The 56,739-nt window shown below is 44.5% G+C and carries 59 protein-coding genes (1 of these 59 only partly in view); 34 read left to right on the forward strand and 25 right to left on the reverse strand.

Translation table 11 applies throughout. The features are described 5' to 3' along the window. The coding region (locus KOD92_RS25790) for a DUF4158 domain-containing protein (RefSeq protein ID WP_215236498.1) at positions 1–648 on the reverse strand (648 nt) is incomplete at its 3' end. A gap of 118 nt (positions 649–766) precedes the next feature. Here KOD92_RS25790 and KOD92_RS25795 point away from each other — a divergent pair. Further along, the gene (locus KOD92_RS25795) at positions 767–1,375 is read left to right on the forward strand and encodes a recombinase family protein (RefSeq protein ID WP_215236499.1); all 609 of its coding nucleotides are present in this window, start codon (positions 767–769) and stop codon (positions 1,373–1,375) included. A gap of 323 nt (positions 1,376–1,698) precedes the next feature. Here KOD92_RS25795 and KOD92_RS25800 read toward each other — a convergent pair whose 3' ends face one another. The 4 genes from KOD92_RS25800 to KOD92_RS25815 all read right to left on the reverse strand — a co-directional run bounded on the left by KOD92_RS25800 (position 1,699) and on the right by KOD92_RS25815 (position 5,387). Beyond that, positions 1,699–3,021: an amidohydrolase family protein gene (locus KOD92_RS25800; RefSeq protein WP_215236500.1), complete on the reverse strand. Its 1,323-nt coding sequence runs from the start codon at positions 3,019–3,021 to the stop codon at positions 1,699–1,701. A 648-nt stretch (positions 3,022–3,669) separates the two neighbouring features. Next, positions 3,670–4,080: a response regulator gene (locus KOD92_RS25805; protein ID WP_215236501.1), complete on the reverse strand. Its 411-nt coding sequence runs from the start codon at positions 4,078–4,080 to the stop codon at positions 3,670–3,672. A 423-nt stretch (positions 4,081–4,503) separates the two neighbouring features. Further along, complete coding sequence (locus tag KOD92_RS25810) at positions 4,504–5,013, reverse strand: DUF892 family protein (RefSeq protein WP_215236502.1); 510 nt, start codon at positions 5,011–5,013, stop codon at positions 4,504–4,506. Positions 5,014–5,024: 11 nt separating this feature from the next. Beyond that, positions 5,025–5,387, reverse strand: a complete 363-nt coding sequence (locus KOD92_RS25815; RefSeq protein ID WP_215236503.1) for a response regulator — start codon at positions 5,385–5,387, stop codon at positions 5,025–5,027. 676 nt (positions 5,388–6,063) lie between these two features. Between KOD92_RS25815 and KOD92_RS25820 the strand changes: the two genes are divergently transcribed. Beyond that, a complete protein-coding gene (locus KOD92_RS25820; protein ID WP_215236504.1) occupies positions 6,064–6,486 on the forward strand; it encodes a tetraspanin family protein in 423 nt (140 codons plus the stop codon). A gap of 128 nt (positions 6,487–6,614) precedes the next feature. On the opposite strand, the gene KOD92_RS25825 is transcribed toward KOD92_RS25820, so the two are convergent. Beyond that, positions 6,615–6,824, reverse strand: coding sequence for a hypothetical protein (locus tag KOD92_RS25825; RefSeq protein WP_215236505.1), 210 nt, complete (start codon positions 6,822–6,824; stop codon positions 6,615–6,617). 103 nt (positions 6,825–6,927) lie between these two features. Here KOD92_RS25825 and KOD92_RS25830 point away from each other — a divergent pair, with 103 nt between their 5' ends. Next, complete coding sequence (locus KOD92_RS25830) at positions 6,928–7,422, forward strand: TlpA family protein disulfide reductase (RefSeq protein ID WP_215236506.1); 495 nt, start codon at positions 6,928–6,930, stop codon at positions 7,420–7,422. A gap of 12 nt (positions 7,423–7,434) precedes the next feature. Next, complete coding sequence (locus KOD92_RS25835) at positions 7,435–8,052, forward strand: thioredoxin family protein (protein WP_215236507.1); 618 nt, start codon at positions 7,435–7,437, stop codon at positions 8,050–8,052. Between the two features lie 41 nt (positions 8,053–8,093). Here KOD92_RS25835 and KOD92_RS25840 read toward each other — a convergent pair whose 3' ends face one another. Then, entirely contained in the window at positions 8,094–8,423 is a 330-nt protein-coding gene (locus KOD92_RS25840; RefSeq protein WP_215236508.1) for a YnfA family protein, read from the reverse strand. A gap of 77 nt (positions 8,424–8,500) precedes the next feature. Between KOD92_RS25840 and KOD92_RS25845 the strand changes: the two genes are divergently transcribed. After that, positions 8,501–8,908 carry a MerR family transcriptional regulator gene (locus tag KOD92_RS25845; RefSeq protein ID WP_215236509.1) on the forward strand — a complete coding sequence of 136 codons (408 nt, stop codon included), beginning with the start codon at positions 8,501–8,503 and terminating at the stop codon, positions 8,906–8,908. Here KOD92_RS25845 and KOD92_RS25850 read toward each other — a convergent pair. After that, complete coding sequence (locus KOD92_RS25850; protein WP_215236510.1) at positions 8,905–9,606, reverse strand: low molecular weight phosphatase family protein; 702 nt, start codon at positions 9,604–9,606, stop codon at positions 8,905–8,907. The two genes, KOD92_RS25845 and KOD92_RS25850, sit on opposite strands and share 4 nt — an antisense overlap. Before the next feature lie 109 nt (positions 9,607–9,715). On the opposite strand from KOD92_RS25850, the gene KOD92_RS25855 reads away from it, so the two are divergent. The 8 genes from KOD92_RS25855 to KOD92_RS25890 are packed head-to-tail and all read left to right on the forward strand — an operon-like array spanning position 9,716 to position 15,216. Then, positions 9,716–10,048: an ArsR/SmtB family transcription factor gene (locus tag KOD92_RS25855; protein ID WP_215236511.1), complete on the forward strand. Its 333-nt coding sequence runs from the start codon at positions 9,716–9,718 to the stop codon at positions 10,046–10,048. Between the two features lie 56 nt (positions 10,049–10,104). Next, on the forward strand, positions 10,105–10,677 hold the full coding sequence (locus KOD92_RS25860) for a DUF6428 family protein (RefSeq protein ID WP_229254880.1): 573 nt from the start codon (positions 10,105–10,107) through the stop codon (positions 10,675–10,677). 16 nt (positions 10,678–10,693) lie between these two features. Then, a complete protein-coding gene (arsN2, locus tag KOD92_RS25865) occupies positions 10,694–11,143 on the forward strand; it encodes an arsenic resistance N-acetyltransferase ArsN2 (protein WP_215236512.1) in 450 nt (149 codons plus the stop codon). Next, complete coding sequence (gene arsB / locus KOD92_RS25870) at positions 11,140–12,192, forward strand: ACR3 family arsenite efflux transporter (protein WP_215236513.1); 1,053 nt, start codon at positions 11,140–11,142, stop codon at positions 12,190–12,192. Before arsN2 ends, arsB begins: the two co-directional genes overlap by 4 nt. An 11-nt stretch (positions 12,193–12,203) precedes the next feature. Then, on the forward strand, positions 12,204–12,980 hold the full coding sequence (locus tag KOD92_RS25875) for a metallophosphoesterase family protein (RefSeq protein WP_215236514.1): 777 nt from the start codon (positions 12,204–12,206) through the stop codon (positions 12,978–12,980). Beyond that, the gene (locus tag KOD92_RS25880; RefSeq protein WP_215236515.1) at positions 12,977–13,726 is read left to right on the forward strand and encodes a metallophosphoesterase family protein; all 750 of its coding nucleotides are present in this window, start codon (positions 12,977–12,979) and stop codon (positions 13,724–13,726) included. The genes KOD92_RS25875 and KOD92_RS25880 overlap by 4 nt, the downstream gene beginning before the upstream one ends. An 11-nt stretch (positions 13,727–13,737) precedes the next feature. Further along, positions 13,738–14,067 (forward strand): hypothetical protein, encoded by a 330-nt coding sequence (locus KOD92_RS25885; RefSeq protein WP_215236516.1) that lies wholly within the window; start codon positions 13,738–13,740, stop codon positions 14,065–14,067. Positions 14,068–14,082: 15 nt separating this feature from the next. Continuing rightward, positions 14,083–15,216 (forward strand): MFS transporter, encoded by a 1,134-nt coding sequence (locus KOD92_RS25890; RefSeq protein ID WP_215236517.1) that lies wholly within the window; start codon positions 14,083–14,085, stop codon positions 15,214–15,216. 1 nt (position 15,217) lies between these two features. On the opposite strand, the gene KOD92_RS25895 is transcribed toward KOD92_RS25890, so the two are convergent. The 4 genes from KOD92_RS25895 to KOD92_RS25910 all read right to left on the reverse strand — a co-directional run bounded on the left by KOD92_RS25895 (position 15,218) and on the right by KOD92_RS25910 (position 18,023). Further along, positions 15,218–15,895 carry a TIGR04282 family arsenosugar biosynthesis glycosyltransferase gene (locus tag KOD92_RS25895; protein WP_229254881.1) on the reverse strand — a complete coding sequence of 226 codons (678 nt, stop codon included), beginning with the start codon at positions 15,893–15,895 and terminating at the stop codon, positions 15,218–15,220. Next, positions 15,846–16,892 (reverse strand): arsenosugar biosynthesis radical SAM (seleno)protein ArsS, encoded by a 1,047-nt coding sequence (arsS, locus tag KOD92_RS25900; protein ID WP_215236518.1) that lies wholly within the window; start codon positions 16,890–16,892, stop codon positions 15,846–15,848. The genes KOD92_RS25895 and arsS overlap by 50 nt, the downstream gene beginning before the upstream one ends. Before the next feature lie 37 nt (positions 16,893–16,929). Beyond that, positions 16,930–17,262, reverse strand: coding sequence for an arsenosugar biosynthesis-associated peroxidase-like protein (locus KOD92_RS25905; protein WP_204663934.1), 333 nt, complete (start codon positions 17,260–17,262; stop codon positions 16,930–16,932). Between the two features lie 68 nt (positions 17,263–17,330). Next, entirely contained in the window at positions 17,331–18,023 is a 693-nt protein-coding gene (locus KOD92_RS25910) for a TIGR04283 family arsenosugar biosynthesis glycosyltransferase (protein WP_215236519.1), read from the reverse strand. 152 nt (positions 18,024–18,175) lie between these two features. Between KOD92_RS25910 and KOD92_RS25915 the strand changes: the two genes are divergently transcribed. After that, the gene (locus tag KOD92_RS25915; protein ID WP_215236520.1) at positions 18,176–18,949 is read left to right on the forward strand and encodes a DUF547 domain-containing protein; all 774 of its coding nucleotides are present in this window, start codon (positions 18,176–18,178) and stop codon (positions 18,947–18,949) included. A gap of 20 nt (positions 18,950–18,969) precedes the next feature. Then, positions 18,970–19,974, forward strand: a complete 1,005-nt coding sequence (locus KOD92_RS25920; RefSeq protein WP_215236521.1) for a phosphotransferase — start codon at positions 18,970–18,972, stop codon at positions 19,972–19,974. A 210-nt stretch (positions 19,975–20,184) separates the two neighbouring features. Here the strand turns inward: KOD92_RS25920 and KOD92_RS25925 are convergent, their stop codons facing one another. Further along, complete coding sequence (locus KOD92_RS25925; RefSeq protein ID WP_215236522.1) at positions 20,185–20,922, reverse strand: sulfite exporter TauE/SafE family protein; 738 nt, start codon at positions 20,920–20,922, stop codon at positions 20,185–20,187. 112 nt (positions 20,923–21,034) lie between these two features. Between KOD92_RS25925 and KOD92_RS25930 the strand changes: the two genes are divergently transcribed. Next, positions 21,035–22,396, forward strand: coding sequence for a TonB-dependent receptor (locus KOD92_RS25930; protein ID WP_215236523.1), 1,362 nt, complete (start codon positions 21,035–21,037; stop codon positions 22,394–22,396). Continuing rightward, positions 22,393–23,091, forward strand: coding sequence for a TonB-dependent receptor domain-containing protein (locus KOD92_RS25935; protein WP_215236524.1), 699 nt, complete (start codon positions 22,393–22,395; stop codon positions 23,089–23,091). The genes KOD92_RS25930 and KOD92_RS25935 overlap by 4 nt, the downstream gene beginning before the upstream one ends. Before the next feature lie 373 nt (positions 23,092–23,464). Here the strand turns inward: KOD92_RS25935 and KOD92_RS25940 are convergent, their stop codons facing one another. After that, the gene (locus tag KOD92_RS25940; RefSeq protein WP_215236525.1) at positions 23,465–23,914 is read right to left on the reverse strand and encodes a response regulator; all 450 of its coding nucleotides are present in this window, start codon (positions 23,912–23,914) and stop codon (positions 23,465–23,467) included. Positions 23,915–24,399: 485 nt separating this feature from the next. On the opposite strand from KOD92_RS25940, the gene KOD92_RS25945 reads away from it, so the two are divergent. Further along, a complete protein-coding gene (locus KOD92_RS25945) occupies positions 24,400–24,786 on the forward strand; it encodes a hypothetical protein (protein ID WP_215236526.1) in 387 nt (128 codons plus the stop codon). 95 nt (positions 24,787–24,881) lie between these two features. On the opposite strand, the gene KOD92_RS25950 is transcribed toward KOD92_RS25945, so the two are convergent. Next, positions 24,882–26,039: a response regulator gene (locus KOD92_RS25950; protein ID WP_215236527.1), complete on the reverse strand. Its 1,158-nt coding sequence runs from the start codon at positions 26,037–26,039 to the stop codon at positions 24,882–24,884. A gap of 17 nt (positions 26,040–26,056) precedes the next feature. Then, complete coding sequence (locus KOD92_RS25955) at positions 26,057–29,230, reverse strand: PAS domain S-box protein (RefSeq protein ID WP_215236528.1); 3,174 nt, start codon at positions 29,228–29,230, stop codon at positions 26,057–26,059. Between the two features lie 144 nt (positions 29,231–29,374). Here KOD92_RS25955 and KOD92_RS25960 point away from each other — a divergent pair, with 144 nt between their 5' ends. Continuing rightward, positions 29,375–29,785 (forward strand): response regulator, encoded by a 411-nt coding sequence (locus KOD92_RS25960; RefSeq protein WP_215236529.1) that lies wholly within the window; start codon positions 29,375–29,377, stop codon positions 29,783–29,785. A gap of 543 nt (positions 29,786–30,328) precedes the next feature. Here the strand turns inward: KOD92_RS25960 and KOD92_RS25965 are convergent. Further along, the gene (locus KOD92_RS25965; protein ID WP_215236530.1) at positions 30,329–30,592 is read right to left on the reverse strand and encodes a hypothetical protein; all 264 of its coding nucleotides are present in this window, start codon (positions 30,590–30,592) and stop codon (positions 30,329–30,331) included. A 421-nt stretch (positions 30,593–31,013) separates the two neighbouring features. Here KOD92_RS25965 and KOD92_RS25970 point away from each other — a divergent pair, with 421 nt between their 5' ends. After that, complete coding sequence (locus tag KOD92_RS25970; protein WP_215236531.1) at positions 31,014–31,376, forward strand: hypothetical protein; 363 nt, start codon at positions 31,014–31,016, stop codon at positions 31,374–31,376. On the opposite strand, the gene KOD92_RS25975 is transcribed toward KOD92_RS25970, so the two are convergent. Then, positions 31,369–32,046 (reverse strand): RNA polymerase sigma factor, encoded by a 678-nt coding sequence (locus tag KOD92_RS25975; protein WP_229254882.1) that lies wholly within the window; start codon positions 32,044–32,046, stop codon positions 31,369–31,371. The two genes, KOD92_RS25970 and KOD92_RS25975, sit on opposite strands and share 8 nt — an antisense overlap. Positions 32,047–32,404: 358 nt before the next feature. Between KOD92_RS25975 and KOD92_RS25980 the strand changes: the two genes are divergently transcribed. The 10 genes from KOD92_RS25980 (at position 32,405) to KOD92_RS26025 (ending at position 45,453) form a co-directional block, all read left to right on the forward strand. Continuing rightward, positions 32,405–32,869 carry a hypothetical protein gene (locus KOD92_RS25980; protein ID WP_215236532.1) on the forward strand — a complete coding sequence of 155 codons (465 nt, stop codon included), beginning with the start codon at positions 32,405–32,407 and terminating at the stop codon, positions 32,867–32,869. 888 nt (positions 32,870–33,757) lie between these two features. Then, positions 33,758–35,044, forward strand: a complete 1,287-nt coding sequence (locus KOD92_RS25985; protein WP_215236533.1) for a hypothetical protein — start codon at positions 33,758–33,760, stop codon at positions 35,042–35,044. A gap of 54 nt (positions 35,045–35,098) precedes the next feature. Continuing rightward, a complete protein-coding gene (locus tag KOD92_RS25990; RefSeq protein WP_215236534.1) occupies positions 35,099–36,130 on the forward strand; it encodes a sensor histidine kinase in 1,032 nt (343 codons plus the stop codon). After that, the gene (locus KOD92_RS25995) at positions 36,111–36,866 is read left to right on the forward strand and encodes a LytR/AlgR family response regulator transcription factor (RefSeq protein ID WP_215236535.1); all 756 of its coding nucleotides are present in this window, start codon (positions 36,111–36,113) and stop codon (positions 36,864–36,866) included. Before KOD92_RS25990 ends, KOD92_RS25995 begins: the two co-directional genes overlap by 20 nt. Positions 36,867–37,057: 191 nt before the next feature. Continuing rightward, the gene (locus tag KOD92_RS26000; RefSeq protein ID WP_215236536.1) at positions 37,058–39,763 is read left to right on the forward strand and encodes an outer membrane beta-barrel protein; all 2,706 of its coding nucleotides are present in this window, start codon (positions 37,058–37,060) and stop codon (positions 39,761–39,763) included. A 73-nt stretch (positions 39,764–39,836) separates the two neighbouring features. Further along, positions 39,837–40,958 (forward strand): glycoside hydrolase family 26 protein, encoded by a 1,122-nt coding sequence (locus tag KOD92_RS26005; RefSeq protein ID WP_215236537.1) that lies wholly within the window; start codon positions 39,837–39,839, stop codon positions 40,956–40,958. A 73-nt stretch (positions 40,959–41,031) separates the two neighbouring features. After that, positions 41,032–43,050 (forward strand): glycoside hydrolase family 97 protein, encoded by a 2,019-nt coding sequence (locus tag KOD92_RS26010; RefSeq protein ID WP_215236538.1) that lies wholly within the window; start codon positions 41,032–41,034, stop codon positions 43,048–43,050. A gap of 39 nt (positions 43,051–43,089) precedes the next feature. Further along, positions 43,090–43,332, forward strand: coding sequence for a hypothetical protein (locus KOD92_RS27800; RefSeq protein ID WP_406566179.1), 243 nt, complete (start codon positions 43,090–43,092; stop codon positions 43,330–43,332). Positions 43,333–43,791: 459 nt separating this feature from the next. Further along, positions 43,792–44,382: a TetR/AcrR family transcriptional regulator gene (locus KOD92_RS26020; protein ID WP_215236540.1), complete on the forward strand. Its 591-nt coding sequence runs from the start codon at positions 43,792–43,794 to the stop codon at positions 44,380–44,382. A 528-nt stretch (positions 44,383–44,910) separates the two neighbouring features. After that, entirely contained in the window at positions 44,911–45,453 is a 543-nt protein-coding gene (locus KOD92_RS26025; protein ID WP_215236541.1) for an RNA polymerase sigma factor, read from the forward strand. Positions 45,454–45,853: 400 nt separating this feature from the next. On the opposite strand, the gene KOD92_RS26030 is transcribed toward KOD92_RS26025, so the two are convergent. After that, positions 45,854–46,267: a hypothetical protein gene (locus KOD92_RS26030; protein ID WP_215236542.1), complete on the reverse strand. Its 414-nt coding sequence runs from the start codon at positions 46,265–46,267 to the stop codon at positions 45,854–45,856. A 260-nt stretch (positions 46,268–46,527) separates the two neighbouring features. On the opposite strand from KOD92_RS26030, the gene KOD92_RS26035 reads away from it, so the two are divergent. Then, positions 46,528–46,962 (forward strand): Fur family transcriptional regulator, encoded by a 435-nt coding sequence (locus KOD92_RS26035; protein ID WP_215236543.1) that lies wholly within the window; start codon positions 46,528–46,530, stop codon positions 46,960–46,962. A gap of 44 nt (positions 46,963–47,006) precedes the next feature. Here the strand turns inward: KOD92_RS26035 and KOD92_RS26040 are convergent, their stop codons facing one another. The 3 genes from KOD92_RS26040 to KOD92_RS26050 form a co-directional block, all read right to left on the reverse strand. Beyond that, positions 47,007–47,561, reverse strand: coding sequence for a hypothetical protein (locus tag KOD92_RS26040; protein ID WP_215236544.1), 555 nt, complete (start codon positions 47,559–47,561; stop codon positions 47,007–47,009). A gap of 83 nt (positions 47,562–47,644) precedes the next feature. Then, positions 47,645–48,088 (reverse strand): DUF3299 domain-containing protein, encoded by a 444-nt coding sequence (locus tag KOD92_RS26045; protein ID WP_215236545.1) that lies wholly within the window; start codon positions 48,086–48,088, stop codon positions 47,645–47,647. A gap of 13 nt (positions 48,089–48,101) precedes the next feature. Continuing rightward, complete coding sequence (locus KOD92_RS26050; protein WP_215236546.1) at positions 48,102–48,488, reverse strand: hypothetical protein; 387 nt, start codon at positions 48,486–48,488, stop codon at positions 48,102–48,104. A 35-nt stretch (positions 48,489–48,523) separates the two neighbouring features. On the opposite strand from KOD92_RS26050, the gene KOD92_RS26055 reads away from it, so the two are divergent. The 3 genes from KOD92_RS26055 (at position 48,524) to KOD92_RS26065 (ending at position 52,882) form a co-directional block, all read left to right on the forward strand. Continuing rightward, positions 48,524–49,126: a heavy-metal-associated domain-containing protein gene (locus KOD92_RS26055; RefSeq protein ID WP_215236547.1), complete on the forward strand. Its 603-nt coding sequence runs from the start codon at positions 48,524–48,526 to the stop codon at positions 49,124–49,126. 72 nt (positions 49,127–49,198) lie between these two features. Then, positions 49,199–50,407 carry a GTP-binding protein gene (locus KOD92_RS26060; RefSeq protein ID WP_215236548.1) on the forward strand — a complete coding sequence of 403 codons (1,209 nt, stop codon included), beginning with the start codon at positions 49,199–49,201 and terminating at the stop codon, positions 50,405–50,407. 45 nt (positions 50,408–50,452) lie between these two features. Beyond that, positions 50,453–52,882: a TonB-dependent receptor domain-containing protein gene (locus KOD92_RS26065; RefSeq protein ID WP_215236549.1), complete on the forward strand. Its 2,430-nt coding sequence runs from the start codon at positions 50,453–50,455 to the stop codon at positions 52,880–52,882. A 2-nt stretch (positions 52,883–52,884) separates the two neighbouring features. Here KOD92_RS26065 and KOD92_RS26070 read toward each other — a convergent pair whose 3' ends face one another. The 3 genes in view from KOD92_RS26070 to KOD92_RS26080 are tightly spaced (at most 31 nt apart) and all read right to left on the reverse strand, a layout consistent with a single transcriptional unit that may run on beyond the window. Further along, a complete protein-coding gene (locus tag KOD92_RS26070) occupies positions 52,885–55,335 on the reverse strand; it encodes a TonB-dependent siderophore receptor (protein ID WP_215236550.1) in 2,451 nt (816 codons plus the stop codon). 31 nt (positions 55,336–55,366) lie between these two features. Next, positions 55,367–56,062, reverse strand: a complete 696-nt coding sequence (locus KOD92_RS26075) for an ABC transporter ATP-binding protein (protein WP_215236551.1) — start codon at positions 56,060–56,062, stop codon at positions 55,367–55,369. After that, positions 56,055–56,739, reverse strand: the final stretch of a protein-coding gene (locus KOD92_RS26080; RefSeq protein ID WP_215236552.1) for an ABC transporter permease. 707 nt of this gene lie beyond the right edge of the window; only the last 685 of its 1,392 coding nucleotides appear in the window; its start codon lies beyond the right edge, outside the window; the stop codon is at positions 56,055–56,057. Before KOD92_RS26080 ends, KOD92_RS26075 begins: the two co-directional genes overlap by 8 nt.

Consider the following 56,739-nt stretch of genomic DNA (forward strand, 5'->3'; position numbering starts at 1 on the left):
GACTTGGCAAAGCCACCGATGTAAAGTAATACCACGGGTAATATCCAATTCTAAAATTTCAGTCAGTTTGGTTTTCATATCTTCGGTCAAAAGGAAACTAAACCTTCTGAATGTCTCCAGGTGCAGCTGTTCATCCAGACTACCTACAATCCGCTCCAATGTTCCAATCGATGGTCTCAAAATTTTTTCCTGTCCAAGCTTCAAACAAACTTGCCTGAGCAATATGGGTTCATTGTCATGCTCCATCCCTTTATTTAAAAGCCATGGTGCAAGCCAGATTTCATCCATGGGCTGCCACCGGCGAAACTTTAAATGTTTTAGTATAGTCCCTAAGTGTTCGGTCCTGGTAGGAATTCTTTGGCCATAAAGTGACAATAATTCAATGTTGGAACCTAGCTGATCACATATCATGGTAGCTACATTTGCGGGAATCTGCTGTTGCCATTTATCGGGTAGAAAACCCATAAACCTGACAATGCCTATCTGAAGCGCAATTCCTAAACGGTTATGTTCCCCTCTGAATGATTTAAGAAAAATTTTATCTTGATACGAAATCTGAAAAAATTGCATCAAATCATATTCAGATATTTCCATCGGTACCCGTTCGTAGCGCTCACGCTGTGATTGGTTTAAAAACAGTGATGCCATATGAAAAACAGTTATCAAAAAGGGTATCAAAATTTACCCCGCTTGAAATAGGTTTAAAGCTTGTTTTTAGATGTCAAAAAGTATCTTGTAAAGGAGTTCCTTTTTGATAGGCAATTAAATGAAAAAGCAAGAAAATATCACCAAACGGGTTGCCCTGTATGCAAGAGTATCCACCCTGGATAAAGGGCAGGATCCAGAAACCCAACTGGGCCAGTTAAGAGATTACGCCCAAAAGCGAAACTTTGAAATCATCGGGGAGTTTATAGATTATGCATCCGGTACAACCTTGGACAGGGCTCAATATAAATTGATGATGGCAGCTGCAAAAAAAAGAAAACTGGACGTAGTCCTGGTTTGGCGGTACGACCGCTTTGCCCGTTCAACCCAGGCACTTGTTAATGCAATGAAAGAATTTCAAAGTATGAGTATTGATTTTATCTCCTATCAGGAAAATATTGACACCACCACGCCAACCGGTGAGCTAATATTTCATGTCATGGCTTCATTATCACAATTTGAAAGCTCGCTGATCAGCCAGCGGGTAAAAGCCGGTATGGCCAGGGCAAAAGCTCAGGGAAAGCAAATCTCCAGACCCAAGCTACACATAACTAAACTGAACCAGATCCTGGAACTTCAAAAAACAGGATTGTCAATGAATCAGATCAGCATTAGGTCCGGTGTTGCTTACGGAACGGTGTATAATTATCTGGCTAAGAATAAGAAATGATTCCAAACCGTGCGACGGTCGCCGCTATTTTTCGTCCATTTGTAACGAGAACCGCGATTTCTAAGCAGCTGGGAATTGCTTACGGAACCGTATATAATTATGTCGGAAAACTAAAAACGTAGCCTAAGCGTATGTTTCGCCATTGTGAGAAAAACTCGAATCGGGTAGGAATAAGCTAATAACAATGCTTTAAGTCCCGGAGAAACGGGCCTTTCAGGATATTATACTGATATATAAACAGTATCGACTTAAACGACCTTGCTCCTTTGGTTACACTATGAAATGAGCAACAAACCTGATTACCCTGTTATTAACCGACACCATCACCTAGAACCAGGAGTAAGATTCGTTCGGCCAGCCGAGCTGTCAGCAGGTGGATAAACTAGACGGCCGTCTTTCATAATCAGCTTTACGCTGAACAGCGATTTAGCAAAATTATTCTCTAAGTCCCCTCTGAAAAACACTATATCCGCTTTCATACCTGATTTGATGATGCCAACTTTATCGACTATACCTTGGACTTTAGCAGCATTATAGGTTGCATAGCTCAGTACATCACCCACCGGAATACCCGCTTCATAATAGGATAGCAGTACATCAACCGCACCTTTGCCTCGTTCTATTAAAGCAATATCACCATAGTAATCCGAACCTGCTACAATTATAACACCCTTCGCCACGGCTCGTCTTAGTCTATCGTGTATTGCCTTAAGAAAGTTGTTAGCATATTCTTCTGCTTCTTTACCAACCATGCCAATTCCAGCCACTTTTATATCAGCTGTTTGCTTTGATACGTCCGTAGGTACTAGATAAGTACCTCGCTGGGCCATCAGCTGTAAGGTACTGTCCGATAAGCTGTAGCCATGTTCGATACCATCCACTCCCGCTAATACGGCATCTCTTGCCGAGTCATCATAAGTAGCATGAGCGGTGACGGAAAGACCATGTTGATGCGCTCTTTCGACAATGGCCTTGATCTCCTCAGGAGCTAGTACGCGATTGTCGTTATTCATGCAAACCTTTATGACGTTGACTCCCCTCTGGATGTGTTCTTCCACAGCCGCTTTTGCATCGTCAGCTCCTTTCACTATCCGGTATTCTTGATCGATTAAAAAACTGTCAGCAGGAGCAGGTTTGTAAAATTGTCCACCAGGGGGGCTGATGATTGGCCCTGAGACATACATGGTAGGGCCAATTGTGCGCTCATCCGCTAGTATCTTTTGCAATTGTAGATCTAAGTATTGTCCAGAGTTGCCCAAGTCACGAACCGTGGTAATACCAGCTTCTAAGTTGAGTTTAGCGAACGCTAGTCCTTGCCGAATGCGTTCATTGGCTGACACCTTTGAGGCCATTTCTAGTCCATCTTTTCGTTGCTTTTGGTGGAGCAACAGATGCGTATGCATATCCATTAGACCGGGCGCGGCTGTGCATTGGCCCAGATTAATTACCTTGATGTTTACTGGCTTATTTAGGTTTCGTCCAACCGCTTGAATGATGCCGTTGACAACCAGAATCTGTTGATTAGTAAGAAAAGTTTTGTGCTCAGCATCATAGAGCTTGCCAACTTTGATCAACCATTTTTGGGTGGGTTGGGCCAAAAGAGAAACTGAAGTCAAAACCAAGAAGGTAGCTAAGATATGGCGCATAGAGATAAGGGTTAGTGTGAGAGATGCTTACACGTTTGGCTAAGTTGCTTTGAGGTACATATCAATAAGAATACACGCAACGTTAAGGCATTACATAGTACTATGCAAAGCATAATACATGAATGGTATTTTTGCTTATATGAATGGGATTTGTGTGGAAGATCATTCTATCCATCAAGAGAAACAACCCGATAGCAAGTGCTATATTCAACCTGCACTCAACAATAACACAATATCTTCGATCTCATCATACGCTCCCACACTTCGGAATACTTCTCCTGAATTCAGCCCGCAAACTCTTTGGTGACATTATCATGAATCCGCATTGTCCGGATCTCCTGCTAATACATCTGCCTAAAGGCCTACATTGCCGCCCCCCAGCATTAACAAAAAACTTTTTACTACAAAAACAAGGGCTTTCGATGAACAAGATTTCTAAGCAGCTGGGAATTGTCTACGCAACCTTGTATAATTATGCCGGAAAACTAAAAACGTAGTTCTTTAGCGTATGTTTTCGCCCATTTGTAAGAAAAGCCTCGTTTTCTGCTGGTTTTATATCAATCGAAGGTCTCTCCATTTCGGCGCCTGTTTGTGTAAGCTTCTCGCCCACGGGCGCACAATTGTCGCTTGCAAATGATGACAGGCTTATCAATCATGAGCATGTATGCAACGACCCCAGTACTCCATGATCACAGAAATCGTCGTTTCCATATCACATAAGGATTTGCCTTTAATAAAAACTCCCTGTGCACAATCATGATAAGCATCTGAGAGTAAGGGACCACTTACTGCTGTGGAAAAAAACAAGAGGGGTATACATCGGACTTTAACAGAACTATTTTGACGAATCTTTTCCTTCAATTCGAAACCATTAATTTGAGGCATATTCATATCCGATAAGATCAGAAATGGCAGCATCTCTGTTTGACAAAGGAAGTCAAAGGCTTTTTGTCCGTTAGAAAAGAAAATGAGCTCATTTTGATACCCAAGATTTTTGAATGCTTCCTGCAATAGGAATTGGTCATCTTCATCATCATCGATAATCATCACAGCTCCCATACTTCATGCTTTTTAGTGCACTTTAAAATAAGGGTGCCATCTTCTTTCAGAAAAGACCTATATGAAGGATACATCACAACACAACTCTTCTTGCAAGCATGACAACTCGTGATTAGTGTCTATGAAGGGATGAGAGCAAGGTTGCTGTATTTTAAAAGTAAAAATTGGAAGCTTATTTTTAGATGGATAGCTTCTCGCTTGTTAGCCATTGACTAAAATTTTGGGCAATCAGTTCCTTTTAATGGGATTAGCTTTTTTAACCTCAGTCAAGTTCTTTTCGAATGTGTAATTGCTTATTGGCGGCCGATTTGCCGATGCCTGCCAGAAGGTTTGTTTAGCTTGCTAGTTTGGGCTGGTTAGCCTCAAAATTACCTGCATATGCCTTTTTTCAATGCCTGTTATATTCCAAAAGAGTAGGAACTATTACACAGTAGAGATATATTTTGCATTAATCAGCAACAGAAGGGTCCTATCCGCTTTCGCTTCTTCATAATTTTGTTTGATTAGCTGTTTAATACGCCCATTTTTTAGTTTCACGGCAAGCATTTCAAGTATTTGAAACGAAGCCATTTCGATACTTTCAATATTATGCAGATAAAACAGGATGGACATGTCCCTTAATTCCGGATTGCTGCTATGAAGGCCTATATCTTTAAAAGAATCATCGATCAGTCCTTTGAGTCCATTGGAATTGCCCTCAGAAACAGCAGCACCCATAATCTGATAAATTTCATCCATTCTCACCATTTGTTTCTTGACATCTTCCACCGTCTCATAAATAGCTCCCCTTAGGTCAGAAAAATAGGCGTTATCCAGGATCTGCGGAAGCTCTGATACCAGCATAGATTTAGCTGCGTATATTTTATCCAAATGGTTGATAAGAAAGATTTCAAGGTCATCCTTTTCAAGGTTGATCTTATTATTTTCCAGCATTGTTGCTTTGGTTATGAGAGATATCGGTTTACTTGGGAAAGCAGGCTTAACATGTCATATGGCTTTTCCAGATACATGTCAGCGTTACACTCTCGGGCAATTTCCCTTAGATTATACTCTCCCGAACACAAAATTACAGGAAGTTTTTCAGTTTTTGAATTGGCTTTTAACTCCCCGCATAATTGTGCCCCTTTTCTTGGTAGACCGTTGATCCGGACATCCAGTAGAATAAGATCGGGATGAAGGACATTAATATAGCTAGTGTCTGGCGCAGTCTGGGAGTAAATAATCTCATGACCAGAATCGCGAAAAACGATTTTTAAGAGTTCAAGTAAGTCTTGGTCGTCATCAATGATGAGTATTCTTTTTGCCATGGATTAAGGTTATTGAGAGCAGCATTAATAGTCATGTTGCAAGGCAGTTTTTATCAAACATCATGCCAAAATCAAATCACCCATCAAAGTTCAATTGTTTTTGGATTCCATGAAGCTAGGCCTTTGCTGCGGGCAACTAATTATTGCTGAACCATCAGCCGAACTAGACATAATCATTATGACAAAGGATCAATTTTTCAGGTTGTCGCGAATACTACATGTAAGATTGTTGGGCAGTAAGATAGCTCTTACCTATACCCGTCCGTCCAAACCAGAAAGATCTTCGGTTTTTGGAATTCCTTATAATGTGTATGGCCAGCAGCGAGCCTATGTCCGTGGAGCTACTTCTCCCAATTGTTGTTTAATTATCGTGCGCAAAAACGGTGGTTTAAATGAAATTTAACAAGCTTACCATTTTCTAAGTTGTAAGCCCCAAAATGGTGAAAATCTTACATATTTTTAGTTTTGTTGGACGTTAAAGTGTACTTATATGCGGTTTAACTCCATTCTTTTTAGCAGATATGAGCGCAGTGTAACAGCGTCACTTCGCTGAATCTGCTCTTCCATTAAATTCTTAGCTTCGCGATTGCTGCAAGATCTACTGCTATGACAAAGTTTTGGCCCAAATCCTTGACAGTGGACTATACTCCACTGTTTATCTTTGCTTAAAAAAGTTATGAAAACAACCCTGCTAAGTGGGCTCCTTTGGTTGATAGCCTTGGCCTGCCTGGGACAAACAGCAAAGAAGATGGAGCATACAGCAAAGCTGAAAGAGAAAATTGCACTTGCCTGCAAATTGACAGATAAGGACCAAATCAAGCGTATGCAGCAGCTGCATCAAACGCTATTTAAAAAGATTGATAAGACCATTGAAGGGCCAACCAGCTACGAATTAGTTTTCGATAATGCTGATAGTACCCTGAGCAAAGATTTGTTCGACTTCATCCAATTTGAGCGTTTATGCTGCCCCTGGCTGAATTTCCAATTAACGTACCTGCCAGGCGAAGGGCCTGTTTCCTTAAAGATGGGCAATTCAGTTGAGACAAAGGAAATGGTGTACCTGGTTATGGAACTCGACAAGTTGCCCAAACCCCGTTGAGCGTTTTGAAGGAGTATTAATTCATACCTTTGCTCTCTGAAAATCAACACTATGAAAGTATCAGCTCTGGTTTTGGCTTGCTATGTTTTGCTGCTATCGTTTTTACCTGCGATAGGGGCAAGTAGCGGCTATGCTCCTGCCAAAAAGAGCTGCATGCAGTGCTGCAAAAAGAAACCCAAATCAATCCCAAACAAAAGCACTGCTGATAAAGAGATCTCTAATCCATTTTTTGGCTGCTCTGCCTGTGCAGCTTTCTGGCTGCTGAATTCAACATTCAGGTTAATCAAAAGCTGACCGCGTTTACAGGATATTCTGCAAAAGTCCAGAAGCTTTACCATTCCCCTTATTTTGACTTTTGGCACCCACCACGGTGGGCTTAGTCAACTATGAGCTCCTTGCGGGACTCACATGAATATTTTCACATCATCCTAAATACTGTTTATGGTTTCACATCATAGATGGCTGTTTACCCTTTTACTGATTTTAATAGGGGAAAGCAGCTACGGCCAGCCTATACGGATCATCAAGTACCCGGACTTACAGCAAATCCTGGAAAGCCCGAACGACTCAATTTTGATAGTCAACTTCTGGGCAACCTGGTGCGCTCCGTGCGTCGCAGAGATACCTCATTTCGAAAAGATCAGCACCCAATATGCTGCCAGCAAAGTGAAAGTCATCCTGGTAAGCCTGGATGCGGCTTCCTTGCTTGAAAAAAAAGTGGAACCATTTATTGCAAGGAAAAGGATTAAATCTGCGCAGGTCGTTCTACTGGACGAGACTGACTACAATACCTGGATTGATAAAGTATCTTCCGATTGGTCTGGTGCACTGCCGTTTACCTTGATTATCAATAAAAAAACCAAATTAATGAAAGGCTTTGAAAGGCCTTTCACGGAAGCTGAGCTTGCCGCTGAGCTAAAACCATTTATTCAATAAAATACGAAAGACATGAAAACAGCATTTTTTTTATGCGCGGTGACCGCGACATTCTTGGCCGTTAGCGCGTTTTCAGTAATACAGCCTGGTTACCAGATAGGGGATAAGGTTATGGATTTCTCTCTAAAAAATGTGGATGAAAAGACCATCTCACTGGGTTCTGATAAAACCACGAAAGGGTATGTACTGGTTTTTACCTGCAATACTTGCCCGGTCGCCCAGGCTTATGAGCAGCGGGTGATTGATTTGGATAAGAAGTTTGCCTCCAAAGGCTACCCGGTCATTGCCATCAATGCCAATGACGGGCAGCTTTCACCCGGTGACAGCTATGAAGCTATGAAAAAGCGTTCAGCTGATAAAAAGTATGGTTTCCCTTATTTGATTGATGAAACCCAGCAGGTAGCTATAACATTTGGTGCTACACATACCCCTACCGTTTTCGTAGTCCAGCGTCAGGGAAGCGATTTTGTTATCAAGTATATTGGCGCAATCGATAACAATGCCCAGGATGGGGGGCAGGCAAGCCAGAAATATGTTCAAAATGCTGTCAATGAACTGCTAACTGGTCAGCCAGTGGCTGTTCCGACCGCAAAAGCGATTGGCTGTGGAATTAAATGGAAGAAGGTATAAACCAGGGCGCCCCGATTTAGGGGCGCTCTTTGTTTTTGTATTTACTGCCGGGGTGCATAATAAATGATGCAAACGCCAACCAGGGCAATGGCAGCTCCGATCAGATCGTATTTGTCTGGCTTAAACCCATCGACCTGCCAAGCCCAGATCAGGGCCATCACAATAAAGATACCGCCATATGTGGCGTAAACGCGGCCAAAGCCAGCTGGTTGAAGCGTAACGACGACGCCATATAAGGCCAGGATGATCCCACCCACAATGCCATACCAAACCGGCTTATCCTCTTTGAGCCACAACCAAACCAGGTATCCCCCTCCAATTTCACAAAGCCCGGCCAAAATGAAGACCAGTAATGATTTTATGGCGACCATTCGTAATGTTGTTTTTAAATTGTAAAGCTAAACAGTGGAGTATAGTCCACTGTCAATAACCCAAATCAAATATTATTATGCTGATTGGAGAATTATCAAAACAAGCCGGGTTATCCAGGGATACCATCCGTTTTTACGAAAAACAGGGGCTTATCGCAGTAGGCCGCAAGGAAAGGCGCTTCAATAATTATAAAGAGTATTCAGAAGACACCCTGCAAAGGCTACTACACATCAAAAGGATCAAGGGTTTTGGCTTCACTCTTAATGAAACCGCCCATTTTTTGGATATGATTGAGCGTAAACAGGCAACATGTGGGGACGTATCTGAAAAGATATCAGAAAAAGTATCTCTCATCGAACGCAAGATCGCTGACCTGGAATTTATCAAAAAGTCAATGATTAACGGTGTAGACAAATGCTTGGAAAAATGCCGCCCAGATACTGCTGAGTGTAACTGTCCAATGCTTGTTAGCGATTTGATTTAGATTTCGACTTTTGAAAAAACATAAAGCGTTTCGGTTGCAATCTGTTTGCAGCGTTCGTCATATTTGGCTGTCTCCTGCGCGCTGCCATCAAAGGCTTTTGGATCATCATAAGGGACAGCAACCCTGGCAGCTGCTCCTTTTACCACAGGGCATGCTTCATCAGCTTGCGAGCAGGTCATGATAGCGCAAAAATTGCTTTGCGGGTTGCTGGCGTCATCATACTTCTTTGAAAATGCCTTCATAGGTTCAGCACCAACCCCATAGCTTACATGATAGACCGGGTTTTTGCCTTCTGATATTTTCGTTACATCAAAACCAGCCCTTTCGCAGGCAGCAACCGCCCGCTCATTGAATGCGCTGGCCTCAGTACCACCAGAGTATGTTTTCACATTAGGGATATCGTAATATGCAGCAGCAGTTGCGCCCCAAATTTGCCCGAAATGGCTGCGGCGCGAGTTGTGCGTACAGATGTAGGTGAGCTCTGCACGCTGACCAGCTTTAACCTGCTTTTGGATGAACACAGCAATTTTGTCAAGCTCTTCCTTGCGGTCGCCCGGTATTTTTGAGAAATCTTCTTTAACAGTTTCAATGTAGGCAGAAAGCTTTGGATTAAGCGCTTTCTTATTGTCGGAGTTGCGAGATGGCATAATTGCGGCAGTGGTAAAAAAGGTTATCAGTAAAAGATGGATCAGGCTCATATTTTATCAGGTAAGTTGTAGTCAATCGTAAAGATACGATAGAATTTAGCAGACAAAAAAATATTCATCGTAATATTGCAATTGGTAGAATGCTATCTATATTTGCAGCATGGGAGTTACTAAAACCGAAATATTCACAGAGCAGCAAAACCGTATCGCGGATCTGGCAAAGGCGTTTTCGCACCCGGCCAGGGTTGCGATCCTGCAACTGCTGATTTCCAGAAAGGCCTGCGTTTGTGGTGATTTGGTCGATGAGCTCGAACTTGCCCAGGCAACTGTTTCCCAGCATTTGAAGGAACTTAAAAGGATTGGCATCATCCATGGTGAAATCAATCCGCCAAGGGTATGCTATTGCATTAATCCGGTCGTGTGGTCAGAAGCGCAGAAAACTTTCGGTTCGTTGCTGGATACATTTGCCCCTACTGAATCCTGCTGCAACTAGGCAGGGTATTTTTTTGAAAATATCAATCGTAATAATACATTTAACCAATAGAGACCATGAGCCAATTAAATCCGGAGACTCGCGGCCCGATGACGTGGGGTGATTTCAAAAATACCCTTAAACAAAATCCAGATTTGCATCTGCAATTCCAATATGAAGAAGGCAAATTTGTGGACAGCTCTTACCACATTACCGAAATCAAACAAGCACCAATCGTTTCAGTTGATTGCGGTGGGGTAATGAATAGCTGGACAGAAGTGATCGTGCAGCTATGGGAACCTTCTGAAAAAGAAGTAGACCGTTCGATGAAAGTTGACAAAGCGTTGAAAATTGTTGACCTGGTTGAAAAATCGCTTCCCCTGAACCCAAACGCAACCGTTAAAATTGAGTTCGGCAATTCCAGGTTTGATACACGCCAGATGTACCCCGGAGAATTTGCATCCGATGGTGAAACATTTACCGTTAATCTGGTTCCGGACTTCACCCAATGCAAGGCACTTACCCGAAACCAAAGCTGCGACACACCGTCAGCAGAAACTTCTTGCTGCGCGCCTGCCCCTGTCAAACAGGAATTGGAACTGGTCACCTCCGATGGTAACAGCTGCAAGCCAGGCTCTGGGTGCTGCTAATCAAAAACAACCAGCTATGAAACTACAAATTGATAAAGCAGTGCCAGCAGACAAGGAAGTCGTAACCAGCCTGCTGAAAGAAGCAGACCTTCTTACGGAAGACTTGCCTGCTGGGTTGCCGGATTTTCTTTTAGCAAGAGAAGAAGGGTCACCTGTTGGTGTCGCTGGAATGGAGCTGTATGAAGAAGTTGCACTATTACGCTCAATTGCAGTTAGCCCTGATCGTCAAGGTAAGGGCATTGCTCGAAAATTGGTCGAGCAGCTTCTGGCAGGTGCTGACAAACAAGAAGTTCAAGCAGTATACCTGATCACAACTACAGCTGACCATTATTTTGACCGTTATGGTTTTGCGGTAGTAAACCGTGAGCAGGTGCCAGAAGCAATTCAGCAAACCAGGCAGTTTAGCGGGCTTTGCCCAACATCTGCTGTCGTGATGAAAAGAGATTTAAAGCATCCAACCGCATGAATAACCCACGTCTTTCCTTTTTAGACCGTTACCTGACTTTATGGATCTTTTTAGCCATGCTGATCGGCGTTTCAATTGGCTATTTCTTGCCGGGCACACCTGATTTCATCAATCAATTCAATTCAGGATCAGGTGTGAACCTTCCGTTAGCTATTGGCCTTGTGCTGATGATGTCCCCGCCACTGGCCAAGGTGCGTTACGCAGAGCTGCCAAAGGTGTTTAACAACACAAAGATCCTGGGGCTTTCGCTACTGCAAAACTGGATCATTGGTCCGCTGTTGATGTTTGGGCTGGCCGTCATTTTCCTTCCCGATAAGCCCGAGTACATGACCGGCCTGATCATGATCGGCATTGCCCGCTGTATTGCTATGGTCATTGTCTGGAATGACCTTGCTAATGGTGACCGCTTGTATGCAGCAGGGCTGGTGGCTTTCAACAGCATTTTTCAGGTCTTGTTTTATTCGGTGTATGCCTATGTGTTTGTGACAATTTTACCACCGCTCTTTGGCTTGAAAGGATTTGAACAGGGCCACCTGGTGGTGAATATTACCATCGGCGAAGTTGCTCAAAGTGTTTTCATTTATCTGGGTATCCCGTTCCTGGCAGGTATTATTTCCCGGATAGTACTAACAAAGGTGTTTAGCAAAGAATGGTTTGAGACAAAATTCCTTCCGGCCATCAGCCCGATCACTTTGATTGCCCTGCTCTTTACGATTGTGGTCATGTTTAGTTTGAAGGGTCAGCTGATTGTGAGTATCCCCTTTGATGTACTGCGCATCGCGCTGCCGCTTACAATCTATTTTGCGATCATGTTTTTCTCTGCTTTTTACCTGTCCAAACGTGCAGGCGCGGATTATGCCAAATCAACATCGCTGGCCTTCACAGCCGCAGGTAACAACTTTGAGCTTGGGATCGCGGTCGCTATTGCTGTATTCGGGATTGATTCGGGGGCTGCATTTGCTGCTGTCATCGGCCCACTAATCGAAGTGCCGGTTTTGATCCTAATGGTCAATTTTGCACTCAAACAACAGCACAAGTTTTCCAATTAACTACTTATTAAATGAGAATTGCCCTTTTTTCAGACATTCACGCCAACCTTCCGGCATTAGAGGCGTTTTTTAAGGATGTTGATTCAAGAGACACTGATGCTATTTATTGCCTAGGTGATCTGGTTGGTTACAACATATGGCCAAACGAAGTAATGGATCAGATTAGGAAACGTGGTATCCCTACCATTGCCGGAAATTACGACTTCGGGATCGGAAGGAGTAGTGACGATTGTGGCTGCGCTTACAAAACAGACGATGAAAAAGAGAATGGCAAAGTATCAATTGCCTACACAAACGAAATTGTCAAAGATGAGCAGCGTGCTTATCTAAGAACGCTGCCGGCTCACATCCGTCTGGATTTCCAGTTGAACGACAAAACTCTGTCAGTTCTTCTGGTGCATGGTAGCCCACGCAGGATCAACGAATACTTGTTTGAAGACCGAGATGAAAAAAGTTTGCTACGAATCATGGAGCAGGCCGCGGCTGATGTGATGCTTTTCGGCCATACACACAGACCTTATCACAGGATCCTGGAATCAGTCCAGCAAGATGGCACAGACCATTTCCGGCATGCGATCAATATCGGTTCTGTCGGTAAGCCGAAAGATGGTGACCCAAGGGGGGGCTATGTGATCCTGCACATTGATGCAGATGCACTGGCATCAAACAAGAAAAGCATTACAGTAGAGTTTATACGTTTTGAATATGATGTAGAAGCGGCAGCCAAAGCCGTAGAAGGCAGTATCCTTCCGAATGCATATGCAGAATCATTACGCCTGGGAAAATGAAAATAGCACTACTCTCTGACATCCATGCAAACCTTCCCGCTTTTGAGGCGGTATTGGAAGATCTGGAAAAACGACAACCTGATGCTGTTTACTGCCTGGGCGATCTTGTGGGCTACAACGTTTGGCCTAACCAGGTAATTGGTCTGGTACGTAAGTATGGCATTGCGACCATTGCAGGAAACCACGACCTGAAAGTTTCTAAGATAATGCCTTCCGAGGGTGATTGCAGCAAAGAAGAAAGCAGTGAGTATGCCTACAAGCTGGTAGGGAAAAAGGAAAGGGACTACCTATTAACACTTCCCAGGCATTTGCGAATAGAGTTTCAGCTTAATGATCAGCCATTGAACATGCTGCTTGTCCATGGAAGCCCACGAAGCATCAATGAATATCTTTTACATGATCTGCCAGAGCAGTACATGCTGGAACTAGTCAGGGAATTTAAAGCGGATATCCTTTGCTTCGGACACTCGCACAAGCCATATCACCGCGTTATTAATTCTGGCGAGAACAGCATTGAGCATTTTCATCACCTGATTAACACTGGTTCTGTCGGTAAACCTAAGGATGGCGACGCGCGCGCTTGTTACGTACTCATCACGATTGATCAGACAGCTAGTACAACAACTCAAGATGCTGTTCAGGTTGAATTTGTAAGGGTCAAATACGATGTAGAAAAGGCGGCAAAGGCCGTAGAGCTGAGCCTTCTTCCTAATGCTTTTGCAGATAATTTAAGAAAAGCATATTAACCTTTATCCAGATGAAAGGCTTGATAGTTTTGTTTTTGATCTTCCTTCCCATTGTGTCATCGGTCTATTCTTTTGGAGCACGGGAACAGCCAAAGGACATAGGCAATCAATTATCCCACCTTCTTGACTATCCTTCTGTTCTTGGTGAAACTGGCGGAATCGTTGTAATTCAGTTTTCTATTGGCGAAGGTAGCGCCATAGGTAAAGTGAAAGTATTCACCCATGATGATAAGCTTAATAACGATTTGATCCGGCAGCTGACTGGAAAGAGGGTATTTTTGCCTGATCATCATCCAGCCGCAAACTATACCGTTAAATTAAGGTTTATTAGGGCTAAATAAACCGATTAGGAAGGAATGAGAAAGCATATTGCCGAGATGAAATTACCCATGTATGCGTCTTTCAGCCTGAGCTTCGCTTTAATGGGTGATGCATTTCTATATTCTTTTCTGCCAATAAATGCTTCCAGCATCCACGTTCCAATCATTTGGATAGGAACCATCTTGTCAATCAACCGCTTTACACGGATTTTGCTTAACCCACTTATTTTGCGCGTTTTCAGTCTTGTGGGCTTTCGTATACCTATAATCGCTGCGGCAACTGTATCCGTATTGGCCACAGCTGGCTATGGTGCAGGTTTTGGCATTGCGATTTTAGTACTGCTTAGGATCTTGTGGGGCATATCGTATTCTGTCCTTCGCGTTGGGGCAATTACCTATGCCATGGATTATCCTAAGAAAGGCTTGGCACTGGGAATGAGCCAAAGCATCATCGAATCGGGCCCACTACTAGCATTGTTGGTTGGCCCACTGCTTTTTGAAGAGGTCAGCCCTAGCTCGATTTTTTTAGCAATTGCGCTCCTCTCGACGCCAGGAGTTTACTTCGCGTTTAAACTCAGAGAAAGGGATCAGCGGCCTGCCCAGCAATTTAGCTTCAAAATATCATTTCCATCAGTCTTTAACCGGTTAGCTTTTTTGGCAGCTTTTGCAGTGGAAGGTATGCTTGTGGTTTTAATTGGGGCCCTGTTGATGGATGCGCATCCCTATTGGTCGGCAGTTGAAATTACTGCCACTGTCGCCGGATTTCTTATTTTCCGACGGATTTGCTCGCTTTTAATTTCACCTTTTGCGGGTTGGTCCGCTGACCGGTATGGGCTTGCTAACATATACTCAGGGTCAATTCTCTTGATCTGCCTGGGTGTGCTGCTAGCAACAAGCGGCTGGGTAATGCCGGGATTAATCCTTGTATTTACCTTTTATAATGTTAATGCATCGCTAGCAGCTGGCGCGGCATCAGTTGGGAAAGACGATGTGACTCGCGAAGTATCAATCAATGCCACTTTCCGAGATGCGGGTTCCGCATTTGGCGCATTGGCGGGCGGCTTTTTATTGGCCAATAACGATTTGAGCCTGATCTTTACTGCTCTCACTTTGCTTCTAATAGTTCATACCTGGGTTTATCACAAACGAACCAAAACATTACTTGTATAGATCATGATTCTCTGGACTGATTAACTTTTATCCATTCATTCCATGAATTCAGATCACTTTCATCATCTATGTCCGAAAGTTCTTCGAGGAGCGTATAACTAAGCCCATGCATGGCGCAATTTTGAAGCGTTAATTCCAGCACACTTGAAGTACTCCATGGTACATCTTCGAAAAGAAAGCTATGGAAGCCAGTCATTCCAAGAAGATAATAACCTCCGTCGTTTGCTGGCCCTATCACAACTTGCTGCATATCAAGTGCATCAAAAGCCTGCTCGATAATAGATGCATCCAGTCCAGGACAGTCAGTTCCTATAATAAGTACTTTCTCAGCAGACGACTCGAGGACTTCTTTGAAAGCATTTGACATTCTCTCTCCCAGATCGCCGCCTTGTTGCTGGCGAAGCAGAAAATCTTGTCCAATTACAGGCAGGTCACTATGCAGGTTATCGGAAAAGTAAAGCAATTTCTCATGTTCAGTCCTGCTTACCTGCTTGAAAGTATGTTCAACAAGTTGGCTATAAATTTCTAAGGCCTTCTGGTCACCAATGGTAGCCGCCAATCTGGTTTTAACCTTTCCGAGCGTTAAATTCTTCAAAAAAACAATTACAGCGTTGTTCATGGGAAACGGGCTAAATCGTATTGCCGCCACAGCTTGAACCAGCACCAGCTGTGCAGCCATAGCAATGCTGGCCAGTCTTAATTTCACGGTTCTCGATCAGCTCCTGGTCATAGCGACTGATGTGGTTGTATGCAGCATCAAACTGCATATCCAGCATTTGATTAAAATCACAGTCATATAATGAGCCATCCCAACCAACGGAAACCATTGACCGGCACATGACACCGGTTGCTGCTACGGGATTAAAGGCGTTAACAAGCTTTTCCATGTAGCCATCATAATTACCCGAGCTGATCAGGTAATCCAGGTACCGGCTGACAGGAATATTGGTTATTGCAAAAAGCTCATTGAATACAATACCGAATTCATCATGCAGTGCCTTTTTGAATTGGCGCTGCAAGCCCTGTTGTGGTGCAGGCATGAATGCCCCATTTGGGTTGTAAACCAAATTAAGGATAAGCCCGCTGCCTTCCACTCCATAGCCTCTCGCGTTTAGCATCCTTAATGCCTTTACAGAATCCTCAAAAACACCTTTTCCTCGCTGCCGGTCTGTCTTGTCGGCATTATAGAAGGGCAGCGAGCTAACTACTTCAACCTGATGCTGCTTAAAAAAATCAGGCAGGTCATGATATTTTGGGTTGGCTACGATAATAGTCAAATTGCAGCGGACAATAACCTGTTTACCAATTGCAGTCAGCTCTGCAACAAACCAGCGAAAATCGGGATTCATCTCAGGTGCCCCTCCCGTAAGATCGACGGTAGTAATTTCAGAAGCCGCAAGTTTATCCAGGCACTGCTGCATGGTATGCCTGGTCATAATCTCCTTCCGGTCAGGACCTGCATCCACATGGCAATGTTTGCAAATCTGATTGCACATTTTCCCTACATTAATCTGCATGGTGGTGGTGCGAGCCGGTTTTAAAGGATACAGGGATGCAGCCTCCATTTTTTGTTCAAAAAGAGGAAGCTGCAACTTATCAAACACCTGGTCATGCAAGGTCTTGATCTGTGATGCAGAATCCGAGAGCAAATGCCCGCTTGCCTTGAGTGATTTCATTGCTTACTGGGGTTACTGGTGAAACGCCAACAATCGCTTACATGGAAAGATCTTTTGCTTTATTCATCATCTGGACACCATGTACCAAAGTCGCTCCACCTTTTATAGCGGCCGCCACATGCACAGCTTCCATCATTTCTGCTTCCGAACAGCCTTTTTCCAAAGTATCTGTCGTGTAGGCATCAATGCAATAAGGACACTGGACGGTATGGGAAACAGCGAGTGCAATCAGCGATTTCTCCCTGGCAGTAAGTGCACCTTCGGCAAATACAGAGCCATAATAAGAGAAAAATTTATCAGCCAGTTCTTTCTGGAATTCACCAATTGAACCAAATTTTTTTAGGTCTTCGGGATTATAATAGGTATTCATCTTTGGCAGGTTAAGGTTGGTATTTATATACGATGATCAGAATAGCAAAGATTAAGCGGGCGCGTGTATCACCGGTAATCCAGCATGGATTTATATTTTAAGGCTATGCGAGATGGTTCTCTTTTTAAATAAAACATGGTAAAAGCAGTTAAGTTAGCAATTTGGACCCGCAGCCAGCTATTGTTCTTGTACTTCCTGGCAGAGACGGTTACCTCCTTTGGGATGATCTTAAACCGGGCTACTTTCCAGATCCTGATGATGATATCATAGTCCTCCATAATGGTATAATATTCATCAAAGCCATTTAGCTGATCAAACAGCTTTCTGGTTACAAAAAGGGTTTGATCGCCACCGCGGCACATCAGCCTGTTAAAACGGGTAAAATAACTGTTGATTTTAAGGATTGCCCGGTTTGAATCAAAGCGGAACCGGTAACAGCCCGCTTCAAACCCATCTGACACAGCCCGCTCAACGTCTCTAAAATAATCCCGATTTATGCCAACATCGGCGTGAACAAAGTAAAGCACATCTCCATTAGCAAAACCAGCAGCATAATTCATTTGTGCTGCCCTGCCTGGCTTGGGAGATTTGAGCACGCTTGCACCGGCTTGGAGCGCTATTTCCAAGGTAGCATCTTTGCTTCCGCCATCCGAAACAATGACTTCAATCGACTGATCGCCTGCATATTTGAACAAATCCTGTACCAGGCGTGCAATGTTAGCTGCCTCATTGTAGGTTGGAATGATAATACTGAGCTTCATAGGAATAGGCACGATTTCAGTGAGCAATCTAAATAATTTCACTACGCGTATGTACGGGGACAAGAAGTAAACAGTTTTGTTGCTAGGGTCACTTCTAAAAAATTATGTCGAATTGAGTCCTGCGTGATATATTGATGGTTAATGGTAAAAAAATGAAATGGATATTGGTGATAACAGGCCTTGTTTTAGCGCTATGGGCAGTTGGTTTACTACCCGTTGCCGGCCAATCTAACAAAGAACCGGACCGAAAACTGATCGCACTATCAGGAAAGCTGCTTCTGCAGGTAAAGATGGACGAGCCAGTGGATAGTCTTCGCAAGGCTTTGGCAATGATGATAACTGATAGCCTGATTTCCGGATTGGCTGACGATGATGCCCGTAAAACATTCTGGATCAACATCTACAATGCTTATTTTCAGATATTGGCTACAAAGGAAAAGAAAACCAGGCCAGCGATTTTTAAGGAAAAACTGATAACGATCGGGGGTGTAAAACTGAGCCTTGACCAGATCGAACATGGTATCCTCAGACGTTACCGTGCAAAATTGAGTCTGGGGTATCTGCCCCAGTTTTTTCCTGGAAAAACTATTAAACAATTAGCTGTTTCTAAAATAGATTATCGCATTCACTTTGCCCTTAACTGTGGTGCAACCAGTTGTCCTCCAATCGCTTTCTATGACTATGGTAAAATCGACAAACAACTCAGCATTGCAGCATCATCGTTTTTGAAGACGGATACACAGATCAACCCGCAGAAAAAAACAGTAATGGTTAGCCGGATATTGCAGTGGTTCAAAGCAGATTTTGGTGGAAACAATGGCATTAAGATAATTTTGAAGAAATACCTGGGTGAAGACTTTTCAGAATATTCCTTGAAATTCAAAGAGTATGACTGGACGCAAAAAATGAAAAACTTTGATTCCTAATTTATCCTAAACAGCTGTACATGTTTATTCTAAGTGCAAACGACATTGCTACGCTCGAAACTTACCTGCAAAACCAGGGCTGGTTAATAAATGGGGAGCGGATCAGTCAGGTTTCCGTGCCGGGGGAAGGAAATATGAACTATGTTCTCCGGTTAACTACCCCGGACAGATCCTTTATTGTCAAGCAATCCAGGGGATATGTCGAAAAGTATCCGCACATAAGTGCTCCCGCCGACAGGGTTTTAATGGAAGGTGCTTTTTACCAAACAACAAGCGTTGATCCGTTGATAGCAGACTTCACCCCGGATCTGATTGGCATTGATACGGTGAACAATATTATGGCTTTGGAAGACTTGGGCAGGGCCAGCGATTTTATACCATTATACAATTCCCTCAAAGCTCTTGAAATCTGGCAAGTTGCGCAGTTAACGGATTTTTTAAGCACGCTTCATACACGTTTTTCCTGTGAATCGACCCCGGATTCGCTCAAAAACAAAGCTATGAGGGCGCTGAACCATCAACATATATTTGAATACCCGTTTATGAAAGAGAACGGGTTTGATCTTGATACCGTCCAGCCAGGATTGCAAGCTGTTGCTACTGTCTACAAGAGTGATGATGAGCTGAAAGCTCAGGTGGCACATTTGGGGCAAACCTATCTTTCTGATGGAAAATGTCTTTTACACGGTGACTTTTATCCGGGAAGCTGGCTTGATACTACGCAGGGAATAAAAATTATCGATCCCGAGTTCTGCTTTTATGGCCCTGCGGAGTTTGATCTGGGCGTTATGATCGCTCACCTGTACCTGGCAGGCCAAAATAAAGCAATCGTAGATTTTACGCTGGATAGATACAACTTGATTAATCAAATCGATTACTTCACCTTAAATCAGTTTGTTGGCATTGAAATTATCAGACGGCTAATTGGATTGGCCCAATTGCCCTTGCAGAGAACATTACAGCAAAAACAGGAGCTGCTAAGATTTGCAAGGACTTTGATTTTGCCACATACGAGTGCGGATTAGCCCTTTTCATTTTCATCTTTGGTTGTCGGGAATACTACATATATGGGTGTAAGCGCAGAATATAACTCCAAGCTAATTCCGGCCATACAAGTGGGGGGCTTTTAGTAAATGGACAAAAATGGCGTTTGTAAATAGTTGAAAGGGAGAAGAAAATGGGTTGACACGCGAATTAAATCAACACAGCGCGGGCTAGAAACACTAATTGGGAAGCTAGGTGAATATCAGTTTCAGACAAGCCAGTGTAACACTTACTGCCAGCAGATAATTGAGCGAGGAAGCAGATAAACGATGGCTACCCAGATAACTGCCACAAATCCCACCCAGTAAGCCTGCCATGATCCAGATATAGATTTGCGGTTCAGGGCGGAAGCCCTGGCTAAAAAGCCCTATCAATCCGGAGATTGAATTAACCAGGATAAAGAGTGAGGAGCTGGCTGCTGTTTCCTTTACTTTTGCCCAATGGAACAAAAGCATTAGGGGGCTTAACAAAATACCACCACCGATACCAATCATTCCCGATAACAGGCCGATCACAGCCCCGGCGGCAAGTCCCCAGGCGAGGGGGATTGGCTTTGACTCAGTTTCTTTCCCACGGAGCTGCCACAAAAGCCGGATAACAACTAAAATAAGCGATGCAGCTAGAATCTTGCGATAGAGTGAATCCGAAAGCGGGATGCGTGCCCCGACAAAAGCCATTGGTACACTTGCCAGCGCAAATGGCCAAAACTTTTCCCCGCGGAAATAGCCGGCACGGTAGTATTGAATGAAAGCAATAAAGGAGACAAAGACGTTGAGCAGCAAGGCAGATGACTTCATTAGCTCTGGCCTGATGCTAAATAAGGCCATCGTAGCCAGATACCCGCTGGCCCCGCCATGACCGACCGATGCATATAAGAACCCAACGACGAACAAACAGGCCAGGAATGGCAACAGGGGTAATAAATCCATAATGTTAACAATGTGACAGATGCCGCCAAGTTCCGTAATTTTAACGGATTATGAATAGTTATATACTTCGTCGTTTAATCTTCTTTTGTGCAATTGCACTAGCTGGCAGCCCTTGCTTGCACAAACCATCACCTTGCAGGGCGAGATAATTGATAGCTTGGGACAGCATCCCGTACCGTACGCCACCGTTTCGGTCTGGTTACGTGATTCAGTTTTGGTTACAGGCACTACAACCGATGGAAAAAGGCCTGTTTTCATTCCTGGCGTCCCTGGTGGTGATATCCAGTTGCGGGTGCAACTCATTGGCTACCAGATCTTGCAGAAGGCATTTAAAATTAACGCTCAATCACAGGTTACACTGCCCACAATGTTCTTGCACCGTTCAGAAGTGGCCCTGGACGAACTAGTCGTTAAAGGTGAAAAGGCGGCGAGTTCGCTCCAACTCGATAAGCAGGTATATACAACGAAACAATTCCAGAACGCGGCCGGTGGGACAGGCCTTGACTTGTTGCAGCGCCTGCCGTCCGTTACTGTCAATAACGAGGGTGCCATTACGCTACGGGGCAGTGCTAATTTTCAGGTAATGATCAATGGAAAGCCATCTGCACGGACAGCGGCGGATATATTGGCACAGCTTCCGGCCAACCAAATTGAGCAGGTTGAAATTATCACATCACCTTCTGCACGCTATGACAGCGATGGTAAAACGGGGATTATCAATATCATTACCAAAAAAGGTGTGCAGGTGGGGTGGAGCCTTAGTGGTAATGGCCTTTTTGCGGGTGTATCCCCCGCGCGTTACGGCGGTGATGCTGCTGTCGCTTACAACTCTCGCAGATGGAATGCATTCGTCTCCGTAGATTTCCGGCGCTACAATATCAATGGCTTTCGTGGGGGTGAAGTACGTACGATTTTTCGGGACACATTAACCTACCTGCCCTCAGAAGGTATCCGCGATTGGAAGGATGTGCAATATTCCATCCGAACAGGTGGAAGTTACAGCTTTAACAGCCAATCGGTTTTGAACGTTGCCTGTTATGCTGGTTATAAACAGACAGACCGTATTGCTAATCTGCATTATCACGACTTTATCCGGACAGGCCAGCCATTGGATTTATATTCAAATCAATTTGGTCCCCCTGCGCGGCAGTTTTTTAACCAAAACTTATTTAGCCGGACTGGCAGGTTCCAATCGGTCAATGCCGATTATGGCCGCACATTTGCCAATAAAGCGAAACTCAGTGTAATCGGGCTATTCGAGTATTCTATCTTGGGAGGGCCGTTACGTAATTCTTACCAGGTTGAAGATATCGGAACTGTTACACTTCAAGAGCGCTCCGATGAACGTAGCCCGTTAAATGCCTGGCGGCTGCAAGCCGACTGGGTGCAGCCACTGCCTGGCAATAAACGGCTCGAAATGGGCTACCAGTGGCGGCGGGTACGGCATCAGGGTGATTTACTTTTGAGCGGTTGAATCTGGAAACACAGTTTTGGGAGGCAGATTCAGGCTTTGCGGATCAAATGGATTTGGTGCAACAGGTCCATGCAGGTTATTTGCAGCTGGCAGGGCAACGAAAAACCTTCTCCTACAATGTGGGGATAAGACTCGAATCAACAAACCGGACGTTGACCCATTTGGCGCAGCCGAAGCCTTACCAATATGATGCGTTAAATTTATTCCCTTCGCTGCAAGGTATCTGGAAGTTATCTGAGGCGCAAACACTAAGAATTGGCTTCAACCGGCGAATCGACCGGCCAACAACAAAGGCAATGTCTCCATCCAAAAACCATCGGCATGCAGAAGCTATTGAGTTGGGTGATTCGAATTTGAAACCAGAAATCACAGATGTTCTCGATGCATCATATAGCCGTGCCTGGCAACCATTAACGCTGACCGCATATGCTAATCGCGCCAAAGACCGTATTTTCCGGGTGAATGATTTATATAGCCGCATTATTCTTTTAAGGGCATACACCAATGCCGGGACAGCCAGATCGATTGGAGCCGAACTGTCCGGCGAGTGGCGGCCACTATCTTGGTGGCGGTTGTATTGGTCAGACAATGTATATGAGCTCAATATTAAAGGGACATACCAGGGCGCTGACATACTGCAAAAAAGCGTCAACTATAACCTGAGCGGTAATACAACCATTAATATTGCAAAGTGATTAAGCTTCCAATATGACATCAACTATGTGTCCCGTACAGCCACTTCACAAGGGTATGACAACGGACTTTTATTATCCAATGCTGGTCTTCGTTATAGCCCAACATCGGGTTGTGCGGCTCGCTACGGAAGTGGCATTTCCCAACAGGGCGACCATGCGAAGAACTTTTGCAGATTTAATAATCCAATCGTTGGAGCCCAACTTAGAAAAGAATTGTGCCTATGACTTTGTTCAAATGTGTATTGAAGACCGGACCGTTTGTTGAAAGCCTGATTCATTTTATCATTAAGCCTGAACGATGCATCAATACGCCTGCATGCACCTTCTGAAGGCTGCAAGAAGAGCATTACGATTGAATAACAAGTTAGAAAGATCAATTCATGCCTACGGGCAGACAGGCAAATTTAAACCAGTATTGACCGATTGCAGCTACCATTTCCAGCAGGTCATTATAATTACCGGGTTTATTAAAAACGGTTTGAGCGCCAATTTGATATGCCGTCCTTATTTTATCGGGGTCGCAACTGCCGCTATTGATGATCACTGGGATATGAGCGCATTGTTTGTTTACTTTAAGGTTACTGACGACTTCAAGTCCGTCAGGATATGGCATTTGAAGATCAACGCAAATCAAATCCGGATATGTTGTATCACTCGCCAAAACTTCCAGCATCACCAAACCGTGCGTAAAAATACGTACTTGGCATGAAGGTATACCAGCTAAGAAAGCTTCTTGCAATAGTAACGCGTCATCTTCATCATCGTCAAGAAGATAAACAAGAGGCTGCCTGGTTTCCAAAACTGGCCCATAAGATTTTTGCATCTTCGTATTTTTACATTGTATTGATGCAAGTAGATAGCAATGTGCCTAACCCCACCGTTTTGTTATCAGACCATAAAAACGCATACCCGGTAAAAGGGGCTGTTTGGGGTAAGACGACAGCTGCACGAAGTGGGATGTATAAACATTTTGGGGTCATTGAGTAACAAACTACCCGCTTTTAACACGGAGGGCGGATGTTTTCAAAATATAGCCTGTTTCATCTGGATTGGTAAGGCTTTCGATGAAGGTACGTCAGTTGAGCATAAGGCCTGGTTTTATTGCTTTTTAAGGTAAAAAAGCATAATTGATAGGGGCTACGGATTTCAATTACTGACGGCAGTATGGCTGGGCCAGCGATCAGGTTAATGCTGTTATTTTACACACCCTAAAAAAAGTGGATGGGGAATTCAAAGAAAAACACGCGAGTATTGGTTTTCGATACACAGCCCGCATCAAGGTTAGGGATAACCTTAATGCTAAAAAAAATGAAAATTGAAGTTGACGTTGTGGAAACGGGCAATTACGTCCAAAGGGACCGATACCTGAAAGATGAAAAGTTCAATATTCTGATATTTGGGGTGAATAGACCGGCGGATTTTTTTATCAAAAACATACCTGCGCAAAGGACCCGCTGTATTTTTATGTATGATTTCCCTGTCCAAAGCCAGGCAGTCAATCAACTTATCTCAGGCTTCGGCGGGTGCATTTCAAAACAAGTAAACTTTGAACAGTTCCAGAAGTGTATCCAGGAAGTATCCGATGACCGGTTTTATGTTTGCCCTTACACGAAAGCTTTCATTAAGGGTGAATACATCGCATTGGTCGAGAAAATTTACAGCTACCAAACGCTGTTAGAAAAAATCAGTAATTAACTGTATGGCTTGGCCAATCAACTCCGAGGTATCATTGCGATACTATAAGAATGGGTTTTGCCGCGTCCAGAAAGGAAGGTAAGGCTACGTGATTTCTAGGATAGAAAGTAATCATTAATCAGCGGCCTGATTTGATTTAGACCGTCTTGCAGTAATTGCAGGGTATGGTCAATTTCCTGGGGCTCAAAGCTTGCCATGTGTTCCAGGGTCTGAGCCAGGGCAGTTATTTCTGGCATAAACGCAGATGCAGCGGCCCCTTTCATTTTATGCCCGGCCAAGTTGATACCCTGCAAGTCTTTTGCCTGATAATATCTTTTGAGATCACTGATGCCGCCTTCCAGGGACTGCATGGTGATGGCCAGGAATTCGATCAGAAAGGACGCGTCAGCAAGATATACAGCGTTGAGCTTCTGAAAATCGATGCCGGTATGGGCCTCTAGGGCTACGTTGTTTGCAGCCGGGCTTGAGTCCCCGCTAGCCAGGCCAGGCAGGATATATTTGCGAAGGATTTCCAGGATTGTATTTTCGACAAAGGGCTTGGTGATAAAGTGGTCCATGCCTGCCAGCAAACACCGTTCTTTTTCTCCCTTCATGTTCCCTGCCGTCAAGGCGATGATTGGTATTTTCAAGGCGCCTGGGAATTTACGGATATGGCCAGTGGCTTCATACCCATTCATCAGCGGCATCTGGACATCCATAAATATGATATCGGGTAAACCGCTTAAGCAGATCTCAAGGGCGGCTTTGCCATTAACTGCTTCAAGGATTTGGGCTGCCGGGGCAATCCGGGACAAAAACGTTTTGGCCAGGAACATGTTGGCAGAGTTATCTTCTGCGATCAGCACTTTGAAAGTGCCGTTAATGACTTGCCCTTTCTCTGTAGGGTGTATGATATTGGTACTTTCTTCCTGAAATGCGAGCCTGGAAAGGCAAGCCAGTATTTCATTGAATTTAATGGGTTTAAGGAGCTTGAAGGGGATATTGAGCGTTTCAGTCAGCGCTGCACTGATGTCTGCCGAAGAACTGGTAAGCAGTACCACCGGAATTTTCTCAAACCCGTGCTTCTGCCTGATCCTGCGCACGGTTTCAAGCCCGTCCTGGCCGGGCATGTGGTAATCCATCAAAATGGCATCAAAAGCCGCTGTTTCCAGGATGCTTAGCGCCTGCTCGCCAGACTCAGCTTGCTGGGAGCGGATCGATAAAAGGTCCAGCATCCTGGAAAGGATCAACCTGTTCTGTGCGTTGTCATCCACAATCAACACCCGCTTGATCAGGGACGGTCACGCCAGCTAAGGGGCGTCCCTTGCTCTGCCCGCATGGAAAGGTCAAAAAAGAAGGTGCTGCCTTCACCTTCTGCACTGCTCAGTTGCAAGCGGCTGCCCATCATGTCCAGCAGTTTATTGGAGATTGTTAGGCCCAGGCCGGTGCCTCCATACTTTTTAGTGGTTGTGCTGTCAGCCTGGGAAAATGCACTGAATATTTTGTTTTGCTTCCCGGTTGCAATACCGATCCCGGTATCCCTGACACTGAAACGGCAATGGAGCTGGTCGCTTTTCTGCGGGTCATAACCCTGGATCTCTACCTTTAACTCTATTTCCCCGTGGTCTGTGAACTTGGTTGCATTGCCCAAAAGGTTAATCAGTACTTGTTTAAGGCGTATTTCATCGATCCATTCAAAGCGTGGCAGTTCTGCCGGTATATTGAGCAGCATCTCGACGCCCTTTTTTTGTACGGGGAACGAGACGATATCTGCTGACTGCATCAGCAGCTGCTGTAAATCGGTTTTGTGTATATCGAGCTCTAGCTTACCGGCTTCAATCTTTGAGAAATCCAGGATATCGTTGATCGTTGCCAACAGCGTATTGGCAGACTGGTTGGCAATGTCCAGATATTGTTTTTGGGTAGGGGCAAGGTCGGTTTTCAGGATCAGGTCTAAAAACCCGATCACGCCATTCAGGGGGGTACGGATTTCATGGCTCATGTTGGCCAGAAACTCGGATTTCGCCTGACTGGCCTGCTCGGAAGTGATCCTGGCCTGTTGAAGTTCCGCGCGTTGCTGCACAGATTCGGTAACATCCTGTGTGAAGATCATAATTCCCCCGATCTGCCCTTCATCCAAATACCAGGGTCGGACTTCCCAGTTGAGATAACGCTGCTTCAAGGATCCGGCCGGCTGCCACAGGTGCTGCTCACTACGAAGGATTTCTCCGTTTAAACCGCGTTGGTGGATATCTTTCCAATTCTCTTTAATTTGGGGGAATACGTCATAAATCGAAACCCCGATCAGACTTTGTCCTGCCAAACGATAATCTTGCACCCACCTTTGGCTATAGGCTAAAAATTTGACCTGGCAGTCAAACATGGCGACGGCCGCGGGAGTATTTTCAACAAAAGCCATCAGGATAGCCCGCTCACGGACCAGGTCCTGCTGCGCCTTTCTGATCTGGGACAAGTCGGTGGCGATGGCAAGGTAACCTGTAACCAGGTTGTCAACATCCCGGATCACCGTCACGGCCAGTTGTACAGGGATGGGGAGATTGTCTTTGGATACATAAGTCCATTCCCTGCTTTCAGATCCGGCTAGCTCAGCGGTGTGGACCAGCGCGCGGAACCCATGGATGGGCTCATTGTAAATTTGGGATAACTGCTCCCCCCGCTGTGATAACTGCTGATCTAAAAGCAGCAGGGTAAGGGAATGCTTACCGATCAGCTCGTGTGAAGCGTGCCCCAGTAATTTTTGGGCGCCTTTGTTAAATACACTTATAATGCCATGCTGGTCGGTAGCAATGATGCTGACTTCCGAGGCAGCGTCGAGAACATCCGAGAAAAGCTTTCTGGAATTGGCCACCTGACTTTCATTTTGTATACGGGCATCAATGTCCTGAAATGTCCCATACAGGCGTACGCATTTGCCGTCCACAAATTCGGCATTCCCAATCGCGCGGACCCATAAGTCATTTCCCCTGGCTGTCCTGATTTGCAATTCCAGGTCATAGCAGCCCCGCCCCTGGATAGCTTGATGAACGGCTTCCAGGATTTTGTCGCGGTTTTCCCCTTCATTGTAAAACCCAAGCGCATTTTCGAGTGTTGGCTGAAAACCCGGGCTTACCTGGTGAAGTTCCCTGGTTACCTGTGACCAGTAAACCTGCCCGGTGGCAATGTCCATTTCCCAGCCGCCGATTTTGGCAACCCGGCTGGTTTGTAAAAGCAGCTGCTGGGTTTTGCTCAGCTGCCGCTGCATTTGATGGCTTTCTGTGACATCAATGCTGTTGCCTATCACGTAGGTTTCCCCTGCCGCGTTTTTGGCAACCGTGTTACGGTAGCTGAAAATCCGCAGGCTTCCGTCTTTGTGCAGCGTTGTCATCAGCCCCTGGGACTGCCCCTCCAAAAGGACCTGGGCCAGATACGACTCGAACTGTGGGCGGTGTTCTTCCGGGATGATATCGCCCAGGTTGGTGCCTTGTAGTTCCGAAGGGCTGTACCCCAGTAACCCTGCGCCAGCGGCATTGACCGTTATGATCGTGCCACCGGGCGAGTGGGTGCACATCAGGCCTAACGAATTTTCAAAGAAGGACCTGAAACTTTCCTCGCTGGCCAAAAGGTCTTCCTGCTGCTTTTTTTGAAGGGTTATGTTACGGCCTACTGCGAAAAGGTTACCGGAACCGGGCTCAGGGCTTACCGTCCACTGTAAATAGAAATAGGTGCCGTCCATCGCCCGAAACCGGTTGACAAACCCGGTTACGGTAGCCCCTGACTGCATTTTTTGGATTTGCTGCTGTGTAGGGGCGATATCATCTGGATGGATCAAGTCAAAGTAGGAAGTTTCAAGCATCTGCTGGTCCTGCCAGCCTAAAAGCTTTTTAAACGAGGGGTTGATCCTGCGGAACATGCCATCGGTGCCCGCCACACAGATAAGGTCTTCTGATTGAAAAAAGAGCTTCTCAAAATTTCGGAGCTCAGAGAGCTCGCTCTCCGAAACAATTTTTTCCTGTATTTGAACGCTCAATAATCGGAGTGCTTCCCGATGCTGCTCATCAAGTCCTGCCGGGTTTGTGTCCAAGACCCAAAAGCTTCCGATGATAATCCCCAAGTCATTTTTAAGGGGAAAGCCCGCAAAAAAATGGGTAGCGGCGGGCTCATTTGGTACTGACGCGTTTTGCAGCCCATCAACGGATTGTGCATAGGAGATTTCACTGCCTGCGTCAATCGCCGTTGTTAGATCATAGAAAAGCTTGCTCTGGGTGCCAGGGTCTAGCTGATGCCCGTGTTGCCCTGCGAGCAGCTGGGCATCGCCTTCTTTGATCAGGATCAGCGCGCCGCTCAGGTTGGTGATCAGCACGGCCAGTCGGCAACAATCATCGTAATATTTAGAATGAATGCGCTGCTTATCGGTACCCAATTCATATAGAAGGCTGCCATGGTTAGGCTGCTTTTCTTTTTTCATTTCGTTGAGATTTATTGCAAGGCCCGCTAGCTGGCAAAGCCTTGTTATTTTGCCTTGCCCAGCACTGGGAATTTTATACTATTTTCAATAAAAGCATTAATTTGGCATAGAAATCCCTTCTTTTCATCGCATTCCAAGTTTTAAATGAAAAACCCTGCAACAATATACCTGGCCGATGATGATTTTGATGACCGGTCCATGCTCCGTGATGCATTAATAGCCAGGATACCTGGTGTAGAAATTGTTGAAGCATTTGATGGTCAGGATTTAATCGACAAGATCAAGCCTGCGTCCAGCCCGCTATCAATGATCATCTTAACAGACTGGAACATGCCGCGGCTCGATGGCCTGGAAGTGGCTAAAATCATGAAATCAGACCCGGGGTTTAAAAACATTCCGATTGTGATGGTTTCTACAAATAAAGAACAAAAAATGATTCAGCAGGCCTATGCTGCCGGGATCAGCAAATACATTGTCAAACCCGTATTATGGACCGAGTTTCTTTCCGTTGCTGAAAACATCAGGTCTGGTTTTGAGAAGCTGGCAGGCCGTTAACAGTATTCTTACCATCATGTTTGGGTTAACGGCAATCAAGTTATTGCCTTAGCAATCGATATCTGTGTGCCTAATGTTACGAAATTAATAACAAATACTACAAGCTACTTCGATATTGAAAAGGTTTTTTGTAATTTAGGGCCAGGTTAGCGCATGCATATTGCATTGAGATTGTAATTTGCTGTGAATGAAATAAACCCCTTAGCCTTTTAGTATTCTCAACGTTTTTAAATACCAATCCCATCCACTTTTCATTTCTTCGCGTATTGCAGAATGAGGACCCTGGCAAGTTTCAGGGCCCTCATTTTTTTTGCACCATGTAAATAGTGGTCGTATTTTTAGCCTATTCGGGATTCCACCACATCTGCGGCTGGCGCTGGCTTTTCTGATTTGCGTATTGACAGACTGGGAAAGCGATGGTGATTGTTAAATTTTTCTGGCTATGAAAGTGGCCATTCTTATCGACAAACTGGAATCGGCTTCGATGGTAAAAGCACGGGTGGTGGGTAAATGATTATTTTGATAAAAGCTTTTAAGCGGCGATTATGGCATCGCATTCCCACCGGCTAGTTCATGCTCATGTCGCTCTTTAAGCTTGGCCCACTGATCAGCGTAACATGTTACAAGATCGGTAATCTCGGCAGCATGTCGTAGGAGCAAAGAAGCCCTAACCAGGACGTTTTCCTTATCAGGGGGTGCCGATGCTAACGCCAGGTCCTGTTTACGTAATAATTCGGATTTCTCCATCAATTGCTGCTGCAACAGCAACTCTCTTTCATGCAAATGACGTGCCTCTATGGTTAGCATGGTATCAACCGCTTTAGAAAGTTAAACGTCTGACCACTGTCTAAATTTATGTTTATTTTCCTGATAATCAACAAGCATTAAAGGATGTAGGGTGGCCGGTTCTGATAGTGCTAGTTTCCAAATATTTAACCGAAAGATAAATGCAATACGCAGTCATTCTGTTTGTGCTGGGATCGGGTAATTTTGACCTTACGGTTCTGGATTTCTTTAATTTGAATTAAGATTGTCGCGGAATATCCGATTCTACCAGGCTTCCCTTTAAATCCCTTACGAACCGAGGTCATACAAATAAAGATTAAAAGTGGGTTCTAAGAATTCTAAATTAGCTGATTTCCCCGTAAAACATTGATAATTAAATCAGGAGCTTGGAAATAGTGTCTTGGCACGAAAATTGCCAATCGCGGATTTAGCCCGCGCTAATATGATAAATCTATTTGACCCACAAGATGAGTATTATAATCTTTTAAGTTGGCATGCTGATCAAAGAGAAAACCTTGTTCAGGAAAATAGGTCTAACCTTGGAAAGATGCGGGCCAAACACCGCGCTGAACTATATGAGGCCCGGCAAGCAAATAAATCCCTTAACGTGCTGGTGAAAAAGCATGTGCAGCAGGAATCTAGACAGATCCTTGAAGATAAAAGAAAGCTGAATCAGTTACTAAGCACGCAAGCAGAAGAAATTAAAGAGTTTGTCAGGCTGGTTAGGTTGATTTATCCGAAATTCGACGGGTTTGACCAGTTTCTGCACGCTAGTCGATCGCGCTGGTCATTGGGCGTCAGCTAAATACAAGTTTGTCGACAGGTGCAGAAAATTCAAAAATTCTTTTTAAATCCGTCAATGCAGACCTAATTCGTGATTTAACCGTACCTAATGGCAGGCAAAGGTGTTCTGAGGCCTCCTGATGGGTGTAGCCTTGGAAATACACCAGTTCTATCAACTGTTTTCGTTCCGGCGGTAGCGTTTCAACTAATGTTTCCAACCCTATTTCCACAGGTTTAGGAAATGAGATAGCAGTGTTTGAAAGGTCCTTTTCATCAACAGCTGCCCACTGAATGTTATTTGCAAATTTTCGTGCAGCCCTGATATGGTCAATGGCCGTATGACGGGTGATGTTTAACATCCAGGTAAATAAGCTCCCTTTTTGATGATCATAGTACGATATGTTTTTCCAGATCTTAATAAAGGCCTCCTGCAATACATCACTGGCAACATCGTCGTCCCGGACCATTTTGCAAATAATTCCATACAGTCCAGATGCATAGTTATCGTATAGATACTCAAATGCCAGTCTGTTGTTATTTTTAAGCAAGACGACCAGATCTTGCTCGCAGTAGCAGGTAGATTTCAGAGGCATAAATGATGGGGTAGGGTAAGGATTATTAAAAAAAATTTGCAAAAAAATTTGTGCCAGCAAGACTTTGTAATTTAAGAATATTAAATCAATGTTCATCATTACCTGCATCTGCTAATCAGGTATTTAACTGATATCACGACTACTAGAGTAATAGTGCTTGACCTACTTCTGGCCCTGGTTTAACATGGATAAACCTTGTGGTGGAAAGCTAGCTGATAAGGCTAAAATTTAGGCGACCTAGCTATTAGAGCGCTGTAAACCTTGAAAATAACAGTCAGAAGGGATCAGTAACATGCATCATCCCAGCTACTGGTAGGAAAGCGCCTGATCGGTGAAAACGAAGAAGCCCTGAAGGCATTCCTAAAAAAGTATATCTCTGGCGGCTCACAAGCCAAATGGCATGTTTTAAACCGCGGATTTTTTTCACCATTTTTAATTGAATTAAATCTTTGAGACAGTGACGGACTTTTCTAATATAAATAGGGCAAAAAGCTTCATCAGGCCTTCAAATGGGCAGATAGACCTCTTTATTGCCTTCAACAGTATTGAAAATATCAAATCGATGTTTGCCGGCAAATGGACATATAAAGTCAAGATATTTTGCTCTATCCCAATAGTTGTTTTCAAATGTCCCGGCAAAGACCGTAATATACTGTTGCATTTAAACCTTCATGCTCTTGGGTCAGGTTGCTGGCTTGATAAAGATCGTTTAACCTTTATGCTGATTATCTCAGACGTTTCAGATTCTGACAATGTTGTAGGCGCCAAGACAATTTGTCTATCAAAAAGGGACTCAGATAGGATCAGGGCAGCTGTTTCAAGGCAAAAGCAATTGTCTTATCAAAACATCGAGGATCTCGTCGACATTATCTATCAATTGGATATTAAAAATATTTGGCCAGGCAGTGGTGAGCAGCTCTAATTTTTGTTGGGATTGTTTCTGCAAGGTTGCTCAAAGTGCGCTATTAAAATTTATGCCTTAACTAAAGAGGTTGATTCAATTACTTTAATCGCATTTCAATCCCGATGTCTGTGGAAAAAGTAAATCCGCCATGAGTTAACCAGGGTAGCATGAGCAAATAAGGCATTGCATGCCATTATAAATGTCAACATTACTGCAATGACCTTGGATAATAAAGTTATTTATGAATGCTACTGTTGGAATAAGGTGTAATAGCTTCTCTTCCGGTATTTGTGTTGGTTACCATGTCGGTGAATGTCCCTTCCGCTGACCAGCTTTGGTCAATTCTTCCTGATGACCTTGCGCTCGGTCTCTGAGTCTTATTCGAGAAATAGAAACCGGCTTCGCATTCCATTTCTCAGGGAAGCCTACGTCATGGCCAGACAGACGGGCGTTATTTGTCCACCTTTTCCCATATTTTGTTGGACAAAAGACGGGAATTATTCCTTTACTTTTGCGTTCTAAATTGGGTTAAGGTCTGATGAACAGAAAGGAAATACAGTTGTTTGAATTAGCAGATAATCCTTACCTTCCCAGCTAGCCAATGTTCCGTATACAACACTACGGACACATTGGCTAGCGGTTAATTACCTTAACCTAGCTTCGTTGCCTACATCAGGCATACAGCAAAAGTTCAATCGAATATCGCTTGGTATTCTCTGGTCTATTCGAAACCAGCAAATGGCTTTCGATATTCTTTTTTGTTAGGCGTACTTACCTCTAGAAAATGGCTAAGAAAAATAAACAGACGAGCTCTGAGAAAGTCGGTAAAACGTTCGGTTGTTGTGGTTTCCATGAGATAACTTATAAAAACGTTAACTTGAAAGGCTAAACCATCCATGTAAATAGATGCAGAATGATCTAAGTAAAAGCTCCCAGTTCAGCACCGCAAAGATATTGATCTATCTATTGGCATGTTTCGTAATCCTGATTTGCAGCTGTAAGAAAGCCAAGGGGAACCCGCTGCAAGGTTTGATATATGCAAAAGTAACCCTGGCGGGTGGAGCCACACAGCAAGGAATCATTCAATGGAATAACCGTCAGCTTTTTTGGGAAGATGTTTTTGAAACACGCCGCAAGGATGCTAAAACGCTTGATTTTCTTACTAAGGATGAAATAAGCAAATTAAGCGACCAACAGAAAAGGGATAAGATCGAATGGGGTTTTATGCATGTTTGGGAAAACAAATATCCATCCAAATCAAATAAGTTTTCCTGCCGCTTCGGCGATATTACCTCTATTGTTATAAGCGGCGAGAAAGATGCCCTGCTGACGATCAAAAACGGCAGTACGATACGTGTCAAAGGGGACCAGCAGTTTGGGGACGTAGGAAGCCGGGTCCGTCTGATAGACCAAAAGGGGAAATGGCACCGTATTGAATGGAAACAAATCCAAAAAATAGACTTCATGTCCACTCCCGCCCAAGCACTAAGCAGTCCAGTCAGGGCTCTATTTGGAACTGTAAAGACTAACTATGGCACGGTTACTGGGCATATCAAGTGGGACCAGGATGAAACACTGACATCGTCTACAATTGACGGAGAAAACCAGGGCAAGGAGCACAAGATCCCCTTTGGGAAAATACATCGGATAAAAAAAACTGCTGCCAACAGCTGCGAGCTGACCTTGATTTCGAGGGAGAAAATTATTTTGTCTAGCGGCGATGATGTGGGGACATCTAATCACGGCCTGACGGTCTTTGTAGAAGATCTGGGAAGCATTTTTGTGGAATGGGAAAACTTTAAGGAATTAACGCTAGGCCAGGCCGGAAAAGAGGAGCAGCTTTTAGCATATGCAGACTTCAAAGCTGTAAAGGCGCTTTGGGCCGAAGTGAAGACCATCGGCGGTGAAAGATACAAAGGCAAATTGCTTTACGACTTAGATGAGCAGTGGGCGTGTGAAATATTGGAAGGTCATCAATCCGGCATCGTATATTCGGTTGTCCTGGGCAATATCCGCTCTGTTGAACGTAAAAATCAAAACCACTGCTGGGTGCTACTAAAAAATGGGGAAAGACTGCTATTAGACGGGCACGCGGACGTGAACGATACAAATTGGGGTATACTGATTTGGATAGATAACGGTAATCCCCGCTACATTGCCTGGGACCGGATAAAAATGATTAATCTCAGGTAGTATTTGCAGTGTACGGGCAATGCAAGGGTTTCTCTTACGTTAAAAAATGCTATTGTGAACAAGCTGCATAATCTGTTGATCCTGGTCGCCTTGGGGGTTTTGGCCGCCTTGGCATACCTGATCTTAACTTCCCCCAAGCCCGCCTTTTACCTAGCAGCGCTGTTGTGGATTGTTGGTGCGACAATGCTCTTATGGCTTGGCAACCGTTATATATCGCGCTGGTTGAATCAAAACTACCCTTGGGCCGATTACGATTCACGAAGGTTTTACGTGCAGATTTTTCTGAGCACGGTGTATTCGCTGCTTTGCGTGAACCTTACTTACTATCTGATCAAAACACAGTTGACAGGGTTTGCACCAGACCAAGAACAGATTATGGTCCTGAATTTGTATGGGTTGATCCTGACGATCCCGGTGCTGTCTATTCACCTGGGTGTCTTTTTTATGCTACGCTGGAAAAAAAACTTCACGTATTCGCAAGAATTGCAAAGCCAGAACCTAAGATCACAATTTGAGTCTTTAAAAAATCACCTTGCCCCACATTTCCTGTTCAATAATCTGAATATTCTTTCCTCGCTTATTGAAAAGGACAAGGCATTGGCCCAAACATTTCTGGATCATTTTTCGGATGTTTACCGGTATGTGCTCAGGACAAACAACCTGGAACTGGTTAGTTTAAAAACAGAACTTGAATTTATTGATTCTTATATATTTATGCTTAAAATCAGATTTATGCAGCAGATACAGATCCGGATCCAAGTTGGTCCTGGTTTTTATAGTTATCAAATCCCTCCCTTGTCTTTGCAGACTTTGGTGGAGAATGCCATTAAACACAACAAGGCGTCAGAAACACAGCCGCTTTACATAGAAATTTATACCAATGATCAAGGATATCTGTTTGTGAAAAACAACCGTCAGCTAAAAAAACGGGAAAACTACAATGCCGGGTCCGGATTAAAAAACCTGGCAAAAAGATACGCGTATGCGGCAAAGCAGAACCTAGAAATTTTAGACAATACCACGGACTTTATAGTCAAACTTCCCCTGGTTAAAATTGAAAAGAGCAATGCGCATTATAATCATTGAAGATGAAGTCTTGGCTGCCGAACGTTTGCAACGACTGATTGCGCAATATGACCCTTCCATCCAGGTTGCGGCCTATTTGCCGTCGGTCGAAAAAGCCATTTTATGGTTAAACCAAAATCCGCAGCCGGAACTGGCTTTTGTGGATATCCAGCTTTCCGACGGCTTGTGTTTTGAAATATTCGAAGCGGCCTCCATTCGTTGCCCGGTGATATTCACGACCTCGTTTGAGCAGTATGCATTGGAAGCATTTGGTGTAAATAGTGTGGCATATTTGCTTAAACCCGTCAAATACGGGCAGCTTGTGAAGAGTTTTCATAAGCTGGATGAACTGAAACAGACTTTTATGCAGGCACCTTCCGGAGACTCAGGGCAAGTGTCGCTGCTTACGAAGCAAGCTTATAAATCAAGGTTTCTGGTAAAAAACGGATTGCAGATCAAAGCGATCAAAACCGACGAGATCGCTTATTTTTTTTCAGACGAAAAAATGAGTTTTCTTGTAAGTTATCAGCAGCAAAAATTCCCTGTCGACTTTTCTTTGGAAGAAATCGAGGCGACGCTCAACCCGGACTTCTTTTTTCGGATCAGCCGCAAGTATATCGTCCATGTAGACGCGATCAAAGAAATCAATCCTTACTTCAAGGGGAGGCTTAAAGTTACCTTGTTACCCAGCGTAGCCGGGGGCATCGTCGTCAGCAGTGAGCGCACCCCCCAGTTTAAATCCTGGCTCGACCATTGAAGACACTGATTGGGTCATAGATAATCGGCGCAGGGTGATCCTATATTCCAGTTCATCGGAAATGGGTTTTCAAAATGTTGCTATCGCATTATCTTGATCGTCAGTATTGTTTCCATTTTATCGGCTCTGTGAGGAAATTTATGATTTCATGTAAAAAAAATCGAGGTAAGGGTTTTCTGTTTTTTTTACTAATGAGCCTCAGTCTTATTTCTGTTCCATCCTTTTCTCAAAAGGTCATGCTGGAAGGGACCGTCCAGAATGCTTCTGACAAATCTGCGTTACCGGGTGCGATGGTCACCATCCAAAAAGCCAATGAGCAGAAAGTAACAAACGGCGTAATGACGGATGGGTATGGCGAGTTTAAATTCGAACAGCTTGCCGCCGGGCAATACGCCTTAAAGATCAGTTACCTGGGTTTCAAACCGGTGTCAAAGACCCTGGATCTGGAAAATAGTGCTATCGATTTGGGCAGCATTGTACTGCAAGAGGAAACGAATGATCTGGCGGAAGTAAAAGTCGTGGGCCAGGTTTCTGCCGGGGAACAGAAGGGAGATACGACCCAGTTTAATGCCAGTGCTTTCAAAACCGCAGCAGACGCAACTGCACAGGAGCTGATCCAGAAACTGCCCGGTGTTACCATGGAAGACGGAAAAATACAGGCGCAGGGAGAGGATGTGCAGCAGATCTTGATTGATGGTAAGCCTTATTTCGGAACGGATGTAGCTACTGCTTTACAAAATTTGCCGGCAGACGTTATTGCCAGCGTGCAGGTGTTTGATAAAAAGAGCGACAAGGCCGAAATGAGTGGTTTCAATGATAATGAACAGCTGAAAACCATCAACATCGTCACCAAACCCAATCGCCGGAAAGGTCAGTTTGGAAAAGCAACGGCAGGCTATGGAACCGATCAAAGGTATTTGACGGGAGCAAGCGTCAACATATTCAATGAAGACCGCCGCGTGACCATTACCGGGCTGAGCAACAACATCAATACCATGAATTTCAGCGCCGACCAAAGCAGCCAGGAGGAGAATAAACCACGAAATGGGATTATTAATACAAACTCTTTGGGACTCAACTATTCGGATATGTGGACCAAAAAAATAGAAGTCAGCGGAAGCTATTTTTACACCAAACGGCGCAATTTCAGCGTCCAGTCCAAATTTCAGGACTTTGTGAGCCCGGCTGACTCGGGCCGGTTTTACAATGAAAGCAGCCAGCGCATTGAGCAGGAGAACCTGCACCGCGCCAACCTGAGAATTGAATATAAAATCAATGACAATAACCGGATTCTGATCCGTCCCAACCTGACGGTGCAGCAGACGGATGACTTTTCGTCTTTTACCGGCCGCACAGAAAACGAAAACAGCGCGCTCAATCAAACTGAAAATACTTCCAACTCAGACAACAATAGTCTGAATATCAGCAATATGCTCTTGTACAGTCATCGTTTCCGAAAACTGGGACGAAGCTTTACATTCAGGCTGAATACAGGTTACAGCACCAACGACAACGAGAATTTCCGGCTGGCCGATATTGCGTATTTCAGGGAACCCGACAGAAGCAATACGCTCAACCAATTTACCAGATTTGACAGGAAGGGTTACTTCTGGGAAACAGAGTTTTCATTTACTGAGCCTATCGGTAAAAATGGCCGCGTAGAATTGGAACACGAACGCGGCAACCGTGTGGATGATTCCGACCGGCGTTTGTTTGATTATGATGAGCTGGCCGGAAACTATTCATTCTTAAATGAAGGGTTAAGCAATACCTTCAAGAGCCAGTACCTGACCGAAGAAACGGATCTGAGTTATCAGTATCAAACCGAGAAAGTAAGGATCGAATTTTCGGGTGAATACCAGCGGGCAAGTCTGGACAATGATCAGGTTTTTCCGGATGCCTTTGAATTGAACCGGACATTCAGCAACGTTTTGCCTTCGGCCAGGTTCGAATACCGCTTCTCTAAATCCCGCAACATTGAAATAGATTACCGGACATGGACTAATGCGCCTTCTATCAACCAGTTACAGAATGTACTGGATGTTTCTAATCCGCTTTACGTCAGAACGGGTAACCCCAATCTTGTACAATCCGTACAAAACAGGATCAGGGGCCGATACCGCTCGCAAAATCCAGAAAAAAGCAGGACCTTTTTTGGCATGGTCGAAGCCTCCATCGTACCCGACTACATTGGAACGAGTACCATCACCGCCCGCAGCCCGCTGGCACTGACCGAAGTGGATACCTTGGAAACGGGTTCCCAGCTCTCCCTTCCGGTAAACCTGGACGGTTACTGGACCATCCGCGCGTTTTTCAACTACGGCCAGCCTGTTGATTTCATCAAGTCCAAAATCAGCTTTAACGGCTTTGCCAACCATACCCGGCTTCCGAGCTTAATCGATTCCCTGACCAATAATACCTTTACGACGAATTTCCGACTCGGCGCATCTCTGAGCAGCAATGTTAGCGAATCGCTTGATTTTCAGGTTTCTACCCGTTCAGGATACAATATTGTCAGAAGGTCTTTACGCAATACACAGGACAACTTTTTCAACCAGAGCAGCCGTCTGCGGCTCAACTGGATTTTCTGGAAGGGATTTGTCTACCGGACCGATTTGATCCATCAGGTCAACACCGGCCTTTCGGCAGGATTCAATACCAATTACATGATCTGGAATATGAGTATTGGTAAAAAGGTTTTCGCCAACCAGCGCGGCGAGATCAGTTTGAATGTATTTGACTTGCTCAAACAAAACATCAGTATCCGCAGGAATGTGACCGATATTTTTGTAGAAGACGTGCAATCCAATGTGTTACAGCAATACTTCATGCTCACTTTTACCTATAATTTACGTCATTTCAGCGGGGGCGCCAGTGAGAAAGACTTTGATAAATAAGGTGCCCTAAGCAAAGCTTACTGCTTGACAATCTGATGCTTACCAAGCTTAAAGAAACTAACAAACCTAACGTATGATCAAAACGTCCATCATTTTTCTGGCTACTTTTTTTGCGTCATGCAGTTTTGCCTGGGCGCAAAAGCTTATTGATTCCAAAGCGACCCCGGAAACGGCTGCATTGTACCAAAACATGCACAAATTAGCTCAGAAACAAATTCTGTTCGGGCACCAGGATGCAACCGACTATGGCCATGGATGGCGTGACGAGGAAGGGCGATCGGACGTGAAATTGGTTACGGGCTCACATCCGGCGGTGATCGGAGTTGATATTGCTTCCCTGACGGGCAGGCCCGCCGCCGTGATCGAAAGAAATAAGCAGCGCTTAAAAAAACTGGTCACTGATACCTATATACGCGGTGGTGTCACTACCATATCATGGCATTTCTCAAATCCGGTGTCAGGTGGTGGTTTCAACTGGAAAGATTCCGTTTCCCTGCCAGCTGTGAAGTACATTATTCCGACCGGGCAAAATCACCAGGATTACAAAGCGATCCTGAAAGATCTCTCAGGGTGGTTTAAGAGTTTGAAAGGTCCCAAAGGAGAAGCAATTCCACTCATTTTCAGGCCTTACCATGAGTTTGACGGTGACTGGTTCTGGTGGGGTAGGGCGCATTGCACACCGGACGAATTTAAGTCACTCTGGAAATTTACTGCCGGTTACCTTCGCGACAGTCTTGATGTGCATAACCTGATCTACGCGTTTTCACCGGATAATAAATTTAACGACGTGGAAAAGTATACCGAGCGCTACCCGGGAAATGAATGGGTGGATCTGGTAGGAATGGATAACTATGGGGACGTGGGCCGGGACGGTAAGTATAACCTCGAACAGGCCATTAAAAAGATCAAAATTGTAAATGACTTTGCCCTTCAAAACGGCAAGCTAGCGGCAATGACAGAGACAGGGTTAGAATCCGTTGTGAATCCAGTCTGGTATACTGACGTGTTGCTAAAAGTCCTTCAAACCAATCAATTAAATTTAGCGTATGTGCTCCTTTGGAGAAACGACAGCAAAAGCGCGACCCATTATTATGCCCCCTATCCCGGTCACCCGGCCGAACCCGATTTTAAGAAGTTTTATAATGATGATTATACATTATTTGAAAATGATTTAAAGAATATTTATGGCAAGTAACCCCATTTACAAGTTAATTAATTCGCTTATACTGAGTATTCCTAAACCATTTACATTGATTAATCTTTTTGAAATGAATTTAAATTTGTTTCTAAGGCGCGCCTATCTTATTGCAATACTGCTGGGTGTATCTCAACTAAGTTTTGCCCAGGCAAACAAACCCATTAACCTGCAATCGCCTGATGGAAAACTATCCGTGTCCATAAACATCGGGGACACGGTTAGCTGGGAATTAAGCCATGAAACAACCAGGGTTTTGCTGCCGTCGGCCATTTCACTTACAATGGGCGATGGCCAGATACTCGGACATGACGCCAAGGTTGCAAAACTTGAAAGAAATACGGTAAACACGACAACCGTCCCCAACTTATACAAGAAAAAACAGATTACGGACCACTACAACCGGTTGTTTGTCAGGCTTAAAGGAGATTACGGGATCGAGTTCCGGGCATATAATGACGCTGCCCTGTACCGCTTTGTGACCAACCGTAAAGGCGACCAAACCATACGCACAGAGCAAGTGGCATTCAACTTCGAAGATGACAAAAAAGCGTTCATACCTTATGTAAACGACACACGTGGCGGAGAACGTTACAGCTATTCGTTTGAATCCTTTTATGATGTGATCAAACTTTCTCAGATGGCCGCTGATTCTTTGGCCATCACACCCTTGCTGGTGGATTTGGGTAATAAAAAGAAAGCTGCCATTATGGAAGGTGACGTAGAAGATTATCCCGGGATGTTTTTGAAAATTAATCCAAAAAACCCCAAAGGGCTTATTGCCGAATTTCCAGGTTATCCGGCAGAAGGTAAAATGGCAGGATACAACGGGATTAACTTTATTGCAACGAAAAGAGCGGATTATATCGCCGTTACGAAGGGAAGCCGCACCTTCCCATGGCGGGCGGTGATCGTAAGCAGCAGCGACACCGCTCTGGCTAATAATGATCTGGCGCAAAAAATGGCAAGCCCGTCAAGAATTGAAGACCCGTCCTGGATTAAACCGGGGAAAGTGGCGTGGGAGTGGTGGAACAGGACCAATTTAACCCATGTAGATTTTCGGGTGGGCAAGAATACAGCTACATACAAATATTTCATTGATTTTGCTGCCAGTAACAAGCTTGAATACATCGTCATTGACGGCGGCTGGTCTGTAAACACACTGATGAAATCCGTTGATGCATTGGATATTAAACAACTGGTTGATTACGGGCAGCAAAAGAATGTCGGGGTTATTCTTTGGTCAAACTGGGCGATGACAGAAAAAGAAATGGAAACAGCCTTTCCCTACTATTCCAAATTGGGTGTCAAAGGTTTCAAAGTTGATTTCATAGACAGTGACGATCACAAGATGATCAAATCCGTTTATGCTATCGCTAAACTTGCCGCAGAGAATAAATTATTGCTCGACCTGCATGGGTTTAAAGCCAACGGAATACAGCGAACATATCCTAACATCGTCAATTTCGAGGGTGTAAAAGGGCTTGAAAATTACAAATGGGCACCTTTCGTGAATGGTAAACCAAAGGACGACGTACCCGCCTACGACGTAACAATTCCATTCATCAGGATGCTGGCTGGCCCAATGGATTACACGCCGGGCGCTATGGAAAATGCAAATCTCTCAGTTTACAGGTCTGTCAACGACCAGCCGATGAGCCAGGGCACACGTGTGCACCAGATGGCCATGTACACCATTTACGAAGCTCCCCTGCAAATGCTTTCGGATAGCCCCACGCGGTATATGAAAGAGCAGGATTGCACGGATTTTATTTCCAAAGTGCCAACCGTGTTTGACGAAACTGTGGTGTTGGATGGCCAGGTAGGAGAGTACATCGTCATGGCCAGGAAGAAGGACGACGTTTGGCATGTAGGCGCCATGACCAACTGGACCGCCCGGGAACACACCATTGATTTTTCTTTCCTCGGAAACGGGGATTTCGAGATCGAGTATTTCATGGATGGGATAAACGCTGACCGGAACGGAACAGATTACAAACGTGAAGTGTCAAAAATCTCAAACAAGGATAAGAAAAACATTAAAATGTATCCGGGAGGAGGTTGGGCAGCGCGAATCTACCCTTCCCGTTAATCGGTTGCTCTGCCATTGCGGGCGCGGGCATATCTTGAAATGAATTGCGCGCATTGCCATCAAAATGCAGGGATGGCCTCGGGTACGTCACTTGATCTGAACTACTTAGTCCCATTCAAAAAAACAGGCATTGAGCTTAACAAAAACAATATTTTGCTTAGAATGAGCATATTGGGAGAATATCACATGCCCAAAATAGGCACGACTGTGCTGGATGATGATGGGGTTAAACTTGTCAAGGATTACATCAAAAGCCTTAACGGGCATCATGTACAGCAGTAAAAGACCGTTGGAGCTGACCTGGTGACCATTTACTGATACTTTACGCGGCCTATAAGAAAACAATCGCATAATCAGTGTCACTGTAATGCTTGCCTCACCTCTGTAACCCGTATCGCCTTTATGACGGATCCTAGCTATTTTTGCAAAGGAAAGCGATAATTCCTGATTTTGGACGGCTGTACCCTTTAAAGCTGTATATATCAAACTATTTATATTTACATAGTTGAATGATCCATATTTTCAAGACAAACGTTGAGACGAAACCGGCAATCGAAAGACTTAAATCGTATCTTGATCAAATGGATGCCCTCGCCCAATGGAATTTTGATCTTGAAGATTGCGATCACATTTTGCGTATAGAGTCCAAAAGAGCAATTGGCCATTTAATTATCAATCTTCTGCATGAAAACGGTTTTGAGTGCCAGGAGCTTATTGACTAAGTGTTTGACTGATAAAAAAATGAAAAAAGCCGACGCTACAAAATTGAATATTCTCGAAAAAGCATTTGAGCTCATTTATATCAAAGGGTATCAAGCTACTAGTATAGACGATATCATAGCCACTACGAACGTTACGAAGGGTGCATTTTACTATCATTTCAAGAACAAAGACGAGATGGGGTTATCAATCATAAATGAGCTTCTCAAACCAACACTGACTGGCGGGTTCATCGGGCTATTGCAAAATGGCGAAGACCCTTTAAATGCTATTTATGACTTGATTTATGGGCTTTTGATCGAAAATGAATTTCTCAAAGTTGAGTATGGCTGTCCAGCTTCCAATTTGACTCATGAAATGAGCCCATTGAGTGAGGATTTTAATAATGCATTAAACGAACTGACCGAGCAATGGATAAAAACAATGATCGAATCCATCGAGCTCGGGAAGCATAACGGGGTTATCCGTGCAGATGTGGATGCCATGCAGGTAACTATGTTTGTAATGTCAGGCTATTGGGGAATCCGCAACTTCGGCAAGCTCAGCAAAAGTAAAGAAGCTTACGTGTTTTTTTTGAAAGAGTTAAGAATATATTTGGAAAATTTGCGGTGACTCTTTTCCCATCTGTGGAATCATATGCCTGCCAGAATACGCTGACTGTTTTTGAGCGAAGTTTTTGAGCAAGTATAAGACCTGCCCTCAGGTATCAAAAATCAAATTACCTTAAAAACTTATTATTGATTTATTTATCATTAAGAGATCAATAATAAATACTACAATCTAATTCTATATTCAGATAATTTTGTATTTTTGAAACCAGCTTATGCATCGACGTTGCACTAGGAGAGCAATATATTACTCTGAGATGAACCCGTTAACCATATATGTATTCTCAACGTTATAAAATACCAATCCATCCACATTTTTCTTTGTTCGCGTATTGCAATTTGAGGACCCTGCAAGTTTCAGGGTCCTTATTTTTTGTGGATCTAAGGTAGCGGACGCTACATTTAAAGCCCACTAAGTACTTGCGGTCACAATTCCGGCGGATGTCGGCTCTTCTAATCTGCGGATTTATAGCAAACAGGCTAGTAAAAGCTTGTGGATTAAGGCTTTGATGATTGTAAAAAGTTTCTGTGTATGGAAGTGAGAGATTTCATCGACGAGCCGGAATTGGTTTTAATGTTAAAAGCAAACCGGCGATGCGCATACGAATATTTGTATGATCGCTATGGTGCTGCGCTTTACGGCTTGGCCTTGAAGATGGTGAAAGATCAGCAGGTCGCTTGCGATGTTGTCCAGGACTCATTTATTAAGATTTGGCGAGAGGTAGGTACTTATGATCCCCAAAAGTGCTTACTTTTTGCGTGGATGCTCAACATTACAAAGAATACTGCCATTGACATCCTCAGGAGCGAGAAGCACTATAATAGCACGACAAGTCTGGATTCCCTTTCCATTGCTGCACTTTGCTCTTTGCAAAGCCACAATCCGGCAGAGCAGGAGCCAGCAATAATCGTTGGTATGCTTGCACCGGAAAAAACGTATATCACAGAAATAGTTTATCTGCAAGAACTTACCCATGAGCAGGTACCGCTGATTTCAAAACTTCCACTACGTACTGTAAAGTCAAGGGCGCGTAAAAGCCTGCAAAACTTAGGCACTTTATTAATAGATCAATAGCTTCCGTTGCATTCGTATACAGTACTTAACAAATGAGGCAATGTGCAGTTACTGCAATCCACGATTACTATCTTTGATGCAAATGCAGGTAGGTTAAATAGAGAGGTAAAAATACACTCCCAGAATACTGTTTTGGGGGTGTTTTGTTATCAACCGCACGTATCAATTGAGTGCTACAAAATCTATTGTAGTTAGCGTCAAGACTTGTTTATTCAAAACACTGCCCAATTTCCTATGTTGGCGACTCATTATTATGCCGAGCAATATCTTAGAGATTAATGCCGCTTTTGTCACAAGACACTCTTCGGCATTACTAAACTTTTACCTTATCCAATTGCGTGCCTTGATTTTAGGGCCTATTATTTATGTCTTTGCCGATTAAAATGAGAATTGGAGTAGCTTACGATATTTGGGCAGCAGTGTGATCTTGTGGGATAGGTAATGTGTTGTTTCGGTACTTTTGCCTTAATCCTGTCGAGATAGTCAAACTGTAGTCCGATTTTTCTGCTTTACTATTCAGAAATGAGCAGGTACATGAAATTTCTGATAAAGTGTTTTCAACATAGCTACCTGCGAAAAAGACCAGCTCTGATTTTGAAAAAGTATTTCGAATGAAATAGCTAATTGCCTTGATGTGCCTGCTATCAGGTTGATCCAATTGATATAGCACCAATTTAAAATCTTTGTCTGGTATAACCTCCAGGAAAGATCCGGCATCAAAGACAATTATGGGAGCAGTATCCAATGCGGATAAAACACTGTTAAAGAATGGGACATAAAATGGAGAGTTCAAAATAATCAGGACTTTGTTCATGGGTGACAAGTTTTGCAGTTCGGGGTGAGCGTCCTTTGATGATATTTAAATATGGAGTCACTTAAGAGTTATTTTGGATATATCGTGGATCTTTATTTTGCTCCTAAAAGTGAAACTGGAAACGCTACTTCCAATCGTCCCAATACCTGGCAGGGCCTCAGATAAGTTAAACCTAAATCCCATGTGCAACAATGTTGCACTATTGGTTTGTTTCATTATCTTTACGTATACCTACGAGTGCATGGCTAACTACAACTCATATGGACCAAATAAAGCAAATCTTGATTGGTAGCAAGCTACGTCCTACGCCAAACCGCATTGCAGTTTTGGAAGTTTTTTTAAAGGAGCATAAATCATTGTCCCACGGCCGGTTGCAGTGCATGTTGCAATATGAGATCGACCGGGTAAGTTTGTACCGTGCCCTAATTGACCTGGTAAATGCGGGCCTGCTATCTAGATTAATTGATTCAGACGGCGTTGCCCAATTTCATTATTGCAAAATGCAGGGGAATAATCATGATACGCTAACGCCACATTTTAAATGCAAAAATTGCGAAGAAATAGCTGCGCTTCCTGATTTACCTAAAACCTATATGCAACACATTTCGGCTTTTGGACATATACAAAATTCCAGGCTTTTACTGGAAGGGATTTGTCTTGAATGCGCTAAATCTGGCAGCCCTGTAAAATGGTAAAGCAAAAGCAGCGGCATTTGACCCGCTGCTAGCGTTATCTGTCGTTACTGCACTTTTAAGTTGAAATTAAGGTTTACATCATCACTTCCAGGCGTTGGAGTCCCATTCTTTGCACCTGGTTGGTGGCGAAGTTGGACTTTAAGCTTGCCCAAACCGGCAGCTCCTGACTTTGCAGTCCCAGTAAGGCCGATCGGAAAATTGTTGACATCCTTGTCCCCATACGTGTAAGCAAGCAAAGTCGCGGGTGAAGCTGTGTAAATAAGCAGATGCTCATCAGACTCTTTCTGGATCTCTTCCGTAATATCTTCCACTAGTGACTTGCTTTCATCTAAGAACTCGATGGTCATCTTGTATTCCGTATTTGCTTTCAGGGTAACCGTATCGAACCGGCTCGCAGGGTTTCCACCATCACCATCAGCATCTTTGTAACTGAATGAAGTCATGGCTGCTGTACCCGCTTCTTTGAAGTTGAGTGTAACCGAGGTAATCAGTTCGTTTTCATCATCGGCTTTAACATCATCGCCAGAGTCTTTACATTGGACGAATGCGATGGTCGTAAAAAGCAGTAAGCCATAAAGGAAATGTTTTCTAAGTTTCATAAGTGTTGGGATTAGCCAATTGAAGTTGTTGCAACTTGGTTGCAAACATAATGCATTTTAGAACAAGTCAATGGGTTAAACGATTAATTTTCAATTAAAACCACGTCTTCCAGGATGTAATTCAGGTACTCAATATCTTGTGCATTGAGCCTTAGCTTACCGCTAATCGTTTTGACAGCATCTGTTTTGAAACGTTGTTTCTTATTGCGTAGCTGTAATTCAATGATGGACTCTGGCCCGGCGCGACCACAAAAAAAGCACATCAACATGGGTTGTGCAGAGATCACATAAATGTTGTTGTCAGGATCTGCTGGTATGAGATAACCTTTGATCTGGATTTGTTTTCCTTCCAGCCCGACAACGCTTTCTCCAAACGTAGGATAAAGAAAATACATGCCAAGCTGCTTATTAAATTTTTTGGCAAAGCGGACATCAGAGAGGTTTTTCCAGGTAAGAGAGATAGGTTTGTTGTCTACAAATCCTGAAAGGGATATAATTACAAGGACGGCGATCAGTAAGTTTCTCATGGCTAGCTGGATCTTATAAAACCTGGCCTTCGGCCTGGGCACGGATTGACAGGATTGCCTCTTTTGCATTGCGCTGATATTCCAGCATGGACTCGTCTGTCATCTGGGGTGCAGGCTTATGCTTGTGTCCTTCTGTATGCTCATGGGCATGCTCGAAGCCGGGAACTTCGATAACGGATTCTTCCCAAAGTTCTACCAGGTGGGCCAGGCTGTCTAGCCTGATTTTTTCAGCAGCACTGGCATGCCGGCCAAGACTATCCAGCGACTTTTCCAGTTTGCCAGCTATGCTGACAGATTCCAGGTGCAGCTGATTGGCCTTAATCAGCAATTGGCTTTTTTGGTCAGATCCCCCACAGCTGAATGCAAATGCTAGCGGGAGGGCATAGATAATTGTTTTCATCAAAACGAACTTTATTATTTGCAACAACGTTGCAAATGTCAGTAAAATTTATTGATTTCATTCATTTTCCAGTCAGTATGCTTAAAAAGTCTGCTCTTTCATTGCCCATATCCATTTTCGTTTCCCTGCTACATGTAGGCTGCTGCATTTTCCCTTTGATAAGCATTGCAGTCGGCTCTGCTTCCCGTTTCGACGGAATGGTCCGGTACAAACCACTTTTTTTAGGATTGCAGGTGTTGCTGTTGATTTACCTTAGTGTGTCATTGGTGAGGTTCTATTCGCACAAACACTTCTTTCACAGCCAGTTTGAAAATTGGTCTTATCACATAGCTTTTGCAATAGCTATGGCTGGACTCTTAATCGGGTTATTTGAGCCTTTCCGGGCAGAGGAGCAGAAGCTTGCACAACAGCAGTTTGAATTATTCAGGACACACCGGCAGATTGAGCTGTCCGTTTCCGGCAAATACGACAGACAGCAGCTTAAAGAGGATCTTACTTCTATCAAAGGCATCAGGCCCGCATCTGTGAAAATCAATGGAAGCTATGTAAAAGCTAGCTTTCAAAGTGACAAGGTCAGCTCACTGGTAATCTTGGCAGCACTAAGGGAGCAGGGCTATAAGGTAGTTACGGCAGAATAATAAAGTGCATCACCGTTGCATTTGAAAAGTTGTATTCTATATTTGCAACAACGTTGCAAATATAGAAAATCCATGAACTACAAAAAACTTCCGGTAACCGTTTTAAGCGGTTTCCTTGGCGCGGGAAAGACTACACTGCTTAATCATATCCTTCATAACAAGGAAGGATTGAAAGTAGCCGTAATCGTCAATGACATGAGCGAGATCAACATTGATGCCCGGCTTGTCAAAAACGAAAACACATTAAGCCGTACCCAGGAGCGCCTGGTTGAAATGTCCAATGGCTGCATTTGTTGTACGCTTCGTGAAGATCTGATGATCGAAGTCCAGAAACTGGCACAAGAGAACCGCTTCGATTATTTATTGATAGAAAGTACAGGTATATCCGAGCCAGTGCCCATCGCGCAAACTTTCAGTTTTACAGATGAAGAGAATGGTATTGATCTTTCCAGGTGGGCAACCATTGACTGCATGGTCACAGTGGTGGATGCGTTGAACTTTGGCAAAGACTTTGGATCAATGGATACTGTGATTAGCAGGCAGATGAATGATGATCAGACTGACAGGCGTACAATAGTCAATCTGCTGACCGATCAGATCGAATTTGCTGATGTGATCATTTTGAATAAAACGGATTTGGTTTCAAAGGGCGATCTTGGTGAGCTTCATGCGATCATCAAAGCTTTGAACCCGGCAGCAAAAGTCATAGAGAGCGCATTTTCAAAAATTTCACCCAAAACCATTCTCAACACAGGGCTGTTTAATTATGAGAAAGCAGAACAGTCCGCAGGATGGATCCAGGAGCTCAATAAAGTGGAGAATGGTGGCCATGTTCCCGAGACCCAGGAGTATGGCATTATTTCTTTCGTGTTCCGCGATGCGCGTCCATTCCATCCAAAGCGCTTTTGGGATTACATTTCACAAAACTGGCCAGCTGGGGTAATCAGAAGCAAAGGGTTGTTCTGGATTGCTTCACGCCGAAATGATGCATTGAATTGGAGCCAGGCTGGCGGCTCAGTGCGGGCAGAGTCTGCTGGCGTCTGGTGGGCAAGCATGCCGCAAAGTCAGCGGTTTAAATATCAAGCATATATAGATAACCGTGCAGAGATTGAATCACGTTGGGGGCGCTTTGGTGACAGGCAAAATGAGCTGGTCATAATTGGCCAAGACCTGGATGCTGAATTAATCTTGTCTGAACTTGAGAGCTGCCTATGCAGTGCTGCTGAAATTATCCAGATGGAAAAAGGGCTGAGCTTCAATGACCCCTTTCCTGTGCTATAATATAAAGAAAGACGTATGGTGCGGCATTTTTCAATCAAGGTGACTATGATGAATTTTACATATATAATGCAAGGCCTGCTTCCACTGCTGGTTTCAGTTTTTGTTCCCATCCAGGTTCTTTCGCAAACTGTCAAGAAAGACGTTGTTGGCAATGTGAAAGACCAAAGCGGCAACAGGTTGATTGGCGTTAACATCCAGCTGGTAGCCCAAGGGCAACTTACGGACACCTGGTGGGCTGCTAGCGACTCTGTTGGGAACTTTGAATTTGCCGCGCTTCCACCAGGACGATATCTACTCAACGCTTCAATGATTGGTTTTACACCTGTTAATGACACGATACTTATCCAAGGTAGTATATCAAAAAAACTTACCTATAACATGGTGATGAAAGAAGCTGCCTCTGAGCTGACGGCAGTAACGGTAACATCTCGCAAAGAAGCAATTGAAATAGATAAAGGAAAGCTAGTATATAATGTAGGCAATAGTGCAACAAGCGCAGGATCATCTGCGCTGGACTTGCTCCGTAAATTGCCTGGCGTAAGCATCGGGCAAGACGATCAAGTCATGCTCAAAGGTGCTGGCGGGATCAATGTGATGATCGATGGAAAGATGACTTACCTTTCTGAGCAGCAGCTGGTGCAGCTGTTAAGAAGTATGAGCGGGGAGAGCATCGCTAAGATCGAGCTGATCTCTGCACCTGGTGCTGAATTTGACGCGGCAGGCAATGCAGGCATTATCAATTTTGTGACCAAGAAAAATGTGTTTGTAGGTTATTCGCTGGATGTTTTGTCTGGGATTTCCAAAGGAAAGTTTTGGATGAACAATCAAAACGTAGCGGCAAGCTACCGCAATAGCAAAGTAAACGTCTCGGGCTCTTTTGACTATAACACGCCGCACCGTTTTATGCAAAGCCAGACCAGTAATACGGTCCTCGATCAAGGACAGCGCATCATCCTTGACCGCAGGCTGCAAACGCCTACAAAAATTAATTTTTATACCTATAAGGGAAATCTGGACTGGCAGCTTTCGCCAAAACATCAGTTAACTGCCGGATACAACGGTTACCTTGACGATTATGTAAAAGACAATGCAATCTCACGTGTCAGCAGATTGGATCAGCAAAACAAACTGATCGGCGTGGTAGAAAGTATCAATTATCTTACAGAGCCATACCATTATGATGCGGCAAACCTGGGCTACCAGTTTTTGATTGATAGCGCGGGCAAAAAGCTCACCGCCGATGCGCATTACATTTCATACCGTAACCTTTCCGATGGGCTGCTAACAACCCGGTATCTGGACGCAAAGGGGCAGGCAGCTGCACCTGATGAGCAGTTACAAGTTCACCAGCCTGGCACTGTCAGCATTAAATCCATCAAGGCGGATCTGGAACTTCCCTTCACTGGTTTTCATTTAAAAGCAGGCTTGAAGTATGCAGACGTTCGAAACCAGGCTAATTATCGTTTTGATTCACTTTCTGCAGGGGAATTCATTGAAGCAGAATCGATGTCGAACCGGTTCCGGTATACCGAGCAGATTGCAGCTGCTTACGCGTCAGTTTCCGGAAAGCTTGACAAGACACAGTGGGAGGCAGGTCTTCGGTTTGAATCAACAAACGCTAGGGGATACACGTTAGCAAAAGAGATTGACAATAGCTGGAAATATAACCAGCTTTTCCCATCGCTTTCAGCCCAGCACGAGATCAATAAAAACCACAAAGTCAATTTCTCAGTCAGTCGCCGCATTAACCGTCCTGCATATTCAACCCTGAACCCTGTCCGGTGGTATTATGATCAATATTTTTATTACTCCGGAAATCCGTACCTGCGGCCGGAAATGGCCTGGATCTACTCGGCGGGTTATACATTAAAAGACCGATACGTACTTTCGGCCAGCTACTCGACCCGTAGCAACTACCTTTCCCGCAGATTGGTAATCGAAGAAAATACGGGTGCAATCATTAGCCAGAGCGCTAACCTGGGCAGTATGAGACGTTTTGATTTGACCGCCTCTATTCCCTTGCATTTGCTTAACTTCTGGGATTTACAGCTGACGGCAGGAGCAAGTCACACGAGCTACCCGATTCCTCTCTTACAATCCGAAAAAATAACTGCATTATGGGCTGCGAGCGCAATGCTAAGTCAGCAATTCAAATTGCCAGCAGGCTTTAATGCGGAAATCTCAGCTAACTGGACTTCCCGGGAGCTTTGGGGTATTTATGAGAAGGAAAGCATTTTTTTTACTGACTTTGGCTTGAAAAAATCATTTATGAAAGGCAAACTGGATGTCAGATTTGCCTTCACTGATTTTCTTCGGACAAACCGTTACCGTGGACGCTCGCTGACTGACTACATCGATTACCGTTACGATGATCTTCCTGACACGCATAGGGCCTCATTTTCGGTTAAATACCATATTGGCGGGCAATTACAGCCTGGCCGGTCCCGCCGCATCGAAGAGCAGGACCGGCTGTAAGCCTAAAATTTGAAGCTTAATGTCAGCGTCACATTGCGTGGCGCACCGGGAAACAAGCGAAGATAGTTCTGCGCCCCCAGCCAGTGGGTCTTATCAAATAGATTGCCCGCATTAACTGCAAGCTGGATATTGCTTTTGGCTGGCGTGTAATAAAGGGCTGCATCAAAAATGGTGAATGCAGGTACTTCAAAACTGCGCGTAAACCAGGGCACTTTACTTCCCTGATGCTGCACGCCAATCCCGATCCCCAGATCTTTCAAAAATGAAGTACTGCGAAAGTTATAGCGCGTCCAAAGGTTGGCGCTATGCTTTGGCGTGTTTTGCTTCCGCGCGCCGACCAGGCTTTCGTCCTGGTCACGGGTGATCTCGGCATCGATGAAACTGTATGATGCATTCACTTGCCACTCGGGAGTGATGTAGCCCGCCAAATCCCACTCGATCCCGCGGCTGCGCTCCTGTCCGCGCGTCACCAGCCGGTCTGGACTAGCAGGATCATTGGCATTCAATAGGATGTTGCTTTGAATAATTTCATAAAAAGCCACATTGAGATGCAGATGATTTTGGAAGAGATCTGTTTTCAATCCCGCTTCTTTCAGGTTGCTTCTTAAAGGGTCAAACTGGCTGCCGGCTGGCAATGTGCCTGTCTGCGGCATCAAGGTCACCGTGTTGGATTGTGGCTGAAAACCTTCCAGGTAGGTGCCGTAAACATTGATGGCCTTGTTGATCGCATAGGTCAACCCGACCCTGGGAAGCAGCGCGTTTTTGTGTACCGTCAACGTATTGGGTGCTTTGTAGTTGGTAATATCTTCAAACCATTCGTTGCGTAAGCTCAACAGCACGCTCAGTTTTCCCAATTGCAACTGCTCCTGGACATAAACCGCATTCGTCGTAGTCAGCGCAGCTGGAAGTGCTGTCCTTACGTTCAGGTTGTAATCTTGCACGTTGCGGATGGTGTACAATGGATTTTGAAGATCAAAATGGCTAACGTTGGGCCTTGGAAGCGTTTTGCCTCCTACAGTAATTGTTTGGTAATTCGCTGCATCTGCCAGCACAAACGAGCTTGCCACTGAGCCGTCTTTCAATAAAAAACCTCTTGCTGCATTTTGCCCGCCGCCTTTGAGCTTATGCCAGCTACTCAAATCATAGCCTGCCAGTAGTTTATGGTTTAACTTGCCCGTGTTAAAGTTGAAGCTGAAATACGCATTCAAATTGTCGATGTTCCAATACTGCTGGCGCTGTACAAATTGCATAGCTGCAAGACTTGTGACGGGCTGGTTAGTAATATCAGGTGCAAAAGCATTGGTTGTGCGGTGTTCCTGCAAATCCTCTGTCCATGACTGTTTCATGTAGGAGGCGTTGAAGCTGATCTGCGAAGTCAGCTTATGCGCCAGCGTTGTCATAATGACCACTTCTTTGGAATTGAAAAAATCGTTGGGCGCACCCAGGTTCAGGCTGGTAGGGGTACTGTTAAGTGCAGTTTCACCGGCAACCGCCCCGAAGATCGGTTGGCCCCTGTCCAGGGTGCCGCTCATGTTACTATAAATCAATTCTGCATTGATGGCTGTCTTCTCATTGGGAATATAGCTCAGGGAAGGGGAGAGCAGCAGCGCTTTACTACCAACTATGTCCCGGAAAGAGCGTGCTTGCTGATAAGCGCCATTGACCCGATAAAGCAAAGTTTTAGACTCATTGAGTGGGCCTGTAAAATCCAGTGTCCCTCGAAATGTGCTGAAACTTCCCGCGCTAAGGCTGGCTTCTTTACGCTGAGTGGCTAGCGGCTTTTTTGTAACCAGGTTGATGCTGCCGCCCGGATCTACGGATGAAAATGTCGCACTTGCCGGGCCTTTAATCACTTCCACACGCTCGATATTGGCCGTCAGCGGCTGCAAAAAATAATACTGCCGGGTACGCATCCCATTGATGATCTGACCTTCTTCGTTCTGGCTAATGCCTCGGATCGAATACTGGTTATAGTAACTGGATGGGATCACCCCGCTAGCAATTTTGACGGCATCGGCCAGATTAAATGCCTGGCGGTCTGCAATCAACTCCTTTGTGATGGAAGTAATCGACTGTGGAACGTCTTTATTTAACGCTGAGATCCTGGTTGCAGAAAAAGAGTAGTCACTATTGTAATCCTTGGCCACGCGCCCGGTCACTTCGACGGTTTGCAGCTGGTTTGCCTGTGGGATTAACTCAATTTTCAAAAATTGGCCGGTAGCTACTAAACGCACTGGTTTGTATCCCATCGCGCTAACTTGGATGCTACCTTTTCCTTCCAGAGAAAAACCTCCCGTCGAGTCAGTAACAGTCCCTGTACCAGAGCCGGTCAATGTGATATTGGCACCCGGGATTTTCCCCCCGGTGGCGACATCAGATACTGAGCCGGAAATGGTCTGGGCACTAACGTGAAGCCCAATGAGTAGTGAGGAGAAAATAAAAATTTTGATCATAGTTATGTCAGCTTGGGTGGGATACTCGGAATTAAACAGTTTTCAAATAAAGACTTTCAAGCTCGTTGGCCGAAATCATGCTGGCATCAATCACCGATTCTAGATTGCCCTCCTTCATGATCCCGATCCGGCTTGCTACTTCCTTGGCCCTGAAAATATCATGGGTTGCCATCAGTATCGCTGTTCCATTTGCCGCCAGCGACTGGATGATCTGGGAAAATTCGTTGGACGCTTTGGGATCAAGTCCGCTGGTGGGCTCATCAAGGAGGAGCACTTTTGCTTTTTTAGCGACCGCGATAGCGATACCTACTTTTTGCCGCATTCCCTTTGAATACCCGGCCAGTCTTTGATCAAAGGCCTGGGCTTGCAGGCCGGCCGTTGTAAGCAGTCCGCCCAACTCCTTCTTTGAATAATCAAAACCAGCCAGTGAAGAGAAGTATTCCAGGTTTTCCAGCCCGGTCAGGTTCGGGTAGAGCATCACCGTCTCAGGGATATAGGCAAGGTACTTTTTAATCTCCTGGGGATTTTCAGCAACCGAGATTCCATTAATGGATGCGCTACCTTCGGTGGGCTCAATGAAACCTAAAAACAGATTGATGGTCGTGGTTTTTCCGGCACCGTTCTGACCCAGCAGTGCAAAAATTTCACCTGGCTGAATGCTCAGGTTCAGCTTATTTAAAGCAGTATGGCTGCCATAGCGTTTTGTAAGGTTTTTAGCTTCAAGCATTTTGAATGTCTTTTATTTTGATAAAATTTCTTTTAAACAAGATCTGGGCAGCTATTAATGAACCTGCTGCCCAGATCAGGATTGCAATCATCCCGCCCCTGACGGGTTCTTGCAGGTATTGGTTGGGCCTGTAAGCCGGGTAGCCAGCCCAGTTGATGCTTTCAGTGGGCGTGTCTTCAAAAATGAAAGGGTAGAAGTACTCCCGGATCTGCCTGTGGTGGGCTTTTACGGATTGCAGGTAACGAATGTGGCTGGTAAGGTCCGTGTTGGCTACTTTATTCAGTGACTGCTGGGCTGCAATCACTGGATTGAACCTGGCAATGCGCTCTGAAAGCGTTTGTCTTTGCATTAACTTTTCAAAAAGCTTTTCTGAGGAGTTGGCTGATTCCAGATCCCCTGAAAACTGCATGGCATAATACCAGCCCGGAGAGTACTTGTCTTCCGATATCGCGTATTTGCGGTACTGTGGATACACAGCATAGAACTTTTCCATCGTGGGCTTTTTAGGCTGATCCCATTTTGCATGATACCCTTCCCGCTGCCGAATCGCCGTTTCAGCTGCTTCGGGCACAGGTATGCTGTTATTAACAGCAATATTTGCCACACCTGGAAAAAGGATTGCCAGAAAAATCCAGATGCAGACCAGCGTAGTTGCATTGAATGAAGAACTCTTGCCC

The organism is Dyadobacter linearis (assembly GCF_907165045.1).
Lineage (GTDB): Bacteria > Bacteroidota > Bacteroidia > Cytophagales > Spirosomataceae > Dyadobacter > Dyadobacter linearis.

Excerpts from the sequence above, each read along its gene's own strand:
- KOD92_RS25795 (WP_215236499.1), top strand. The coding sequence starts at position 767 with ATGAAAAAGCAAGAAAATATCACCAAACGGGTTGCCCTGTATGCAAGA.
- KOD92_RS25800 (WP_215236500.1), bottom strand. The coding sequence starts at position 3,021 with ATGCGCCATATCTTAGCTACCTTCTTGGTTTTGACTTCAGTTTCTCTT.
- KOD92_RS25805 (WP_215236501.1), bottom strand. The coding sequence starts at position 4,080 with ATGGGAGCTGTGATGATTATCGATGATGATGAAGATGACCAATTCCTA.
- KOD92_RS25810 (WP_215236502.1), bottom strand. The coding sequence starts at position 5,013 with ATGCTGGAAAATAATAAGATCAACCTTGAAAAGGATGACCTTGAAATC.
- KOD92_RS25815 (WP_215236503.1), bottom strand. The coding sequence starts at position 5,387 with ATGGCAAAAAGAATACTCATCATTGATGACGACCAAGACTTACTTGAA.
- KOD92_RS25820 (WP_215236504.1), top strand. The coding sequence starts at position 6,064 with ATGAAAACAACCCTGCTAAGTGGGCTCCTTTGGTTGATAGCCTTGGCC.
- KOD92_RS25825 (WP_215236505.1), bottom strand. The coding sequence starts at position 6,824 with ATGGTAAAGCTTCTGGACTTTTGCAGAATATCCTGTAAACGCGGTCAG.
- KOD92_RS25830 (WP_215236506.1), top strand. The coding sequence starts at position 6,928 with ATGGTTTCACATCATAGATGGCTGTTTACCCTTTTACTGATTTTAATA.
- KOD92_RS25835 (WP_215236507.1), top strand. The coding sequence starts at position 7,435 with ATGAAAACAGCATTTTTTTTATGCGCGGTGACCGCGACATTCTTGGCC.
- KOD92_RS25840 (WP_215236508.1), bottom strand. The coding sequence starts at position 8,423 with ATGGTCGCCATAAAATCATTACTGGTCTTCATTTTGGCCGGGCTTTGT.
- KOD92_RS25845 (WP_215236509.1), top strand. The coding sequence starts at position 8,501 with ATGCTGATTGGAGAATTATCAAAACAAGCCGGGTTATCCAGGGATACC.
- KOD92_RS25850 (WP_215236510.1), bottom strand. The coding sequence starts at position 9,606 with ATGAGCCTGATCCATCTTTTACTGATAACCTTTTTTACCACTGCCGCA.
- KOD92_RS25855 (WP_215236511.1), top strand. The coding sequence starts at position 9,716 with ATGGGAGTTACTAAAACCGAAATATTCACAGAGCAGCAAAACCGTATC.
- KOD92_RS25860 (WP_229254880.1), top strand. The coding sequence starts at position 10,105 with ATGAGCCAATTAAATCCGGAGACTCGCGGCCCGATGACGTGGGGTGAT.
- arsN2 (WP_215236512.1), top strand. The coding sequence starts at position 10,694 with ATGAAACTACAAATTGATAAAGCAGTGCCAGCAGACAAGGAAGTCGTA.
- arsB (WP_215236513.1), top strand. The coding sequence starts at position 11,140 with ATGAATAACCCACGTCTTTCCTTTTTAGACCGTTACCTGACTTTATGG.
- KOD92_RS25875 (WP_215236514.1), top strand. The coding sequence starts at position 12,204 with ATGAGAATTGCCCTTTTTTCAGACATTCACGCCAACCTTCCGGCATTA.
- KOD92_RS25880 (WP_215236515.1), top strand. The coding sequence starts at position 12,977 with ATGAAAATAGCACTACTCTCTGACATCCATGCAAACCTTCCCGCTTTT.
- KOD92_RS25885 (WP_215236516.1), top strand. The coding sequence starts at position 13,738 with ATGAAAGGCTTGATAGTTTTGTTTTTGATCTTCCTTCCCATTGTGTCA.
- KOD92_RS25890 (WP_215236517.1), top strand. The coding sequence starts at position 14,083 with ATGAGAAAGCATATTGCCGAGATGAAATTACCCATGTATGCGTCTTTC.
- KOD92_RS25895 (WP_229254881.1), bottom strand. The coding sequence starts at position 15,895 with ATGGCTGCACAGCTGGTGCTGGTTCAAGCTGTGGCGGCAATACGATTT.
- arsS (WP_215236518.1), bottom strand. The coding sequence starts at position 16,892 with ATGAAATCACTCAAGGCAAGCGGGCATTTGCTCTCGGATTCTGCATCA.
- KOD92_RS25905 (WP_204663934.1), bottom strand. The coding sequence starts at position 17,262 with ATGAATACCTATTATAATCCCGAAGACCTAAAAAAATTTGGTTCAATT.
- KOD92_RS25910 (WP_215236519.1), bottom strand. The coding sequence starts at position 18,023 with ATGAAGCTCAGTATTATCATTCCAACCTACAATGAGGCAGCTAACATT.
- KOD92_RS25915 (WP_215236520.1), top strand. The coding sequence starts at position 18,176 with ATGAAATGGATATTGGTGATAACAGGCCTTGTTTTAGCGCTATGGGCA.
- KOD92_RS25920 (WP_215236521.1), top strand. The coding sequence starts at position 18,970 with ATGTTTATTCTAAGTGCAAACGACATTGCTACGCTCGAAACTTACCTG.
- KOD92_RS25925 (WP_215236522.1), bottom strand. The coding sequence starts at position 20,922 with ATGGATTTATTACCCCTGTTGCCATTCCTGGCCTGTTTGTTCGTCGTT.
- KOD92_RS25940 (WP_215236525.1), bottom strand. The coding sequence starts at position 23,914 with ATGCAAAAATCTTATGGGCCAGTTTTGGAAACCAGGCAGCCTCTTGTT.
- KOD92_RS25945 (WP_215236526.1), top strand. The coding sequence starts at position 24,400 with ATGAAAATTGAAGTTGACGTTGTGGAAACGGGCAATTACGTCCAAAGG.
- KOD92_RS25955 (WP_215236528.1), bottom strand. The coding sequence starts at position 29,230 with ATGAAAAAAGAAAAGCAGCCTAACCATGGCAGCCTTCTATATGAATTG.
- KOD92_RS25960 (WP_215236529.1), top strand. The coding sequence starts at position 29,375 with ATGAAAAACCCTGCAACAATATACCTGGCCGATGATGATTTTGATGAC.
- KOD92_RS25965 (WP_215236530.1), bottom strand. The coding sequence starts at position 30,592 with ATGCTAACCATAGAGGCACGTCATTTGCATGAAAGAGAGTTGCTGTTG.
- KOD92_RS25970 (WP_215236531.1), top strand. The coding sequence starts at position 31,014 with ATGATAAATCTATTTGACCCACAAGATGAGTATTATAATCTTTTAAGT.
- KOD92_RS25975 (WP_229254882.1), bottom strand. The coding sequence starts at position 32,046 with ATGATGAACATTGATTTAATATTCTTAAATTACAAAGTCTTGCTGGCA.
- KOD92_RS25985 (WP_215236533.1), top strand. The coding sequence starts at position 33,758 with ATGCAGAATGATCTAAGTAAAAGCTCCCAGTTCAGCACCGCAAAGATA.
- KOD92_RS25995 (WP_215236535.1), top strand. The coding sequence starts at position 36,111 with ATGCGCATTATAATCATTGAAGATGAAGTCTTGGCTGCCGAACGTTTG.
- KOD92_RS26000 (WP_215236536.1), top strand. The coding sequence starts at position 37,058 with ATGAGCCTCAGTCTTATTTCTGTTCCATCCTTTTCTCAAAAGGTCATG.
- KOD92_RS26005 (WP_215236537.1), top strand. The coding sequence starts at position 39,837 with ATGATCAAAACGTCCATCATTTTTCTGGCTACTTTTTTTGCGTCATGC.
- KOD92_RS26010 (WP_215236538.1), top strand. The coding sequence starts at position 41,032 with ATGAATTTAAATTTGTTTCTAAGGCGCGCCTATCTTATTGCAATACTG.
- KOD92_RS27800 (WP_406566179.1), top strand. The coding sequence starts at position 43,090 with ATGAATTGCGCGCATTGCCATCAAAATGCAGGGATGGCCTCGGGTACG.
- KOD92_RS26020 (WP_215236540.1), top strand. The coding sequence starts at position 43,792 with ATGAAAAAAGCCGACGCTACAAAATTGAATATTCTCGAAAAAGCATTT.
- KOD92_RS26025 (WP_215236541.1), top strand. The coding sequence starts at position 44,911 with ATGGAAGTGAGAGATTTCATCGACGAGCCGGAATTGGTTTTAATGTTA.
- KOD92_RS26030 (WP_215236542.1), bottom strand. The coding sequence starts at position 46,267 with ATGAACAAAGTCCTGATTATTTTGAACTCTCCATTTTATGTCCCATTC.
- KOD92_RS26035 (WP_215236543.1), top strand. The coding sequence starts at position 46,528 with ATGGACCAAATAAAGCAAATCTTGATTGGTAGCAAGCTACGTCCTACG.
- KOD92_RS26040 (WP_215236544.1), bottom strand. The coding sequence starts at position 47,561 with ATGAAACTTAGAAAACATTTCCTTTATGGCTTACTGCTTTTTACGACC.
- KOD92_RS26045 (WP_215236545.1), bottom strand. The coding sequence starts at position 48,088 with ATGAGAAACTTACTGATCGCCGTCCTTGTAATTATATCCCTTTCAGGA.
- KOD92_RS26050 (WP_215236546.1), bottom strand. The coding sequence starts at position 48,488 with ATGAAAACAATTATCTATGCCCTCCCGCTAGCATTTGCATTCAGCTGT.
- KOD92_RS26055 (WP_215236547.1), top strand. The coding sequence starts at position 48,524 with ATGTCAGTAAAATTTATTGATTTCATTCATTTTCCAGTCAGTATGCTT.
- KOD92_RS26060 (WP_215236548.1), top strand. The coding sequence starts at position 49,199 with ATGAACTACAAAAAACTTCCGGTAACCGTTTTAAGCGGTTTCCTTGGC.
- KOD92_RS26065 (WP_215236549.1), top strand. The coding sequence starts at position 50,453 with ATGATGAATTTTACATATATAATGCAAGGCCTGCTTCCACTGCTGGTT.
- KOD92_RS26070 (WP_215236550.1), bottom strand. The coding sequence starts at position 55,335 with ATGATCAAAATTTTTATTTTCTCCTCACTACTCATTGGGCTTCACGTT.
- KOD92_RS26075 (WP_215236551.1), bottom strand. The coding sequence starts at position 56,062 with ATGCTTGAAGCTAAAAACCTTACAAAACGCTATGGCAGCCATACTGCT.